The organism is Herbaspirillum sp. ST 5-3, from assembly GCF_004804275.1.
GTDB lineage: Bacteria > Pseudomonadota > Gammaproteobacteria > Burkholderiales > Burkholderiaceae_D > Noviherbaspirillum.
The window spans coordinates 57672-103357 of the sequence record NZ_STGI01000019.1; the positions used below are offsets into that span (position 1 = coordinate 57672).

Below are 45686 nucleotides of genomic sequence, written 5' to 3' on the forward strand. Positions count from 1 at the left end.
GATCAAGGTGCAAGCCGAAGTCGCACTGGCCGCCGGGGACGAAGATCAACGGCGGCACGCGATCCAGCAAGTCATCGCGGGTGTCCACCGCACCACGTATCTCGCGCAACAGTTGCTGCTGCTGGCGCGGCTTGACCATGTCGACGCGGCGCAACTGCAAGCGGTCGATCTCGGCCGGCTCGCGGCGGACAGCGCTGCGCGTTATGCGGATGCGGCCGAAGGCAAGGGCATCGAACTGGAGGTTGACGCGCAGGATGCCTGCAGCATGCGGGGCGATCCGGTTGCGCTGTCGGTGCTGGTCGATAACCTGCTCGACAACGCGATCAAGTATGGTCGCGACGGCGGACATGCGGTCCTGAAGGTCTGGCGCGAAGCGGGTCTGTTGATGTTGCGCGTGCAGGATGACGGACCGGGTGTGGCAGAGTCAGAGCGTGCGCGTCTGACCGACCGCTTTTTCCGGGTGGCGGGCAGCGGTGTGACCGGCAGCGGACTGGGTCTGTCGATCGTTGACAGGATTGCCAGAAGACACAGCGGACGGGTCAGCATCGGCGACGGTCTCGATGGAAAAGGCTTGGGCGTGACGGTGTGTTTTCCTGTTTGAAATGTCAATGTCATAGTGGAAATTCGACGAAAAAAACATGGCGCGACGCGACGTGATTTGGGGATGCTTTGTCGGCACGAATCGTTTACAGTGTGCTGAATTCGCGTCCGGCAGAAGCATGCGGCAGCGTCGAATATCGTTTTGAAATCAGCAGCATCGTTTTGTTTTATCGCTTCCTTATTTGCTCATGAAACCCGTTGCACCCGGCACTGTCATCTTCCATCGCTTTCGCGGCTATGGCGTCATCACCTCGGTCAATCTGCTGACCGGCTGGGTGTCTGCGCGCTTCGGCGATGAAGTGCGCAGCCTCGATCTGAATTTGTCGCATGACGATCTGCAGCATGCGGACGGCGAACCGATCCACTTCCGGCGCGACCCGCCCGACCGCATGCCGCATGCGCGCCTGATGGCGATGGTGCGCGAACTGCATCGCGCCGGCTATCAGCGCTTGTACCTCTACAGCTGGCCGAAGCCTTCGGGCTTGCACTGGCGCTGGCATCTGTTCACCGGCCGGCGCAACTGGATGGATCGCCCCTGGCGTGAAGGCTGGTATGGCTCCGGCGCGGATTACAACTTCAACCCTATCCTCGGCTGGGGCGATCAGCCCGGCGCCACGGCGAAGGAACTGGTGCGTTCGCTCGCGCAGTTCGATCCGCAGGGATTGGCGCAGGCCCTGAGCCGCGATGAAGACCACACGAAGTGGTTCGATGAGATTTGCGAGGCCTTGCTGCCGAACTATGCCTACACGCTGGGCTGGGATGTGCGCGACGGCCCGGTGCCGGATCATCTGCCGGTCATTCCGGTACGGCGCGGCGTACCCGCCTATGCCGGACCGTCGCTGCCCTGGCCTCCGGGCTGGACGCGCATGTGGACCGGCGGCAGCGCGCTGGTGAGCATGCGCTTTAAAACAGATCCCGCTGACGCCCCGTCCGGCGTCGCTCGTTGATCCGCGCGATCGAGGTCTCGCGCGGGCCGGCGATCAGCGTCACCGCATCGCCGGCCTGCAATTCGCCGGGTTCGATCACGCGCAAGTAAAAGCCGGTAATCCCGGCTTGCACCATCATCTTCGCCGCGTGCGAAAAACCCATCCGTGCATTGAACTTGTAGCAGGGCTGGCGCGGTTCGGTTACCGCCAGCAGCGCCGTGCCGATGCTCAGTTGATCGCCTATCCATACCTCCGATTCCAGCAATCCCTGCAGCGTCAGGTTCTCGCCCATGGAGCCTGGCGGCAGCGGCTCTTCGCGCTTCAATGCGGCAAGGCGTTGCGCTTTCCAGAATGCATAATGTTCCGATGGATAGGCATACACCGCCTTGTTCAATCCGCCGTGCACGCTGAGGTCGGCCTGCTCGTCGCCGACAAATCCGAGTTTCCTCAGCTGCTGCGGTCCTTGCACCGCTTTTTTGTGGATGCCGCTGACGATGCGGCGCGCGCGATCCGACTGCGCAACGAACAGTTCGCCTATCGTCCCGAGGTTGACGCTCAACACTTGCATGCGACTTCCGCGAGATGCTTCCGTTTCGAGAGATTGGCCGCGAACAGCGAAACCGCAATGCCTGCCGCCATCGGCAGCGCGCCGAAGAAGGACAGGTTGGCCGTCCCCTGGGTCGATACGATCAGGCCGCCGATGAAAGCGCCGGTCGCCTGCCCCAGGTAGATCGCGGACGAATTCATCGATACCGATGCCGATGCAAGCTGCGGCGCCATCGATACCAGCCGCGCCTGCTGCGCGCCGTTGACGGCAAAACAGCCCAGGCCCCAAATCAAAATGACCACCACGGTGATCGGCAGTGAACCGCGCGTGAGCGGCCACAGGACGATGGCGGTGAGCATGCAGCCCATCGCGGCGACGCCGACGCGCACCGGCCCCACACGGTCCATGACGCGTGCGCCGATCACATTGCCGGTCACGCCGGTGATACCGAAACAGAGAAACAGCAAACTGATGACGGTGGGCGTGGCGCCGATGAAATCCTTCAGCAGCAGGGCCATGTAGGAAAACACGGTGAACATGCCGAGCGCCTGGATGGCCGTGACGGAAATCGCCAGCAGCAGAGGCGTATTCGCGAACAGCGCTTTCCATGCCGCGCGATCCATCGGCGCGATGAACAGTCCGGACGGGATCTGCTTCCAGACGCCTGCTGCGAACAGTGCGGCGAGCAGTCCGACCAGTGCCATGGTCGGACGCCAGCCGATATGTGCGCCAAGGTAGGCGCCCATCGGCGTGCCGACGACGGCGGCAATCGACCAGCCGAGGAACACCAGCCCGATCGCCTTGCCGCGCGTCTCCGGCGGCACCATCAGTCCGGCGGTCGCGGCCGCCTGCGCGGTGAAAATCGCGGCGCCGATGGCGGTGACCATGCGCGCGACGAGCAGCGTGCCGTATCCCGGCGCGAAGGCGGCGACCAGGTGCATCACCGCATACAGCAACAGCGAGGCGACCAGCAGCTTGCGGCGGTCGATCGCGCTGGTCCAGCTCGCGAGAAACGGTCCGGTGATGCAGATCGTCATGGCGAACGCGGAAATCAGCATGCCGACCCGGGCCGGCGCGATGGCAAGGTCCGCGCTCAATTCATTGAGCATGCCCGGCACGATCATTACGCCGGTGCCGATGGCGAAGTTGCCGAGAGTAAGTGACCACAATCTGGGTTGCATGGAGGCTCCGAAATAGAACCATCCAGTGTAGCGAAAGACGAACGACCGTGCTGAAGCCGGCTTCCGGCTTCGACGGGAATCAGCGCGGCGCCCGCGGGTTGAGCACGTTCTTCGGCGTGCCGTTGGCGAAGTCGACCACGTTCTGGAACGCCGCGCGGAAGTACAACTCGTAACTGTCCTTCTCCACGTAGCCCAGGTGCGGGGTCGCCAGCACAGTGGGAATGCGCAGCAGCGGCGCATCGGCGGGCAGGGGTTCGCTTTCGAACACGTCGAGCGCGGCAAAGCCGGGTCGGCCGCGCTGCAGTGCCGCCTCCAGCGCGCCTGCCGCCACCAGTTCGGCGCGGCTGGTATTGACGAACAGGGCATCCGGCTTCATGCGCGCCAGGTCCGCCTCGGTGACGAGGTTGCGGGTGGCGTCGGAGAGGCGCAGATGCAGGGTCAGGACATCGGCTTCCTCGAAAAAGCGTTCGCGGCTCGGCGCGGCCGCATGACCGTGACTGCTTGCCGCTGTCCGGCTGGCTTCGCTCCCCCAGACCATCACCTGCATGCCGAATGCCCTGGCGTAGCCGGCCACCAGCCGGCCGATGCGGCCGTAGCCCCAGATGCCAAGGGTGCGGCCGTTGAGCACGCGCCCCAGCGTATTCAGCTCGGGATTAATCGACGCGGTCTGCCACAGGCCGTCGCGCAGATTGGCGGCGTACTGCGGAATCTTGCGCGAGGCCGCCATGATCAGCGCCCAGGTGAGTTCGGCCGGCGCGGTCGGATCGCCCACGCCTTCCACGATGGTGATGCCGCGCTCGGTGGCCGCCCGCACATCGACATGACCGCTGACCTTGCCGGTCTGGGAAATCAGTTTCAACTTCGGCAGCTTGTTGAGCAGGGCCGCCGACAGGCGGGTGCGCTCGCGGATCAGGACCAGCACATCGAACTCCGCCAGCCGAACCGCGAGTTGCCCGATGCCACGGGCACTATTAGTGAAAACCCGGACTTCATGGCCTGCGAGCAAGGAAAAACAGTCCAGATTCCGTACACAGTCCTGATAGTCGTCAAGAATCGCAACTTTCATACGAATTTTTCAATCAATAGAAGGATTTCGTAAAAAAACGACGTTAACCGGGAGCATCAAAATGGCCTACTACATTAGTCAACAATTATTACTACAATTTCTTGAGAATCATTGAGTTACGTACGCACGCCGTGTACAATCGGCGGCTTATTTTCTGAAAATTTTGGTGAAATTTGCAGGCCTACCGGCCCGGGCATTATTCCATTTTTCGGGTTATGCGGTCACTACCCGACCGCCTTCGACAAGACCGCCGTACCGCTAGCGTGAGACAACTAGCCGAGCCAAAAGCTGACGACGATCCTGCCGTACAAGGACAAGACAGAATTCTTAATTGGCAATGGAGGTAGTTTATGAATCAGCCCGTTATGGGAGGTATCGCAGCTTTGAACGCGCCAACTTACGTCAAACAGCGCAAGCTGATCAGCTGGGTGGCCGAAATTGCCGCCCTGACCAAGCCGGACCGCATTCACTGGTGTGACGGCTCGCAGGAAGAATACGATCGCCTGTGCGCGGAAATGGTCGCCGCCGGCACCATGAAGCGGCTGAACGAGGCCAAGCGCCCGAACAGCTACCTGGCCTGCTCCGATCCGTCGGACGTGGCGCGCGTCGAAGACCGCACCTTTATCTGCTCGGCCAAGCAGGAAGACGCCGGCCCGACCAACAACTGGGTCGCCCCTGCCGAAATGCGCGTCACCCTGAACGCGCTGTTCGACGGCTGCATGCGCGGCCGCACCATGTATGTGGTGCCGTTCTCGATGGGTCCGCTCGGCTCGCCGATCGCGCACATCGGCGTCGAACTGTCCGATTCTCCCTACGTCGCCGCCAACATGCGCATCATGACGCGCATGGGCAAGGCCGTGTTCGACGTGCTGGGCGCCCATGGCGAGTTCGTGCCTTGCGTGCACTCGGTCGGCAAGCCGCTGCAGGCGGGCGAGCAGGATGTCGCCTGGCCGTGCAATCCGACCAAGTACATCGTGCACTATCCGGAAACCCGCGAAATCTGGTCCTTCGGCTCCGGCTACGGCGGCAACGCGCTGCTGGGCAAGAAGTGCTTCGCGCTGCGCATCGCCTCCAACATGGGCCGCGAGCAGGGCTGGCTGGCCGAACACATGCTGATCCTCGGCGTCGAATCGCCCGAGGGCAAGAAGCATTACGTGGCTGCCGCTTTCCCGTCGGCCTGCGGCAAGACCAACTTCTCGATGATGATCCCGCCGGCTGCCTTCAATGGCTGGAAGGTCACCACCATCGGCGACGACATCGCCTGGATCAAGCCGGGCGAGGATGGCCGCCTGTACGCGATCAATCCGGAAGCGGGTTACTTCGGCGTCGCGCCTGGTACCAACACGGCAACCAACTCCAACTGCATGGCCTCGCTGACCGCGAACACCATTTTCACCAATGTCGCACTGACCGATGACGGCGACGTATGGTGGGAAGGCATGACGAAGGAGCCGCCGGCGCACGCGATCGACTGGCAGGGCAAGGACTGGACACCGGAAATCGGCAAGGAAACCGGCCGCAAGGCAGCGCACCCGAACGCGCGCTTCACCGTCGCAGCGACCCAGAACCCGGTGATCGACCCGGCCTGGGACGATCCGGCCGGCGTGCCGATCTCGGCCTTCATCTTCGGCGGTCGCCGCTCGACGACCGTGCCGCTGGTGACCGAAGCCCGCAACTGGGTGGAAGGCGTGTACATGGCCGCGACCATGGGCTCCGAAACCACTGCTGCCGCAGCCGGCCAGATGGGCGTGGTGCGACGCGATCCGTTCGCGATGCTGCCGTTCACCGGCTACAACATGAGCGACTACTTCCAGCACTGGCTCGACATGGGCAAGAAGATCGCCGCATCGCCCGCCGAGCTGCCGAAGATCTACTGCGTGAACTGGTTCCGCACCGATGAAAACGGCAAGTTCGTATGGCCGGGCTTCGGCGACAACATGCGCGTGCTGAAGTGGATGCTGGACCGCCTGGCAGGCACGGCAGGCGGTGTCGAGAACATCTTCGGCATCTCGCCGCGTTACGAAGACCTGAAGTGGGACGGCCTCGCGTTCTCGCAGGAGCAGTTCAACACGATCACTTCGATCGACAAGGCGGCATGGGAAGCGGAACTGAAGCTGCATGCCGAACTGTTCGACAAGCTGAAGTATCACTTGCCGAAGGAATTGGCAGCCGCCAAGGAGCAGCTGGAGAAGCGGCTGGCGGCGTAAGCCAAACAACCATCTTCCGCTGAAGCGGCAAGACAGGAACAGCGCGGCAGGGCGACCTGCACGCGCTGTTTTTTTCCCTTGCGGGCAGGAATCAATTAGAAGCTTTCTTCATCGGCATTTCCAAGCGCCTTGTCCCCCAATAAGATCGATTTCCGCTGTTAATAAAAATGCAATAACGGCACAAGGAAAATCCTATCCACACGGGAGACAACATGAAAACATCCAGATTCCTCGGCTTCGCCTCGCTGCTGTTTGCGTCCGTTCTGGCGCACGCCGAACTGGTCGCGACCAATGTCAGCAATGCCGAAAATACGCTGCAAACCAGCAACCAGCGTCTGTTCGCCTCCTCGCAGGGGGCGTTTTACGAAATCACGCTGGGCAGCAGCGGCTGGAGCAAGACCCCCTTGCCGGTCCGCTTCCGGGACGGATCCGCCCGCTCCTGCTATTTCCTCGGCATTACCGAAAGCGCCGGCATGGTCTATACCGCCTGCACCGAGGACTCGCTGAATCCGCTGGCGAAGAAGCATTTGTTCGGCCTCGACATATTCCAGCCGGCGCCGCAGTTGACGGAAGTCGGCGAACTGCACGGCATGGCGCTGCCGAACGGGCTGGCGGCCGATGCCAGCGGCAATCTCTATGCCGCCGACAGCGGCTGGCCGCTCTTGCCCGGGACGATACAGAAGATCACTCTTGCCAGCGCCTATACGATCGCAAGCCAGACCACCTTTCACCGCTTCATTGCCTGCAAGCCGAACGGGCTGCGCTATGCCGGCGGCAAGCTGTATGTCACGGTCAACCCGTTCAGCTACGTGGGCGTGTCGCAATTGCTGCGCTACGACCTCGGGGCGGGCGGGCTCAGCAATCAGGCCTCGCTGTACAGTTCACTGGCCTTTCTGGACGATTTCGCGCTGGTGAATGGCGGGGCGGTGCTGGCAGAGTTCCTGGGGGGACGCATCGTGCATATCAACGAGCAGGGCAATGAGTTGCACCGCGCCGGCTTTTCCCAGCCCACGTCGGTAAGCTTGTTGACCGCCCCGGCATTCGGTTCGGGCAGCCTGCTGGTGACCGAACGCGGGGCTGGCAATGTGCAGCATTTCGCCAATGACTGGGGACTGCAGCCGCGTCAATGAGCGAATTCTTGCAATTTCGCTATTGACGTAACGATTCATTACAAATTAAATCTTGCCGTACGGCAATATTGTGGGAAAATAAGACGACTGTCCCGCATTATTAGAACTGTTTTTTTCCGGATGGCAGAATTCGAATGACCGTCTGCACAGACCGAAAAAATCCTTCAATATTGCGGTCCGCTCGTTAACCTACATTTAAGCAGCAAGGAAATGGCATCCCCCCCGTCTGAAGACGCCCACGCCAATCCGGTTCCCGCAGAAATGCGCGCCGAGATCCTGCAGGAGCTTGTCGAAATCGCTTCCACTGTCGCCAATGCGCAGATTGAAGGATTTACGGAACGCCTGTCGGATGCCTTGCTGCGTGTATCGCAGGCGTGCGTCGACCGGACCGAGGCCAAGCTGCATCTGGATGCCGCCAACCTGCTGAAGCAGAACCGCTATCCGTTTTTCTTCGTGATGTCCTCGCGCCTGGCGGCGGCACTGCAGCAGGAAGTGCAAGCCTTGGAGAACACGACCGAGGCACACCGTGCACCGGCTGTCGCGCCCAGCACCTTGCCGCCGGACATGGAAATCGACAAGAAGCTGTGCCTGATCAAGGCCGGCCGTTCCATCGAGAGCGAACACAGCGAGCGGCTGGCTGCGTTGAATACCCGGCTGGCACGCCTGCTCGGCCGCGAACAGCTGAACAATGCGCACAATCCGTTCCGACCGCATGTTTTCCTGTCAGTGATCCACGATGCCTGGTGCGAATTCCAGCCCGACCGCAGCGTTCATCACCTGGTCTTCCCGTTGTTGCAGCCCAAGCTGTCCTTCGACATGGCGCCGATCCTGCACGCGATCAACGCGGCCCTGATCAAGCGCGGTATCGTCCCGACCCTGGCGCAATCGTCCCAGCCTGAAGCTGCCGAGCCAATCAAGGCGCCGACGCAGGCAGAGCCGGTCGAAGAAGATGCGCTGACGCAGCAACTGCGCCGCCTGTTCCCGCCCGAAGAACCTGTTGTCAAAAAAAGCAGCAGCCGCCCGCTGGACGACGCCTTTCCGGTGCTGTTCCAGGAAGAGGCAGTGCATGCGGCGGCCGCACGCAATGAATTACTCGATTACCTGAGCAGCCTGCAACAGGCGGAATCAGAAACGCGCTTTCCCGTCGCCGGCGCCGAACCGCCGAATCTCGCGACACTGGATGAAATGAAGCGCCGCATGCCGCATGGCATGCTCAGCCCGACCGATGAACATACCTTCGAGCTGGTCGCCAAGGTGTTCGACGTCCTGTTCGAGAACAAGAATATTCCCGCCGAGATGAAGGAATTGATCGCCATGTTGCAAGTGCCCGCCTTGAAAGCGGCCTTGATCAACAAGGATTTCTTCTTCAAGGAATCGTTCCCGGCGCGGCGCAGCATCGAGCTGCTGGCACGGATCAGTGTCGGCTGGGATGCGACGAAGGGGAGCAGCGATCCGCTCTACCTGCTTGTCCAGCGCAGTGTGCAGCGCATCCTGCAGGAAGCCGACCATCGGATTTCCGTTTTCGCCGATGTGGCCGGCAGCCTCGAGGCCTTCATCAATCGCGAAGAAACCGCCACCGCGCAAACGCTGTCAAACAAGATTTCCCATGCCTTGCAGCAGGAAAAACTGCAGCAGGCCGCCAAGGCCGCCAGGCATGAAGTGGCGCTGCGCATCGGTACAGGCGAAGTCGTCGCCTTCGTGGAAACCTTCCTGGAAGACAAGTGGGTGCCGGTGCTGACGCTGGCCTACACGGTGAAGGAAGAAAAGCCGGAGGCCGTCGACAGCGCGATCAAGACCATGGACGACCTGTGCTGGAGCGTCAAGCCCAAGATCACCATGGCCGAGCGCAAGGAATTGCTGGCCAAGCTGCCGCCGATGCTGGCGATGCTGAACAAATGGCTGGACCTGATCAAGTGGGATGAGGCCGAGCGCACGCGTTTCTTCGCGGAACTCGCACGCTGCCATGCGTCCATCGTGCGCGCGCCGCTCGAACTGTCGCCGGAGCGGCAGATGCAGATCGCGCTGCAAGTCGCCAAGCGCGCAGCGGAACGCCGTCTCATGCGCCAGGCGCGGCAGAAGCCGGAACCGCAGCCCGACGAATTCGACGAACAGGTCGCAGCACTGCAGCGCGGCACCTGGGTTGAATTCAGGCGGCTGAACAATGTGGCGATGAAAGTCAAGCTGGCGTGGGTCAGTCCCATGCGCAGCCTCTACCTGTTTTCCACCCGCGACCGCCAGGAAGCCTTGTCGATGTCGGCCGAAGAGCTCGCGCAAAGCCTGCGCACCCAGCGCGCGCGCATCCTGTCGGTTGCCGGCCTGATCAATGGCGCGCTGACGGCAGCGCTCGGCATCGATGCCGCCGGCAATGACGACGCGCAATCGGCGGCATAAGACCGCTTAGACTTGCCTAGTCTCGCTTAAGGCCGCACAAGGCCTGTTCCCATCCGATTCACCGAGTCCGCTTTCGCCTGAACGCGCGCGTGATGCCTTGCCGCATTTCGCTCCGCGTCATCCATTCCCGCAACCGCACAAAAAACCGGGCACAAATCGGCTGGAACGTTGTCAGATTTATCTGACGTCCTGTTTCACATCCCTTCAACTACCTGGACTCCTTGCACGGAGTTCGACTGGCGCATGAAGATAGCCCAAGTATCCCCAATCTTTGAGAGTGTGCCGCCGAAAGCCTATGGCGGCACGGAACGCGTCATTTCCTACCTCACGGAGGAGCTGGTCAAGCAAGGACATGAAGTCACCTTGTTTGCGTCCGGCGATTCCGTGACCGCGGCGCGCCTCGTTTCTCCCATTGCAGAAAGCCTGCGTCCCGATGTGTTGCGCCCGACCTGGCTGGCCTACCATATCATCCAGATGGATCTGGTTTCCGAGCTGGCCGACAGTTTCGACGTGATTCACTTTCACACCGACTACCTGCATTTTCCACTGGCCAAGAGCCTGGGCAGGCCGTATGTCACGACCTTGCACGGAAGACAGGATCTGCCGGAACTGCAGCCGCTGTACCGGCACTTCCATGATGTGCCGCTGGTGTCCATTTCGAATCACCAGCGCACGCCCTTGCCCGAGGCCAACTGGTACGAAACCGTGTATCACGGCTTGCCCTCGGACCTGCATTCATTCCAGGAAAGCCCGGGCGACTACTTCGTCTTCATCGGCCGCATTTCCCAGGAAAAACGGGTCGATCGCGCCATCGACATCGCCAAGCAATGCGGTGTGCCGTTATACATCGGCGCCAAGATCGACAAGGCCGACGAGGCCTACTTCAACGAGTGCATCAAACCGCTGATGCGAGATCCGCTGGTGCAATTCGTCGGTGAGGTCAATCAGCGCGAAAAGCGCGAGTTGCTGGAGCATGCGCGCGCGCTGCTGTTTCCGATCGACTGGCCCGAACCATTCGGTCTGGTCATGATCGAAGCCTTTTCCTGTGGCACACCAGTGATCGCTTATCGCAATGGTTCGGTGCCCGAGATCATGGAAGACGGCGTCACCGGCTTCGTCGTGACGAACCAGGACGAGGCAGTGCGCGCGGCGAAAAACATTGATGCGATCGACAGGAAAGGCTGCCGCGAAGCCTTCGACCGGCGCTTTACCGCCACGCACATGGCGGAGAATTATCTGCGCGTCTACCGGCGGATGCTGGGCTAGCGGAACAAGACCAACGAAACACGCAAGCGAACGGGAAACGTAATGGTTGAAAAGATTCAACTCGGCGAGCAATGGTATATCCTCGCCACCTCTTCGCCGGCCGATGAACGCCGGCGCGTCCTCAAGCACAACGACACCTTCGCCATGTTCGACCGCTTCGGCGATGTGCAGCCGATGGGCCTGGGCGAAGAAGGCATCTACGACGGCGACACCTGCTTTCTCTCGCAGCAGGAGTTGCTGATCGAAGGCGTGCGGCCGATGCATCTGAACTCGACGGTGCGCGACGACAACGGCCTGTTCATCGTCGAGCTGATGAACCCCGACCTTTATCCCGCCGGGAAGAAACATATTCCGAAAGGCGAGCTGCATATCTTTCGTGGCAAGCTGCTGCTCGACGGCACCTGCTACGAGCATATCCGCATCGTCAACTTCGGCCTCACGCCGATCGAAGCGACGGTGACCATGGAGTTCGGCGCCGACTACAAGGACATCTTCGAGGTGCGCGGCTTCAAGCGCGAAAAGCGCGGCGAATACCTGCCGCCGCAAACCACCGACCGCGAACTGCTGCTCGGCTATCGCGGCCTCGACAAGCAAGTACGCAGGACGCGCATCCACTGCGACCCGACGCCGAAAAAGCTGAACGCCAGACAGGCCGATTTTGACATCGCGCTGGAACCCAAGGCCGAGGTGCATCTGTATGTCACCATCACCTGCGAGCACAATGATCAGAAGCGCCCGCCGCCGACCGATTACTTCACCGCGTTCACCCAGGTCAACCACACGGTCAGCTGCTCGCTGCAGAGCCGCTGCAAGATCGTCACCTCCGATCCGCTGTTCAACAACTGGCTCGATCGTTCGACCGCCGATCTGGTGATGCTGACCACGAGCCGCAAGGAAGGCAATTACCCCTATGCCGGCCTGCCCTGGTATTCCACCACCTTCGGCCGCGACGGCATTCTCACCGCGCGCGAATACCTGTGGATCGATCCCTGCCTGGCGAAAGGTGTGCTGACCTTTCTCGCGGCCACGCAGGCGACCGAACTCGATCACGAACGCGACGCCGAACCCGGCAAGATCCTGCACGAAGCGCGCAACGGCGAACTGGCCGCTCTGAACGAAATCCCGTTCGGGCGCTACTACGGCACGGTCGATGCGACGCCGCTGTTCGTCGGACTCGCCGGCGCGTACTACGAACGCACCGGCGACCTCGACTTCATCCGCACCATCTGGGACAACATCCTGCGCGCGCTGCACTGGATCGACCATTACGGCGACCGCGACGGCGACGGCTTCGTCGAGTACGCGCGCTACAGCGAAACCGGACTCGCGCAACAGGGCTGGAAGGATTCGCAGGACTCGGTATTCCATGCCGACGGCCGCCTGGCCGATGCACCGATCGCCTTGTGCGAAGTGCAGGGCTATGTCTATGAAGCGAAGCTGCGCGCGGCCGAGCTGGCGAACCTGCTCGGCGATCAGGCGCTGGCGAAGAAACTGCACGATGCCGCCATGCTGCTGAAGAAGAATTTCAATGAGGCCTTCTGGTGCGAACGCATCGGCACCTACGCGCTTGCGCTCGACGGCGAGAAGCGGCAATGCGAAGTGGCCTCCTCCAACGCCGGCCACACCTTGTGGAGCGGCATCGCCACGCCGGAATATGCGGCGCGCATCGCGGATCAGTTGCTGAGCGAGGAATTCTTCTGCGGCTGGGGCATCCGCACGATTCCGACAAAGGAAGTGCGCTACAACCCGATGGCCTATCACAACGGCTCGGTCTGGCCGCATGACAACGCGCTCATCGCCGAAGGCATGGCGCGCTACGGCTTCACCGCGAAGGCGATGGCAGTCTTCACCGGCCTGCGCTCGGCAAGCTTGTACATGGACCAGAACCGCATGCCGGAACTGTTCTGCGGTTTTGAAAAGCGTCCGGACGAAGGGCCAACCCTCTATCCGGTGGCCTGCTCGCCGCAAGCCTGGGCGGCGGCCAGCGTGTTCTCGCTGCTGCAAGCCTGCCTCGGACTGTCCTTCGACCCGCACAAGCCGGAAATCCGTTTCCGCCACCCGCAACTGCCGCCCTTCCTGGAGACAGTCGAAATCCACGACCTGTCGATCAACGGCGCAACGGTCGATCTGCTGCTGCAGCGCTATCCGAACAATGTGGGCGTGAATGTCATACGCAAGGATGGCAATGTGGAGGTGGTGGCGGTGGCGTAAGTGCGTTCGGGGCCAAGGCCCACGCTCTGCTTGTGCCATGGGAAGCACTGGAAGACGCGATACATCGCGAGTCCCAGCGAAATCAGCCGCCCACGTGATCCGTGATATGCCGCGGTAACAGGAAGCCGAGGGCGAAGCACATAGGCTGCCATCATGTCCGCTATCCGATTTCCACGAAGCCGGGCTGAGCACGCACGCGCTTGATCCACTCCACAATGGCCGGGAATTCGGATAGCACGAAATCTCCTTCGTGCGCCACATGCGTGTAAGCGAACAATCCGATGTCAGCAATCGAATACCGACCGCCGACAAAATACGGATGGTCACGCAAATGCGACTCCATCACGCGAAGCGCCTTGTACCCCGGGGCCATTTTCGATTGAAGCACCGGCTCCATTTCAGCCGGCCTTCCCAGGTAGCGGATGATGTAACGTGCCGTGGCAATGTACGGCTCGTGGCTGTATTGTTCGAAGAACAGCCACTGCAGTACCTGAGCGTGTTCAAACCGGTCTGTCGGCAAAAAGGCCGAACCTTCTGCCAGGAAGTGAAGAATGGCGTTTGATTCCGGCAAGAACCGGCCGTCCTCTGTCTCCAGCAAGGGAATCTTCCCGTTGGGATTCTTCTCCAGATAGGCGGAAGACTGCGTTTCCTTCTTAAGGGTGTCTACGTCTATCCATTCATAAGGAAGCGATAATTGCTCGGCCAGTAATTTGACCTTGTAACAGTTCCCCGAGTTGACGTCTCCATAGATCTTGTACATGGGCTCGAAATGCTCCTGTCTCTGAAATTAAGCTTGCAGAGCGCAATTTACATCATCTTCGAGCGCAACTTGATGGTTTCCCCCGCAACCATGAAACTGCCGTAGCCCCGGTGGTGCAGGGTGCGCGGGTCCTTCAATGTGCGATCCACCCACGCCTTCATGACTTCAAGAACGAAGAAGCCGTATTTCGGCACCATGCTTTTGTCGGCAAGGCGACACTCCAGGCTCGCGAAGCACTCGTCGATCAGGGGTGCGTTCACGCATTCGGCGGGGCTGGGCGTGAGGCCGAATTTCCTGAACTTGTCGATCTTCGCACCGCTCGTGTTGCCGATGCCGACGACCTGCTTTGCGATGTCGACGGTCGGGACGTTGATGACGCATTGGCGCGAGGACATCAGCATGTCGTAGGAGGTGTTGCGATTGCTGATGACGCAGCCGATCAGGGGCGGCTCGAACTCGAGCATGGTTTTCCAGGACAAGGTCATCACGTTCATCTGTTCGGCATTCGCGGTCGTCAGCAGGACGACCGGACCGGGTTCGATCAGCGTGTACACCTTCGCGAGCGGGAACGGTTTTTTCGACATGGTAGCGCTGCCTTTTTTTGTTCTGCATGCACGCCAATGACATCAACGCGGGGACAGGATTCAGTGCGCAATCCTGAAAACCATTATAGGAAGCGTTTCGTGCATGCAAGGGCACGCCCGCGCAGAACGTGCGCCACATCAAATCTCCCCGCTCACTCCAGCTTGCTGTCCTCCTGTTTTGCCTGCCGCATCGCTTCCGGCTCCAGCTCTTCCGCGTAACGGTTGAAGCGGATGAACAGGCCCCAGCCGGCCAGCAAGACACCGACCGCCATCAGTATCGCGGCGGCGTTCGGCAGCAATGCGAGGTCTTCGCGTATCGCCTTGAAAGTGGCCACCAGGCCCTCGATGGCGACAGCGACGACGATCACGACCATGAAGCGCGACAGGAAGCGGCGCGCGCGGGTAGGGCCGCTGATGTGCACTTCGCGGATCACTTCTTCTTCGCCGATGGTCTGCGCAATCTGCAGCGCCACGACCGCGACCGTGGTGAGGCCGATGGCTTCGATCACGCCCTGCGCGCCGGTGCTGTTCAGACCGTCGGTCAGCGCCGCGTTGAACCCGGTGTTGACGGCCATGGCGAGGAGCGTCAGCGCTGCGAGAACGAAGAGCGCGGTGATCAGGAAGTGAATGAGGGCCGACAGGCGCAGCAGCGTTTTCATCGGCGCGCCGCCGTCACGCGCCACACGACATTGCCCACGTCGTCCGCGACCAGCAGCGCGCCCTTGCGGTCGACCGCCACGCCGACCGGCCGCCCGAGCGCATCGCCCTGCGCATCGACAAAACCGGTGAGGATCTCTTCCGGCATGCCGGCCGGCTTGCCGTCGGCGAAGGGCACGAAGATCACTTTGTAGCCGCTGCGCGGTTTGCGATTCCAGGAGCCGTGCTGGCCGATGAAGGCGCCGCCGGCATAGTGTTTCGGCAGTGCGCTGCCTTCATAGAAGGTCAAGCCCAGCGAGGCGGTGTGCGCGCCGAGGGCGTAATCGGGGACGATCGCCTTGGCGACCAGGTCGGGGCGGGGCGGCTTCACCCGTGCATCGACGTGCTGGCCGTAATAGCTGTACGGCCAGCCGTAGAAAGCGCCCTCCTTGACCGAGGTCATGTAATCGGGCACGAGGTCGCTGCCGAGCTCGTCGCGTTCGTTGACGGCGGCCCACAATGCGCCGCTTTGCGGTTGCCAGGCGAGGCCGACCGGATTGCGCAGGCCGGTGGCGAACAGGCGCGAGCGGCCGGTCGCAGGATCGATCTCGTGGATGGCCGCGCGCCCTTCTTCCTTGTCGATGCCGTTCTCGCCCGCATTGCTGTTGGAGCCGACGGTCACATACAGCCGCTTGCCGTCGCGGCTGGCGATGACGTTCTTGGTCCAGTGATGGTTGATTTCGCCGGCGGGCAGGTCGGCGACCTTCACGCCGGGCGCGGTGATCTGCGTCTGCCCGCTGCGGTAAGGGAAGCGCATCAGCGCATCGGTATTGGCAACGTACAGGCTGTCGCCGATGAGCGTCATGCCGAAGGGCGAATGCAGTCCGGCGAGAAAAGTGCTGCGCGTCTCGGCAACGCCGTCGCCATCGGCATCGCGCAGCAGTGTGATGCGGTCGGCACTCTGCACGCCGGCGCCGGCGCGCTTCATCACCATGCCCATGACCCAGCCGCGAATGCCGCCATCGCCTTTTTTCGCCGGCTTGTTGGTTTCCGCCACCAGGACGTCGCCGTTGGGCAGGACGGTCAGCCAGCGCGGATGATCGAGCCCGGTCGCGAACGCACTCACCGCGAAGCCGGGTGCGGCGGTCGGCTTCTCGCCATTGCTCCAGCCTTTGACGGGGGCGATATGCACGGTGGGCAGCGCCGATGTGACCGGCGGCGGCAGGGTCGGCGCGGGGCCGAAACCGGCGGATTCCGGCAGCTTCGCGGTATCCGCGCAGGCCGTGAGGATGAGCAGCGTGGCGATGAGCGCCGGCAAGCCGATGTGCCTGTGCATGAATGGCTCCGTTTCCGAACGTGGGCGGGAATGTCCCTGTTCGACTTGCGCCGAATCCGCAGGTTCGGAAGGCTCGTCGGCGCTGCCGGATGGAAATTTCTTGATCTGGGAGAAGTGACCGCGCCAAAAGGATTTCACTTGGCCGCGCGTCCGGATAACATCATTCTTGACGACATCCCAGGAGGCGTCCATGAACATTATGGTCAAACCTCGTCCCGAGGTTCTTGCTGATTTCAACGTGTTTTGCACGATGCTGACGGAGAAGACCCCATCGCATCCATACGACATCGACAACCTGGTCTCCGCCGGCCTGGTGGAGCCGGTGCCCGGCAGATCCTTCTACCGGCTCACCGCAACGGGTGAAGCGCTGCGAGCCGCACGCGAGGAGTGAGCGGCGCTTGATGGTGTGGGGTGGGGCGGCACGGCCGGCGCGAGCGGCCGCGGTGCGGTTTTGCCGCAAATGGCAGGAAAGCCACGTCACCGCGTTGAAGATCGCGCAGGTCCATGCGCGACAGTCCTACTTTGCGCTCTTCACCGCGTCGCTTTGGCGCTTGTAGTCCTCATATGAGCCGCTGGTGCTTGCCATGCAGCGGCTTCGCTCCGCTGCGTCGTTGATCTTGTTGCACTCGAGTCGCTGCCAACCCTGGCCTGCGCCGTAGAGTTGCTGCGACGAGCAGGCCGACAGCGAGACTGTCGCGAGTACTGCCGTTGCCGAAATCAGAAGGCGCATCTGCAATTCCTCCGGTGTTGTGGCAGGGGGAAGACGAGGTGGCGCCAAGCTTATCAGGGATCGATCACCTCTGCGCAGGCATCGGTGGGCAGGGCGGCGGCGTGGCCGACGACCGGAACAATCTTGATGACTGCACTGGTGACGCGGCAGGGGGCTGCCAGCACCCCGCAGCCGGAAAGAGTTGCCGCCGTAAGCAGTGCAAGCAGCGCGGCGAGTGCGGATTTGGTCATGATGCGGAGGAGAGCAAAAGCCACGATGTTACTTGGCGGAACGCACGCTGCGGGCAAATCGGATCTTTGCTTACAAATATGTCTGCCGCGTGTCGCTACGCCGAGACAGTGTCAACGCAAAACGCTACGCTCAACTCACAAGTCAACAATCAGCGCAATTCAAGGATGCAATAACGGAACTGTTTGCAACTTTTCGCACCTAATGATTCCCCCAGGAATCGTTGAAGAAAAGGAACACATGGAACAGTCCGCCGAAGGCAAGGACATCACGCCGGATGACCTGCTTGCACTTGTCGACAAGGCAACACGCGCGATCGAGCATCTGCAAAACGAAAACACGCGACTGCTGCGGCAGGTGAGCGAGTACAAGTTGGCAAGCGATGTGGCGGCCTTTGAACTGGCCGAAAAACGCAAGCGCATCGAAGCGCTGGAGCAGGCGGAAACCGTGATGCAGAAGGATGCGCGATGGTATCGGTGGTTTCGCGCCAAATACAGTGATTCGACCTTCTTCTCCTTCATCGAGAGAGAATTCCTGCAATCGCTGCATGCGGACGGCGAAAAGGAAACGGCTAGCCAGGCCGATTCCTTAGCTCAGAACAGCGACGGGCAGCAGCGACAACACGCCGCTTAGCAACACACGGCCCGCGTCGATTGCCAAGCGCCTGCCGGTAAACAGATCGGTTCGCGCTGTGCTCGCCGCATCGGGAAGCAGCACTGCCGTGTCCTCCCATCCCGAAGGAAGAAGTGCGGGCGTGTATTCATCGGCACGAAGTGCGCAGGGAAGATGCGCGGCAATCACGATCACCGAATGCTCTTCGTGACGGCGCAGGAATGCGATCGCGTGCGGCGCCAGCGGCCCGCTGATATCGAGGGGCAGATATTCCCCGCGCGAGAACAACTCGGGATGTTGCGCACGCAGCGTCAAACCGTGATGGATGATCTGCTGCTTCAAGCGGCCGCTTTTCCAGCCCTCCAGATCGGTCACGAGAGGCGGCGGCGTCTGCAAGGCTTGCATTCTCAGCGCGTAATCGACCGGACTGCGGTTGTCGGGATCGACCAGGCTGAAATCCCACAGGTCCGCGCCCTGGTACAGATCCGGCACGCCGGGTGAGGTCATGCGCAACACACACTGCACGAGACTCTTGAGCACACCGGCGGGAACGAGCCTGTCCACCCACGCCAGGAACGCCGGCAGGAATCCGTTTTGCGGTCCGGGGGTCAGGATCGCGTACAGGAATGCTCTGCAGGCGGCTTCGTATTCTTCATTCGGCAAGACCCAGTCGCTCACCTGTTTCGCTTCACGCAATGCCTTGGTCTGCCAGCGCTCGATGCGATCGGCGAAGCGCCGGATGCCTTCCGTGTCGCCGGCATCGAGTCCGATCGGCCAGGCGCCGGCCAGCATCTGGTAGAGCATCAATTCATCGGCCGGCTGCGGCGCCGCGCCCTCGCCGGTCGAGCGCAGCGGCGCATTCAATTGCATCCATTCGCGCACCGCATCGGTCCACGCCTCGGGCATTTCGCTCAATGCCGCGAGGCGGGCGCGCACATCTTCGCCACGTTTGTGATCGTGGGTCGCGGTGGCGAGCATCGAATGCGGAAAGCACAGCGCGCGCACGCTGTTGGCTTCATGAAATTCCTGCGTCGGAATGGAAAACCGGCCCGGATCGGCGCCTACCTCATTGCGCGAGAGCAGCCTGCCATAGCGGTAGAAGGCAGTGTCCTCGACCGACTTCGCCGCGAGCGGCGGCGTCAGTTGCTGGAAGCGGGTGATGGCGGTCTGATGCAAGCGGCGCACCCTGGTGTTGCCGTAATCGCGCGGCGCGTCGCCGCCCAGCCAGCGGGCAACTGTATCGAGCAAGGGAACTTCGGTGCGTTCCACCGTTTGCCTTGCCTGCTCCAGCGCGCGATCGATGACGCGCTGGTCGAGTTCGTCGCGGCCGTTGGCGTCGGCATAGGTGCGGTACACCGGGAAATGCACCAGCAATTCCGCAAACACGCGCCGGATCGCCGCGAGCGAGAAATCGCGGGTGCGCAGGTCGGTGCGCGCCACCGCATGCAGCGCACGCGCGGCCGACTCGAATTCGCCGGCGAGATTGTTCGCCAGCAGCTGGCGTCGCGCCTGGCGCACTTCGTCCGCGAACACATGTTCCTGTCCGGTCGTCTCGCGCCATAGCGCGGTCAGCGGCGCTTCGCCTGAAGCAGCATGCATCAGCGCGCCGACGCGGTCCATGAAGTCGTAGCCGCTGGTGCCGTCGATGCGCCAGTCGGCGCGCAACTGCTCGTCCGGCGCGAGGATTTTTTCCACGATGAGATAGGCGGGCGCGGGCGGCAGTTCGTGCGGGCGCTGCGCGGTGAGCGCTTCCAGCCGGTGGCGCAGCTTGCGGCAGTAGGCGCCCGGATCGGCCAGGCCGTCCACATGGTCGATGCGCAAGCCGTCGATCATTCCCTCCGTGTAGAGGCGGAAGATGAGCGCGTGCGTGGCCTCGAACACGTCGTCCTGCTCGACCCGCACGCCGGCCAGGTCGGTGACTTCGAAGAAGCGCCGCCAGTTGATGCCGTCGGCCGCGCAGCGCCACCATGCGAGCCGGTAATGCTGACGCTCAAGCAGCCCGTGCAGGGCGTCGAAACCTTGTGGTGTCTCCACCGAAAAGGCGGCGAGCGCCGCATGGATGGCTGTCGCGCCCTCGCTGCTGCGGTATAGCGTGCGCAGCAGGGCGTGGCCGGTGTCGGCATGTTGCTGGGTGATGCCGCCTTGCGCATCCGCGCCTTCTTCAAACGCCTTGATGGCGGCATCGAGCTGCGGCGAGCCGGCGGCGCGCAGCACCTGCGCATAATCGGCCGGCGCAAGCGGAAAACGGTGGTCGAAATAGCTGACGAAGAACTTGCCGCGCGTCTCGTCGAACCGCAGCCGGATGTCGCCGGAGGCGAGCACATCGCCATAGGGCTGGCCGAGGAAGGGCGCGAGAAGCTTGCCCTGCAGGGTTTCATCCGCAGGGTGCCAGTCGATGTCGAACCAGTGCGCGTAGGGGCTTGCCTCGCCCCATTCCAGCACATGCTGCCACCACGGGTTCTCCGGGCCGACGCCCATGTGGTTGGGCACGATGTCGAGGATCAGTCCCATGCCGGCCGCACGCAGGCGCCCGACGAAGCGGCGCAGGCCTTCTTCGCCGCCGAGTTCGGGATTGATGTGCGTGGGGTCGACAATGTCATAGCCGTGCGTCGAGCCGCTGCGCGCGGTCAGGATCGGCGAGGCGTACACATGGCTGATGCCGAGCGCCTGGTAGTACGGCACGGTGCCGGCCGCATCGCCGAAGCTGAAGTCCTTGTGCAATTGCAGGCGGACGGTGGCGCGTGGGATGGACATCAGGATTTATTCCCGCGAGAGCGGCCGCGATTCATGATGGCGAGGCGATGGGCGACCGATGGCGCATCGAGCAGCGATGCCGCCGGACCCGGCAGGCGACGGCGCCAGTTCGGATGGGTATCGATGGTGCCGGGGATGTTCGGCTGTTCATGCAGCCCGAGCGCATCCTCGATAGGCAGCATGGCAAGCGGCGCGACGGTAGCGGAAAGAAAGCCGACCACCGCATCGAGCGGCGCGGCATCGGCATGGCTTTCCGGCGCGTTGCCGTTGGCGCATCCCGCATCCTTCATCGACTGCCACAGCGCAACGCGCTCGTGGTCGCGATGCCGCCGCGCGTCCGCTTCCGACTTGCCCGGCTCAAGCAGATCGAGCTGGCCGGCCCAGTCGATATCGCGCCCCTGCCACCATCCGGCCACCGTCGGCAGGTCGTGCGTGGTGGTGGTGGCGATCGCCTCGCTGGACCATTCGCCGGGACCGAGGAAACGGCCGTCGTGTTGCTGGAACAGCAGCACGCGGATGCCGAGCAGGCCGTGCTGCGCCAGGATTTTTTGAAAGCCCGGCGGGATCGTGCCGAGATCCTCGCCGATGACGATGGCGCGGTGCCGCCATGACTCCAGCGCGACCAAATGCAGCAGGTCGTACATCGGGTATTTCAGATACGCGCCCTGCGTCGGCGAAGCGCCCTGCGGCACCAGCCACAGGCGGCTCAGGCCGAGCACATGGTCGATGCGCACGCCGCCCGCATAGGCGAAGGCCGCGCGCAGCATCTCGATGTAGGCGCCAAATCCTCTTGCCTTCATCGCCTGCGGCGAGAACGCGCCGAGGCCCCAGCTCTGCCCGCGCGTGTTGAGCACATCCGGCGGCGCGCCCACCGACAGGCCGTTGATGATTTCCGCCTGCCGGCTCCATGCCTGGCTGCCGCCATTGTCGGCGCCGACCGCAAGGTCGGTGATCAGGCCGATCGGCATGCCGGCCTCGCGCGCGCTGCTCTGTGCGCCGGCGAGGCCGCGCGCGGCCTGCCATTGCAGGAATTCATGGAAGGCGACTTCCTGCGCATGCTCGTGCGCGAATGTCTCCACCTCCGTGCCGCGCGGATTGCGCAAGCCGTTCGCCCAGCCGCGCCAGTCGCCGCTCTCGCCTTTCGCCAGATGCCATGCATGCAAGGCTTCGAAGCGCGCATGGTCCTGCAAGGCGGTTCCGCTGCGCGCGCGGAAGGCGGCGAATTCGCTCTGGTCGCCGGCCGCGCTGAACTGTTCGTACAGGCGGCGCAAGACCAGCAGGCGCAGCAGGGCCGACGCCGGCCAGTTGATCAGCGGCTCATGCTCCAGGCGCGTCATGTTACTGGCGGCGGCCTCGCCGAGTGTCGTCAATGCCGTCGCCAGCGCATCGGGCCCGAGCACGTTGGCGGGGTCGATATGCAGCACGTTGAGCAGCAGGCGGCTGGAGGGGCTGTACGGGCTGAAGCGGGTCACGTCCGCGCTGAACATGGCGTGCACCGGACTGATCGCCAGTGCGGCCGCGCCGTGACTTGCGGCAGAACGCGCCAGTTGCGACAAGCCGGTGAAATCGCCGATGCCGCCGTCGCCGCGCCGTCGCAAGGAATACAACTGCACACCGAGTCCCCACACGCGCGGGTCGGCCTGCCGGCCCTGCAAGGCGTCGGCCACGCCGAAGCAGCGCGGCGGCGCAACCGCCAGCGTCGTTTCGCGCTCGCCCACCAGCAGGCGGTGATAGCCGTAACGGTCGATGGGCGGCAATTCCGCCTGCGCACCCGTCTCGTCGGGAAAGCGGCCGTCGATGTGTTCGCCGCTCTCCAGTTCGATGCGGTAGCTCTTTCCGGTGAGCTGCTGCGCGCCGGGCAGGTGCAAGGCGCTTCCGGCCACGCCGGTGACCAGCGGCGGCAACACATCCTCGCCCTGAATCGACGCCAGCCGCTGGTGGCTGTCGCGGCATTGCTCCGGTGTGGCGCAAGGCAGGTCGAGCGCGTCGAGGATCGCGCGCAAGGACTCCGGCGCGACCTGCATCGGCTCGCCCTTGGCGCTGGTCCATTCGCGGGCCAGTCCTGCCGCCCTTGCGAGGTTGAAAACATCCATGTCGCTTATGTTGTTCATGTCGCAGGCTCCAGCACGGTGATGAAGGCATGACCCGGCAGTTCGCCGCGCAGCAGCGCATCCGGCACGCCTTCGGTTTCAAACAGAATCCGGCCGCCCCGGCCATCGGCCAGGGAGTCGAGCGCGACCGGAACCGGCGCCTCGTGAAGATTGAAGGCAATCATCAGCACCGTTCCATCCCCCATGCGCCAGCGCGCCTTGATGGCGGCCTTGCCAAGGAGGTCGGCGCCAAGCGCGCGAGCATCCTGCAGGCGCGGCACGATGTGTTCGCTGCGAATGGCCAGCAGTGCCTTGACCCATGCGCGCCAGGCTTGCGCCGTGGCGCCCTCGGTGCGCGGAATGGAATCGAGAAAAGTCTGCTCGGCGTTCGGATCGGGAATGCGCTCGCGCGTCGCGGCGTCGGAGAAATGCGCAAAGCGCGCGAACTCCTGCCGGCGTCCCTTGCGCACGGCATCGGCCAGTTGCGGCGTCAGGTGGCTGGTGAAATACAGGAAGGGCTGGCTTGCGCCGATTTCCTCACCCATGAACAGCAGGGGAATCTGCGGCGACAGCAGCAGCAGGGCGCTCGCCGCGCGCAAGGCGTCGGGATCGGCCAGCATGTTCAGCCGCTCGCCGAACGCGCGGTTGCCGACCTGGTCGTGATTCTGCAGGAAGGCCACGAAGGCGGTCGGCGGCAGATGTGCACTCGGCTCGCCGCGCGCTGCGCCGCCGCGGAAGGGCGAGGGCTCGCCCTGAAAGATGAAACCTTCCACCAGGCCGCGCGCCAGTTTCTCATCCGCCTGCGTGACGTAGTCCGCGTAATAGCCTTCGCGCTCGCCGGTCAACAGCACATGCAGCGCGTGATGCAGGTCGTCGTTCCATTGCGCGTCGAACAGGCGCTGCGGCGTTTGCGACAGCGTTTGCGACAGCAGTCGCGCGCAGTTGTCGTCGTTTTCCAGAACGAGATGCACATGGCGCGGCGGCGCGATGCCCTCGCGCACGCGTTGCGCCATTTCCGCCAGCCAGTCCTGTTCGCTGATCGCATGCACCGCGTCGAAGCGCAATCCGTCAAAGTGGAATTCGGTCAGCCAGTACAGTGCGTTCTCGGTGAAGAAGTCGCGCACCTGCGGCCGGCGGAAATCGATCGCCTGTCCCCACGGCGTGTGGATATCATCGCGGAAGAAGGCGCTGGCATAGCTGCCGAGGTAATTGCCGTCGGGGCCGAAGTGGTTGTACACCACATCGAGGAACACGCTCATGTTCAAGCCGTGCGCGTCGTCGATGAGGGCCTTGAGTTCCTCGGGCGTGCCGTAGGCTGCGTCGGGCGCATAGGGCAGCACGCCGTCGTAGCCCCAGTTGCGCGGGCCGGGAAAATCCGCCACCGGCATCAGTTCGATGGCGGTGATGCCCAGTTCGGCCAGAGCCGGCAACCGCCGCGCGACGGCGGAAAATCCGCCCAGCGCGCCGACATGCAGTTCATACAGCACGGTCTCGTGCCAAGGCCTCCCGGACCAGTCCGGGTGCTGCCACTGGTAGGCATCCGGATCGCAGACGATGCTGGCTTCGTGCACGTCCCCGGCCTGCGCGCGCGAGGCGGGATCGGGTACGGCAAGATCGTCGCTCACGCGAAAACGGTAGCGCGCGCCGGCGCCGCAATCGGCTTCGCATGCGAACCAGCCGCCTTCGAGCGGCGTCATCGCCAGCGGCGGCCAGCCATCGATCTCGATCGCTACCTGCTGCCTGTCCGGCGCCCACAAGCGGAAGCGCGTGCGCTGCGGCGCGATCAGGCGTGCGCCGAATGCATAGTCAAAGCGAGACATGATCGGCCACCAGTAGCACCGCGCTGTGCGCGGCGACGACAATCCTGTTCTGCGCCGGCTGCCGATGCGGAAACGCGCCGGCCCGGCCGCTCTCCGTCTCGGCGGCATCGATCACCGTGTGCCAGTGCATTACCGGCTGCGGCAGCACGAATTCGCGGTCTTCGGAATAGGCATTCAGCAGCAGCAGCGACGCGGCGACGGTTCCCGATTTGCCCTCATGGCGCTCGCCCACGATGCGGCGCAGCGCGAGCAGCCGGCCTTCCGGAAAATTCCAGCGATCCGGCGTCATTTCACTCCCCGTCTCGTCAAACCAGCCGGTATCGGGCACGCCTTGCAGGGTGCGCGAACTGGCGGTGAGAAAGCGCGTGCTGCGCAAGCTCGGCCGTGCATGCCGGACCGAGATGCAGTGCCGCACGAATTCGATGAGGGCCTTGCCGGCATCGGTCTTGGCCAGTTCCCAGTCGAACCAGGAGATCTCGTTGTCCTGGCAGTAGGGATTGTTGTTGCCGTTCTGGGTGCGGCCGAATTCGTCGCCACCGAGAACCATGGGTGTGCCATTGGAAAACATCAGGGTCATCAGCATCGCGCGCTTGATGCGTTCGCGCGTGTCGCGGATGCCGGGATCATCGGTCGGTCCCTCGACGCCCCAGTTGCTGCTGCGGTTCTCATTGCTGCCGTCGCGGTTGTCCTCGCCGTTGGCGTCGTTGCGCTTGTGGCTGTAGCTCACCAAATCCTGCAAGGTAAAGCCGTCGTGCGCGGTGACGAAGTTGACCGACGACCAGGCACGACGGCGATGATGATTGAACAGATCTGCCGAGCCCAGCAAACGCGCCGCGATCGCGCCGCGCATGCCGGGGTCGCCGCGCCAGAAGCTGCGCACGTCGTCGCGGAAGCGGTCGTTCCATTCCGCAATGCCGGCCGGATGATTGCCGACCTGATAGCCGCCCGGGCCGATGTCCCACGGCTCGGAAATCAGCTTGAGCTGCGACAGCACCGGATCTTGCAGCAGCGCATCGAAGAAGCCGGAACCGGGGTCGAAGCCGTAGTGCTCGCGGCCCAGCGTGGCGCCGAGGTCGAAGCGGAAACCGTCGACATGGAATTCCTGCGCCCAGTAACGCAGGGAATCCATCACGAGCTGGATCACGCGCGGATGCGACAGGTTCAGGGTGTTGCCGCAGCCGGTGTCGTTGACGAGGTGGCGATGGTTGCCGGCCTGCAGGCGGTAATAGCTGGCATTGTCGAGTCCGCGGAAGGACATGGTGGGTCCCAGCTCGCTTTCTTCGCAGGTATGGTTGTAGACCACATCGAGGATCACCTCGATGCCCGCCGCATGCAATTGCCGCACCGCATGCCGAATTTCATCCGGCGAACCATCGGCAAGATAACGCGGTTCGGGCGCGAAGTAGGCCATCGTGTTGTATCCCCAATAATTGCTGAGGCCGTTCATGACAAGCCGGCGATCCTGCAGGTAGGCGAAGACGGGCAGCAATTCCAGCGTGGTAATGCCGAGCTTGGTCAGATAGTCGATCACAAACGGATTGGCGAGCGCAGCAAAGGTTCCGCGTTCGCGCGGCGGGATGCGCTCGGCAAGCATGGTCAGGCCGCGCACATGGGTTTCGTAGATGACGGTTTTTTCCCATGGCACACGCGGCGGGCGGTCGCCGTGCCAGTTGTAGGCGGAGTCGACCACCACCGATTTCGGCATGGCCCAGGCGCTGTCGCGGCGGTCGAAGGACAGGTCGGCTTTGGGCGAATGCAGCCGGTAGCCGAACAGCGCGTCGGTCCAGCGCACATGGCCCTGCAACAGCCGGGCATAAGGGTCGAGCAGCAGCTTGTTGGGATTGAAGCGGTGGCCGTGCTCGGGCCGGTAGGGTCCATAGGCGCGGAAGCCGTACAGCGCGCCGGCATGCACGCCGGGCAGATAGCCATGCCACACTTCGTTGCTGCATTCCGGCAGCGGAATGCGCGCCATCTCGTGACGGCCTTCCGCATCGAACAGGCACAGCTCCACCTTGACCGCATGCGCGGAAAAAACAGCAAAATTGGTCCCGAATCCGTCGTAGGTGGCGCCCAGTGGGGTCGGCGATCCGGGCCGGATGGATGGCAAGGGAAGCTGTACGCTCGCCATGCTCATCGCTTGAGGACGAGCGCGGACAGCGGCGGCAGCGTGAGCACGAGCGATTGCGCCATGCCGTGACTGGCCTGCAGTTCGCTGTGGACCGCGCCGGCATTGGCGCGCCCGCTCCCGCCGTAGGCGGCGGCATCGGTATTGAGGACTTCCCGCCACATCACGGGTGAATGCGGATCGTCCGCCGGCACGCCGATGCGGTAGCCTTCGCGCGGCACCGGCGTCATGTTCAGGACTACCAGCAACGGCGGGTCTTCCACGTCGCCCTTGCGCAGCCAGGCGAACACGCTGTTGGCGCTGTCATCGCCGATGATCCAGGAAAAACCTTCGGGCGAACAATCCTTGCGATGCAGAGCCGGCTCACCGCAATAGAGACGGTTGAGGTCGCGCACCAGGCGCTGCACGCCGCGATGCGCCGGGCTGTCGAGCAGGTTCCAGCTCGGCGAGCTGTCATGGTTCCATTCCGATTCCTGTCCGAATTCGCAGCCCATGAACAGCAGCTTCTTGCCCGGATGGGTCCACATCATGCCGAGATACGCACGCAGGTTGGCCAGGCGCTGGGCGGCATCGCCGGGCATCCTGCCGAGCAGCGAGCCCTTGCCGTGCACCACTTCGTCATGCGAAATCGGCAGCACGAATCTTTCCGAATACGCATACACCATGCCGAAGGTCAGGTCATTGTGGTGATGCTGGCGGAACAGCGGATCGGTGCCGATGTAGCGCAGCGTGTCGTGCATCCAGCCCATGTTCCACTTGTAGTGGAAGCCCAGGCCGCCTTCCGACACCGGCGCGGACACGCCCGGCCAGGCGGTCGATTCCTCGGCCAGCGTCATCGCGCCGGGGCAGCGTTCCGCCACCACCTCGTTGAGATGACGCAGGAAGGCGATTGCTTCCAGGTTTTCGCGGCCGCCGTACATGTTGGGAATCCACTCGCCTTCCTTGCGGCTGTAATCGCGATACAGCATCGAAGCCACCGCATCGACGCGCAAGCCGTCGACATGGAAATGCTCAAGCCATTCCAGCGCGCTGGCGATCAGGAAGCCGGACACCTCATTGCGTCCGAGGTTGTAGATCAGCGTATTCCAGTCCTGGTGATATCCCTCGCGCGGGTCCTGGTGCTCGTACAGCGCGGTACCGTCGAAGCGCGCCAGGCCGTGCGGGTCGGATGGGAAATGCGCCGGCACCCAGTCGAGGATCACGCCCAGCCCGGCGGCGTGGCAGCGATCGACGAAGGATGCAAATGCAGCCGGCGTGCCGAAGCGCGCGCTCGGTGCGAACATGCCGAGCGGCTGATAGCCCCAGGAGCCGCCGAAGGGATGCTCCATGATGGGCAGGAATTCGATGTGCGTGAAGCCCATGCCCTGCGCATACGGAATGAGGCGGTCGCCCAGTTCATGCCAGTTGAGGCTGCGCCCGCCTTCTTCCATGATGCGCAGCCAGGAGCCGGCATGCACTTCATAGATCGCCAGCGGCGCATCCGGCCGCTGCCGCTTCGCGCGGCTTGCCATCCATGCTTCGTCGCTCCAGTGGAAGGGCGTATCGGACGCCACCACCGACACGGTCGAGGGCGGCGTCTCGGTGGCGCGCGCCACCGGGTCCGCCTTGAGCGGCAGCAGATTGCCGTCGGGGCCGAGGATCTCGTACTGGTAGCGCTCCCCGGCGCCGACGCGCGGAATGAACAGCTCCCACACACCGGCCTCGTGCCGCAGGCGCATCGGGTGCCTGCGCCCGTCCCACAGATTAAAGTCGCCGACCACGGAGACGCGCTGCGCGCTCGGCGCCCAGACCGCGAAGCGGGTGCCGGCAATGCCGCTGATGGTCATCGGATTGGCGCCGAGGCAGCGCCCCAGCTCGCGATGTTTTCCCTCGGCCAGCAGATGCAGGTCGAGATCGCCGAGCAGGAGGCCGAAGGCGTACGGGTCTTCGGTGTACTGCACAAGCTCGCCGCCTTCGCCTTCCGGCCAGGTGATGCGCAGCAGGTAGGGCATGCCGTGCGGCAGCAGCGGCGCGGTGCTGGCAAAGAAGCCGCTGTTGTGCAGGTTGTAGAGGGAGTCGATCACCTCGCCGGCGCCGTCGCCCCGTTTGTCGCGGGTCATCACGTCCACCGCCCATGCGCCCGGCTGGAAGGTGCGCACCACCGCCATGTCACCCACGCGATGCGGGCCGAGCAGCCCGAAAGGATCGGTCAGCCGGCCGTGCAGCAGGGCATCAACCGTCGCCGCCTCGATGCCGGGAAGTTCTTCAGTCCGCTCAGTCATTCGGTAATTCTCCTTGCGTCGCGCCCAGCAACTGTTCGGCAACCTTGGCCATGCCATTGACCGGAACCGAAATCCAGTCGGGCCGGTTGGCTGCCTCATAGCAGACTTCGTACGCGGCCTTCTCCAGCATGAACAGCTGCAGCAAGGCGCGCTCGGCCTCTTCGGCGGAGCGCGGCGTGCCGCCATAGGCGGCCTCCTGATACGCCTCCAGGAAGGCCAGTTGCGATTTGGGCACGAAGTCCTTGATGATCTGTTGCTTGCGCAGCTCGGCCTCCTCGCTCAGGTCGGCCGGCCCGGCCTTGCTGGCGAAGGCCGCCGCGTAATCGAAGGAGCGCAGCAGGCCGGCGACATCGCGCATCGGACTGCTCTTGGCGCGCCGCTGTTCGAGCGGCTTGGCCGGCTCGCCTTCGAAGTCGACGATGTAGACATCGCCGTGCGCCACCAGCACCTGGCCGAGATGGAAGTCGCCGTGGATGCGCATGCGTTGCGCGCCGAGGCCGGCCGCTGCGAGCGCGTCCGCCTTCTCCATCAGTTGATCGCGCTGGCCGAGCAGGCGTGCCACCCGGCGCTCCTCGTCGGCATTGCTCCAGCCCGCCTTCGCGCGCAAGACCTCGCAGGCCGCCTCGATCTGCTGCCGCGCGCAGGACGCCCAGCGTCGGGTGTCCTCTTCGGTGGCGGCCTCGGGCGCGAAGTCCGGATTGTCGGTCGGCCTGGCGAGGGCGGCGTGCATCTCGCCGAGGCGGCGGCCGAGCATGGTCGCCAGGCCGCTGAGTTCGGTCTGCGGGTCGGAAATTTCGCTGGTCAGTTCCGGCGTACCGGGCGCTTCAGGGGCGGTCGATTGCTGCACGGCGCGGGTGAGCGTATCGAGCGTCCATTGCCACGCATCGTCCTGGTTGTGAATGTACTCCTGCATGATCGCCAGCGTGACCTGCGTGCCGTCCTGCGCGAAGCGCGTCACCTCGCCCAGCATGAGCGGCGTGTTGGCAAAGCCGAGCGCGGTCAGGTGGCGGCCCATTTCCGCTTCCGGATGCACGCCGGACGACAGGCGGCGAATCAGCTTGAGCACCATCTTGTCTTCGATCACCAGCGAGCTGTTCGACTGTTCGGTCGCCATGCGGCGGATCGCGGGTTCCCTCGGAAGTTCGATCTTGTCCAGCGCCTCGGTCGGAATGAAGCGGACCTCGCCGTCGTCCGAGGGCAGCGAGGTGCGCGCACGCAGCAGATCCACGATGACATAGGAGAAGGAATCCAGCGCGAAGGCATCGGTCAGGTAGCCGACGTAGCGCCCGCGCCGCACGCGGGCGAGCGCGAGCTGTTGCGGCAGCGCGGTGACGATGTCCTCTTCGCGGATGAAACCCAAGGGCAGCAAGTATCGTTCGCTGCCGCTGGCGGTCGTGGTTTCGATTTCCGCCAGCATGGTCGGCATCACATGCGGCCGCGCCTGCGACGCGGGCAGCGCCGTCGCATGGGCGATGCGCACCGCAGTGAGCTTCTCCTGCTTGGCGGCATACCAGCGCCGCTTGGGCAGGTAGGCCGGCAAGGCGTCTTTCTCGATCAGGCCGCGCCGCGCGGGCTCGAGGATTTCCGGCAGGCCTTGCCGCAGCACCACGGTCGACAGCTCGGGCAATGGCTCCGGCGCCGGCGTATGCCAGCCCGGCATGCGCGATTTGGAGGCGAGCAGGAACCAGTAGAAACCGTAAGGCGGCAGCGTCAGCAGATAGGGCAGCTGGCCGATGGGCGGAAAGGCCGAGCCGCCGATCATCTCGACCGGGACCTGTTCCGCGTAGGAGGACAGGTCGAGCTCGACTGCCTGCGCGGAGCGCGACACATTGGCGACGCACAGGATGGTCTCGGCGCCGTCCTCGCCTTCGGCGTAGCGGTATTCGCGCAGATAGGCGAGGATGCGGCGGTTGGTCGGATACAGCAGGGACAGGCTGCCGCGGCCGAAGGCGCAATGCTGCTTGCGCACCACCAGCATGCGCCGCATCCAGTTCAGCAGCGAATACGGATCGGCACTCTGCGCTTCCACGTTGACCGCCTCATAACCGTACAGCGGGTCCATGATGGGCGGCAGCACCAGCTTGGCCGGATCGGCGCGCGAAAAACCGCCGTTGCGATCCGGCGTCCATTGCATCGGCGTGCGCACGCCGTCGCGGTCGCCGAGGTGAATGTTGTCGCCCATGCCGATCTCGTCGCCGTAGTAGATGACGGGCGTGCCCGGCATCGACAGCAGCAGGCTGTTCAGCAGCTCGACACGGCGACGGTCGCGTTCCAGCAGCGGCAGCAGGCGGCGACGGATGCCGAGGTTGATGCGCGCGCGCTTTTCCGATGCGTAGTAGTTCCAGAGATAGTCGCGTTCCTTGTCGGTCACCATTTCCAGCGTCAGCTCGTCGTGGTTGCGCAGGAAGATCGCCCATTGGCAGGCGGCGGGAATCTCCGGCGTCTGGCGCAGTATGTCGGTGATCGGAAAACGGTCTTCCTGCGCCAGCGCCATGTACATGCGCGGCATCAGCGGGAAGTGGAAGGCCATGTGGCATTCGTCGTTGTCGCCGAAGTAGGGCTGCACGTCCTCCGGCCACATGTTGGCCTCGGCCAGCAGCATGCGCCCCGGGAAACCGCGGTCGAGTTCGGCCCGGATTTCCTTCAGAATGGCATGCGTCTCGGGCAGGTTCTCGTTGGTCGTCCCCTCGCGCTCGATCAGATAGGGCACCGCGTCCAACCTGAGCCCGTCCACGCCGATGTTGAGCCAGAAGGACATGATGGAAAGCACCGAGCGCCGCACTTGCGGGTTGTCGAAGTTCAGGTCCGGCTGGTGCGAATAGAAGCGATGCCAGTAGAAGGCATTGGCCACCGGATCCCAGGTCCAGTTCGATTTCTCGGTATCGCAAAAGATGATGCGCGTGCCGGCGTAGGCTTCTTCATTGTTCGACCAGACGTAGAAATCGCGCGCGGCAGAGCCCGGCTTGGCGGCGCGTGCCCGCTGGAACCACGGATGCTGATCGGAGGTGTGGTTGACGACCAGTTCGGTGATGACGCGCAAGCCGCGCCGGTGCGCTTCCGCGATGAAGCGCTTGGCATCGGCCATGGTGCCGTAGTCGGGATGCACGCCGCGATAGTCGGCGATGTCGTAGCCGTCATCGCGCCGCGGCGAGGGATAGAAAGGCAGCAGCCAGATGGTGTTCACGCCGAGGCTGGCGATGTAATCCAGCTTCTCGATCAGGCCGGCGAAGTCGCCGATGCCGTCGTTGTTCGCGTCGTAGAAGGACTTGACGTGCACCTGATAGATCACGGCATCCTTGTACCACAGCGGATCCTCGTTGAAGAGCATGCGCCGCCGGGCGGCCGGGCCGCTCCTGACCGACTTGCGCCGTTCGATGTTGATATTGCCGATGTCCATGCTTACATCCCCTTATGCCGCACGCGCCAGATCGCGTACGGACAGACAAATGGGTCCAGCCTGAGTTGCTGGAACTTTCCCTGCCAGGTCATGCGGCGGCCATTGACCAGGTCCTCGAGTTCGAGCGCGCCGTCGTCCGGCAGGTCGAGCTCCCAGAGCGGCAGTTCGATGGTGGCTTCATGCGGCGCGAACGGATCGAGATTGATCGCCACCAGCACGATGTTGTCGCCGAAGTGGTGGCGGCCGCTGCCGACCGGCTCGGTCGACTTGACGAAATACAGGATGTGGTCATCGGATGCGTTCAGGAAGCGGATGCCGAGATGCGACTGCAGCGCCGGGTTCTCGCTGCGGATGCGGTTGAGCACGGAGATCTCGCTGACGATATTGCCCGGACGATGCCAGTCCCAGGCACGGATTTCGTATTTCTCGGAGTCGAGGTACTCTTCCTTGCCCGGCACCGGCGCGGCTTCGCACAGCTCGAAGCCGCTGTACATGCCCCACAGCCCCGACAGCATGGTCGCCAGCGCGGCGCGGATCAGGAAACCCGGCCGGCCGGAGCGCTGCAGGAAATAGGGATTGATGTCCGGCGTGTTGACGAAGAAATGCGGGCGGAAGAATTCTCGCGCCTTGGTGGTCGTCAGCTCGGTCAGGTAGGCCGTGAATTCTTCCTTGCTATGACGCCAGGTGAAGTAGGTATAGGACTGCGCATAGCCGACCTTGGCAAGGCGATACATCATCTTCGGCCGCGTGAATGCCTCGGACAGGAAAATCGTGTCGGGATAGCGGCCGCGAATGTCGGCGATCAGCCACTCCCAGAACGGCAGCGGTTTGGTGTGCGGATTGTCGACGCGGAACACGCGCACGCCTTCGTTGACCCAGAACAGCACCACGTCGCGCAAGGCCGACCACAAGCCGGGGAGGGCGCCCTTCGCATAGAAATCGACATTGACGATGTCCTGGTATTTCTTCGGCGGATTTTCCGCATAGCGTATCGTGCCGTCCGGCCGCCACGCGAACCATTCCGGATGTTCCTTCAGCCAGGGATGGTCGGGCGAACACTGGATCGCGAAATCCAGCGCCAGCTCCAGCCCGTGTTTCGCCGCTTCGTCGCGCAGGCGCCGGAAATCCTCCAGCGCGCCGAGCTGCGGATGGATCGCGTCATGCCCGCCTTCCTCCGCGCCGATCGCATACGGGCTGCCGGGATCGTCCGGCCCCGGCGTCAGGCTGTTGTTGCGGCCCTTGCGATGCTTCCTGCCGATGGGATGAATCGGCGTGAAATACAGCGTGTCGAAACCCATGGCCTGGATGGCCGGCAGGCGCCGGATCACATCGTCGAAGTTGCCATGCCGTGCCGCATCGCCGCTTTGCGAGCGCGGAAACAATTCATACCAGCTGGAGAAGCGCGCCGCGCTGCGATCGACATCGATGCGCAAGGGCGGCTCCCTGCGCACCGCGAAAGGCCGCGCATCCGCAAGGCGCATCGCTTCGGCGGTCGGCTCCGACAGCAGCGCGGCGATGCGCTCGCTGTCGTGCGCATTGCCGTGCTCGCCGACCTTGTCGCTGGCCTTGTCGGCGGGCGCGCGTTCCTTCAGCATCTTCGCCAGTGCCTTCAAGGGCGCAGCGGCGCGCGCGATGCGCTTGCGGTCGGCATAGCGCGCGGCCGCCTCCACCAGCAGCCGCCCCTCTTCCAGTTCCAGTGCGACATTCAATCCGGCCGTGCTCTTCTTTTCCAGTTCGTCGCGATAGGTGGCGAAGGCATCGCGCCACGCCTCGACGGTGAACAGATAGCGGCCGATGCGTGTCATCGGCAGCGTCGCGCACCAGCGGTCGTTGCCGAGCGGATGCATGCGCATCTCGTGCCAGTCGGCCTCGTCGGCCGCGCGCCACAAGAGACTGACTGCGATCTTTTCATGGCCGTCGACGAAGACATCGGCTTCGATATGCACCACGTCGCCGAGCGTGCGCTTGACCGGAAAGCGGCCCTCGTCGACCGAGGGCGTGATCGCTTCGATCGCGATGCGCGGCGCACGCACTGCAGCAGTGACCGGCTGATCGCCTTCCGGCAGCGGCATCAGGATCGGCGGCAGACGCCGCGTGCTGAAGAACTGCAAGCCGGCGGGCGCGAGTTCGATCGTGTGCATGGGCGCGTCGGTCGCGGGCCAGATGCGCTCATGCGGAACAAAGCCGTCGGCGCGTTCCATCAACTGGTTTTCGCTCACGGTACACGCGTGCGACACATCGGCATTGGCGAGGATCAGCAGCGCCTTGCCGCCGGTGTCGCGCCGAGACGTCACGCTGCGCATGAGCACCGCAATGCCGGAGCCTTCGCCGCTCAGCATGCGCAGCGATGCCGCGTAAAAGCTGCCGATGCCTGCGGCGATGAATTCGTTCAGGCGCGCGACCTCGTCGGTGAGATCGAATGCGGCGTCGCGGTCCGGCGTTTCCGTCGCTGGCAGATCATCGCCCGGCACGCCGGCCGGCGACGTCATGCCGTACTCGAATCCCATCGGCATCAGCATGCCGTTGCCGATGGCTGCGGCAAGCCCGAGCGCACGCAGATGCATGCCGCGCCGCAAGGCCATCTCGTCGTATCCCGGAATGCGCGCAATCACCGGCTCGTCCGGGCTGTCCGGAAACGCGATCGGCGGCGCGACGAGATTGAGGCGCGCATATTCTTCTGTCATCCAGTGCGAGCGGTAGTCCCACCATGCCGAGGAGGAAAAGGTGGCATCGAAGCCGCAGCCCGCCAATGCCTGCAGTTGCGGCGGCGTGCAGCCGGGCGTCCATGCGAGAAAGCGCGCCGCCGCTTGCGAAGTCTTCACGCTGCCGATGAACTGTTGCCAGAAGGATGGCGGCACGGCGGCGACATTCATGCAGCGAAATCCGGTCACGCCCGCATGCAGCCACGGCCGCATGCGCTGCTGCCAATAGGCGGAGACGGCTTCGGCAATGTCCGCCTGTGCGAGGCGCAGCACCCTGCTGCGTGGTGGCGGTCCGGCCCGGCGCGGATCGGGCAGGTCGTCGAACTCGCCACTGGAAAACCAGTCGGGATGGCTTTCCAGAATGGAATCGTCCGCGCTGATGGCCGCGATATCGAGGTCGAGCAAGAGACGCAACTTTTTCTTCACGCACAGCCTGGCCAGCGCAGCAATCGCTTCATCGGACAGATAAACACTATCGTCACCGGGGCGACGATGCGTGGAATGCATGGGGACAAGCAGATGGTCGAATCCCATCTTCATGCATCGGTCCAGATGCTTTTCCAGTCCGGAAGCCGAACCGGCGAGCTGCGAGGGAAGGCAATAGATTCTGGGCAGGAAAAGCGTCGATGGAACAATCGTCATGAGCTGGATCGCTGAATTGAAAAGAGGCTGCACGTCATCGTTATAGGCGAGCGCCCACGTCTTTCCAAATAGAGCATCCAAACCGGCAATTTGTTCTCAGGACGATATGCAGAAATCGCAAGATTTCCGTCGCGAGCGCGCATGCCGCGCTGTCGTTCTCGCAAGTGCGTTGCTAGCGAGGAACAAAAGATCCCTGATCCAGTCTACCTTGCTTCACAATTCCTTCGGGCAACAGCAATACTGTCGTTGTGTCGGTGAGCCGTGCATGCGCGTGAAATGCGGCGCGGCCTGTCGAAATGATTTCGTTTTGTGAGACAGTCAATGATCATTTATCAGGTTTACCCACGCAGCTTCTTTGATGCGAACAATGACGGAATCGGCGATCTCGTGGGCATCGAGAAAAAGCTTTCCTACATCAAGAGCCTCGGCGTCGACGCCATCTGGATCAGCCCCTTCTTCAAATCACCGATGAAGGACTTCGGCTACGATGTTGCCGACTACCGCGAAGTCGATCCGATCTTCGGCAGCATGGACGATTTCAAGAGCCTGCTGCAAAGCGCGAAGTCGCTCGGCCTTGGCGTGATCGTCGACATGGTGATCTCGCACACCTCGGAAGAACATCCGTGGTTCGTGCAAAGCCGCGTGAAGGAAAACAACAGGTCAGACTGGTATTTGTGGGCCGATCCGAATCCGGATGGCACGCCGCCCAACAACTGGGTATCGGTGTTCGGCGGGCCCGCATGGCAATGGGATGCCGGTCGGCGTCAGTATTACTTTCACTCCTTCCTGCCGAGCCAGCCCGACCTGAACATGCACCATCCCGATGTACAGAAACAGGTGCTGGCCGACATGCGTTTCTGGCTGGAGATGGGCGTGTCGGGTTTTCGATTCGATGCCTGCAATCACATCTTTCAAGACCTGCAATTACGCAGCAATCCGCCGCGTGAAGACAACAGCGGTGCGCTGCATCCCTATGGTTACCAGGTGCATGTGTACGACCAGGCGCAACCGGAGATGCTGCCCTTCCTCGAAAAGGTGCGCGGCCTGCTCGATGAATACGGCGCATTCAGCCTGGCGGAGGTGGGCGGGCATGACGCGCTCAAGCTGATGGGCGAATACACCGGCGCGACGCGCCTGCATTCGGCCTACAGCTTTGCCATGATGCGCCCGGAAAGCAGCGCCGCGTATGTGCGCAATGTGATCGCCACGCTGGAGGATTCGATCAAGGTGCCGGCCTCGCCCTGCTATGCGCTGAGCAATCATGACAAGCCGCGCGTCGCGACACGCTGGCTCAACGGCCGCGATCGCGTGCTGACCGCCAAGCAACTGCTCGCGATGCTGTTCGCGATGCGCGGCGACATCTGCCTCTATCAGGGCGAGGAACTGGGATTGCCCGAAGCGAACGTACCCTACGAGCGCCTGCAGGATCCCTTCGGCAAGAACTTCTGGCCCAAGTTCAAGGGCCGCGACGGCTGCCGCACGCCGATGCCGTGGACCAACCATGTGCACGGCGGCTTCAGCCAGGTCGAACCGTGGTTGCCTTTGGACGAGGTGCATCGCGAATTGAATGTGGAAAGCCAGGAAGCGCGGCCGGGTTCGGTGCTGCACTTCGCGCGCCAGATGATCGCGCTGCGCAAGGCACGCCCGGAATTGAGCCAGGGAACGATACGCCTGATCGATGCACCGGAAGGCGTGCTCGCCTTTTCACGGCAGCATGAAGGACGCGAACTGGTGTGCCTGTTCAACATGGACGTCACGCCGAAGCAGATGCCGGCGCCCGACTTCAAGGACATGCTGTCGGGGCAAAGCGTGACTACCCACAAGCGGCAGGTCACGCTGGGCGTGTGCGGATTCTGTTTCCTGGAAGCGGTCTGAGCAGGTCGTTGATCGTCTGAAATAGCCATCCGGGACATCGCACACGACGCATGTCCCCTTTATGGGAACCGACATTTCCATTCGGACACTCACTGTTATCCGGTGCCACACCGGATCAACTGAAGGGGGGTTGTATGGGACTCGTAAATAGCATTCTGAAACAATCCACAGCAGCGCTTTCCAGATACGCCGGCGCGAATGGAGGTGGCTTGGGAAGCGCGGCTGCATCGCCTGCACAGCAGGCCCCGCTGGAGGAACTGCCGAGCGAGTTGCAGAGAAAAATTGCGGAACATTTGCCGCCTGCCGCAGCCGCGAATCTGAGCGCGGCGAACAAGTCGATGCATGGCACGATCTCCTCTCATCTCAAGAAGGAACGGGCGCTGTATCAGGAGAAGGAAAGGCAGTTGCATCAGGAGATCGACGCCTTTTCTGGCGTTGAGCATGGAATGCCCCGCTTGCAGGAACTGCTTGGCAAGCTCGACGAAATGCCGGGCAAGTCTCAATCCAAGGCCTTGGTGGCGCTGATGCAGAAGGTCGATCAATTTCCGCGGGGTGATCGTTTGGCAGCTTTTCGCGCGATAGCGATCGCGGGATCGCATCTGCAATCACAGAACAGGAATGCAGTGCAGCAAGCAATGGAGAGGCAGTCAGAAGGGATGCCGCCGCTTGAGCTCGTGTCGGCTCATACAATTTTTTCGATGTACTGCTCGGGACAAATACCGCAGCAGGCGGATTGGCGGGAGCCGGCGTTGGCGCGAAATCTGGATGAATTGCCTCCCAGCCAGCAATTGCCCGCCGTTCATGCCGCCCTGCACACCATTTCGCAATGGAAGCCCGAACATCGCGAGCCGGTGATCGGAACGCTTGCCGCGACGTTGCCGCACCTGCGCGGCAACGAGGTAGAAGCCCTGCGCGTTGTGCTGGATTCTGCCGAACAATTGCCGAAAAGAAGCTACGAGGGTTTGTTGTACCTGATGGAAGATCGGCAGGACGCTTTCCCCGATGCGGTCCGGCCGGCAGTGTCTGCCGAACTCATTGATCGATTCGCGCGCCTGCCCCGGTAGTCGCCCCCCTAGCCTCTGCCCCGCGACCCGGCGGCGGCACGGCCCCGCGACGATACACGCCGCATGACGAAATGCCGGGCTTGAAGGAACCGGCTTGTCTGCACTTCCCACACAGCTTCCATTCACCGGCTATCTCGCCGTATTGACGCCATTCATCCGTGTGCATGCTCCTTGGTGCATGCAGAAGGCGTGATGCAGGCAATTGCCGTCACTTCAACCGATGAAAGGACTGTATGAAAAGGACGAGCTTGCCTTTACTGGTGCCCTCGCCGGCGCCATCGCCCTCTGGCAGCGAGCGCAGTAGCAGATCGGCAGGCGCCACATCCTCGGCCGGATCCGGGTCACTGTCGTCCTCTGGGTCAATAGCGTCCGCGAGTTCACCCGATGAATCGCGTGGCGCAGCTGCCCCCCCGTTGCCGCTGCATCCTGATTCGATTCGTGCAGCGAGGCGCATGCCCGCCCGCGGCACACCCTTGTTTTATCTCGCCAAGGAACGGGAGCTGCATCAGGGGATCGAGGCTTTTTCAGGCGCGGAGCATGGGACATCACGCTTCCAGGAACTGCGCGCAAAACTCGACGGCATTCCGGAGAGATATCAAGCGAGGGTGCTGGTAGCACTCACCAACAAAATCGGCGAGCTCCCGCCGGACGACCGCCTGCCAAACTTTCGCGCCATGGCGATACGCGCTACCGGCTTGCATCCCGAGAACAGGGATCCGATGAAGCAGGCGATGGTGGTGCAGGTCGGGCTGATGCCACCGCTCGAATCGTTCGCCGCTTTCAAGATCAAGGCGATGTATTGCGCCGATCAGATTCCAAAACAGGCGGACTGGCAGGAACCGGCGTTCACCACACATGTGGACGAGCTGTCGGCGGAGCAGCAAATGCCTGCCGTGCATGCCGCGCTGGACATCACCTCACAATGGCAGCCTGAACATCGCAAGGTGATCGTGGGGATGCTTGCCGGAAGCGTACCGGCCATGCTGGACAATCATATGGAAGCCTTGCGTACCATTCTCGATTCCGCCCAGACCTTGCCACAAAGAGACTATGGCAAGGTGTTGAGTTCGGTGGTGAACCGGCTGGATCTCTTTCCCGAGCCTGTACGTGGGGAGGCGTCCGTCGAACTCAGGGAGCGCGTTGCGCGCCTGCGGCAGGAACAGCCGCAGTAGCCAAGGGCTGTGATGCTCACCGTACCTCGCGTACGGTGTAGCAGAGACCGCGGGCGGCATGCATCCTCTCATATAGTTGCCATTTAGATAATTATTGTGTTTTAATCAACGCCTCTGAATCTTGCCCTCCGAGGTGTTCCATGTCCGCCCTGTCGCACGGCGCCAGCCTGTTCTACGCGCCTCTGGCCGCCTTCACTTCCGACACCCGTCTATATGACATCGACACGCCGCTGGGCAAGGACACGCTGCTGGTGGAACGCTTCACCGGCAAGGAAGAACTCTCCGCATTGTACGAATTCCAGGTCGACTGCCTGGCCACCGACACGCACCTCGAACTCAAGTCCCTGCTCGGCAAACAGGCCGTGCTGCACACCCGACTGGCCGATGGCAGTCAATGCGCGCGCTCCGGCTATGTATCGGCCGTCGCCCAGCTCGGCGCCGACGGCGGGCTGGCGCGCTACCGCCTGACGCTGGTCCCGTGGCTGGCGCTGGCACAGCATCAACGCCGCTCGCGCGTGTTCCAGGACATCGCGGTGCGCGACCTGATCGACGACGTGCTGGCCGCCTACCGTCCCCGCAGCAATTGGCGCATCACGCCCGATGCCGACGCCCTGCTCGCCGGCCTGCGCCCGCGCAGCTACTGCTGCCAGTATCGCGAAACCGACTACGCCTTCCTGTCGCGCATCCTCGCCGAGGAAGGCATCGGCTTCTATTTCGAGCAAACCGGCGACGACAGCGCCATGTCGCATCATCGCCTCGTCCTGTTCGCCGATTCCACCGCCTTCGAGGAAGACCCGGCCACGCAGGGCGGCATCCGCTTTCACCGCAATGCCGCCGTCGAGCAGGCCGACAGCATCCAGGCATTCGGCGCGCAACGCCGGCTGCAGGCGGCCACCACCACCATTGCCAGCTGGGATTACAAGGCAAAGCGCGTGACCGCAACCGCGCTGCCCACCGCGCACCAGTTCGCCGACGAGCAGGTCGCGCGCATCGAAAGCTACGACTGGTCCGGCACCTATGCATTCGCCGACCACGACGAAGCCGAGCATTACGCCGGCCTCCTGCGCGAAGCCGCCGACGCGCGCTTCAAGACCTGGTTCGGCCACGGCGCGGTGCGCGCCTTCCGCACCGGCACCGCCTTCAGCCTGACCGGCTCGCCGCTGGACCAGCTGGACAGCACTGCTCCGCGCCGCTTCACCCTGCTCGAGATTCGGCATGCCGGCATCAACAATCTCCCGGCCGAAATGAAACGCCCGCTCGACGCGCAGCCGGGCGACGATCCCGACGGCTGGGACAGCTTGCTGCGCAGCGCCGCCGCTACCGGCTATGCCAACCGCTTCAGCGCGATTCGCGCCGACATCCCCTGGCGCCCCGCGCTCGCCGACGACACCGGACTGCGCCTCAACCCCAGGCCCACTGCACTGGGCAGCCAGAGCGCCATCGTGGTCGGGCCGGATGGCTCCTGCGCGAACGCCGGCACGGTTCACACCGACCATCTCGGCCGCATTCGCATCCGCTTCCACTGGCAACAGGAAGAAAGCAACACCTGCTGGGTGCGCGTCCTGCAGATGGCCACCGGACCCGGCTACGGCGCCCAGTTCATCCCGCGCATCGGCCAAGAAGTGCTCGTCAAGTTCCTCGACAACGACATCGACCGACCCATCGTCGCCGGCGTGCTCTACAACGGCCAGGGGCAGGACGACGCCGGCGCCTTCGCGCAGGCGGGTGACCACTCGCCTGCCGCGCAAGACAACAAGATCGGCAACGGCGCCTCGCCCGCCTGGCATGGCGCCGCCGCCGACCACCGGCATGACGCCTTCCTGTCCGGCTTCAAATCGGTCGCCCTCGGCGCCGACGGTTATGGCCGACAATCCAACCAGCTCGTCTTCGATGACAGCAGCGGCCGATTGAGAACGAAACTCGCCACCGACACCGCCGCCACACAACTGAATCTCGGCCACCTGATCCATCAAGCCGACAACTACCGCGGCAGCTTCCGGGGAACGGGCTGGGAACTGCGCACCGACGCCTACGGCGCCATTCGCGCAGGCAAGGGCATCCTGATCAGCACCTATGTCGGCAGCACGCCCGACGGCCAGCCGGAACCTGCCGGTGACAACGCGCCCGGCATCGCCCTGCTCAAGCAGGCCCAGGGATTTGCCCAAACATTCAATCAGGCGGCGGCCACGCACCAAACCGTGCAGTTCATCCTCGTCAAAGGCGGCGCGCTCAACGGCGCAACGTCGCAAAGCCAACTGGACGACAAGCAGGCGCCGATCGACGCGATGCTCAGCAAGATCTCCGGCATGGTCGACGCGCGCGACGGCAGCATCGATGGACACGGCGAAAAAGTACCGCACATGCGCGCGCCGCTGGTGGTCGTCACCGCGCAGGCGGGCATCGGTGTGGCGGCGTCCGACGGCATGCATGTTGCAGCGGGCGAAGTCACTCACCTCGCAAGCGGGCGCGACATGCAGTTGGCCGTGGGCGACACCCTGACACTGCACAGCGGCCAGGCAATCGGCCTGCTGGCCGGCGCGGTGAGCGCCGGCGAAGACAACACCGGCATCAAGCTGTATGCGGGTCAGGGCGATGTGGAATTGCAGGCGCAGAGCGGCGAGATAAGGCTGGCGGCGAAGGAACTGGTGAAGCTGGCGAGCGTGAACAGCCATGTGGATTTTGCGGCGGCCAAGAGCATCACGCTGTGCACGGAGGGCGGCGCGAGCGTCACGATCGAGGGCGGAAATATCACGTTTGCCTGTCCGGGAACGATTTCGATCAAGGGGGCGAGCAAGAGTTTTGCGGGGCCGACGAGAATGAATCCTCAGCTTCCTGAGTTGCCGGCCAGCGATTTACCTCATACGAGGAAATTCGTGCTGCAGGGATTGGACGGCGTACCAATTGAAGGTGCGAATGTCGTGGTCTTCGATGCTTCGGAAAAAACCAAAAAGTGGTCAAGCGTAATCGCATCAAACGGCCATTCATCCCCCATGCCAGTGCAAAACGTATCAGATCAATACATCGCTGTGATGGGACTCGAGAACAGCATCTTTCACTTCTACGAAACGCATGACGATATTGCCGAAGACGATGACGACGAGGTGTTCGAAGACGAACACCATGATCGGCACGGCGAATAATCAGGAGAATCAGACATGGAAGGCCGCTACTATACTGTCAAGCATCGCGATTCGCTATGGGGGATCGCCAAACATTTCGGCTACAGCGTCGAGCAGTTGGCTGCACACAATGGTTTGACGGGAAAACGGAAAAATTTTATCAGCATCGGTCAGAGAATCTATCTGCCAGATGGAAAACCCGCCCCGGACTTGCGGCTTGACATAAAGATTATCGGCTTGAGCAGCAAGCCCATAAGGCACACGAAAATCCGACTGACGCACGACGGGAAAACGTCTGAAACGAAAACAGATGAACAAGGCTGGATACACGGACTCTCCATTCAGGATCACACCAAGGGCCTGAAGATTGAATTTGAAAACATCGAAGGGAAATGGCAATCGATCTTCGACAAACAAATTCTTCCCCTCGGAGAAAAACTCCTGCAGATCAATATCGGCACCGATTTGCTGAAAGGTCGAACCGTACGCAAAACCGGCCCGACGACTATTCCGGATCAGCGCATCGGTGCAGATATCAAGAGACAAACTCCCCAGCCAGCCGCCCCAACAAGGCCATCCAAGCCTTTGCCTGACGTGCCGGCGACATCAATCCAAATGGATGCACGGACCAGTGACGGCCACCCGACGACCATCACCGCGCCGCTGTTCGCGAGCGAGAACCTCTACCTAAAAAAGGGAAACGAGAAATTTCGGCAGGCGATCATCGATGCGGCAAAACGGTACCATTTCACGCCGCATGCGCTCGCCGCCATTATTCATGCTGAAGCGGCGAAGGCGAAAGATGGCCGTTGGATAGAAACATCCGCCTCGGATGGCTCATCGGCACGAGGGCTGGGGCAGTTTCTTCCTTCGGCGTGGTTTCAATATGTCGCAAAGACCGGCACATTAGGCAATGCCGAAGCATTGAAAATTACCGGGGCGAACAAGTTGGAGGCCGCACAAGGGAAGCTGTACGAGATCAATGGCAAGAAGAAAACTGAAGTCAGTAATGCCATGCTGGAGACTATTTTGCGCTGGCGTGACAACGGAGGTTATTCGGTTGATGCAATCGGTGCGTATGCAGAAGACAATCTTGACTATCTCAAAAGGAACAACATTGACGTTACAGGATTTCCTCCAGATGAGAAGGTCAAGATTGCTTACGTCATGCATCACGAGGGACCAAGCGACGGGCTATTGTATTTGACCGGCATGTTGGGAAAGACAGCGAAACCGACACGCACAGACGTTAAAAACAAATTGGCAAAACAGTTCAAAAGCAAAACAGATACAGGCACTGACAAGGCCAAAGCCCTTGCCGATCGCTTTGACGGCGACTATGTAAAGGCGTATTACTATTTTCTTGCCAATCATACAGACCTAGCCGTACGAGTCGAAAATTTCATGCTGAAACGTGACGGATATAGCGAGCGTTCCGCATATGACGTAATTCATACGGTCGCTAGAATCGATATCGAGAAACCCAAAGACAGGCACGTCCTTCAGGAAGAACCGTTAAGCAAACCTTCGAACGTCAAACCAGCCACCACAAGTCACGAAGTTGGCCCTCCGGAAGGCGTGGGAGGAGTACCAAGCTGGAGCGATCCACTAGAACGATGCTCCATACGTGTCGGAGGATACGCTGACAGTATCGATAACCCTACGAATGCGCGAAGAAAGTCTTTATTTCGCGGACGCGGCGGGAGGCATACCGGTATTGATCTCGACGCCGTTCTGGGCACTCCCGTCAAGGCAGTAGCAAATGGTGAGATAGCCTACGCAGGCCGTGGAAGCAATTATGGAAATGTGATTTTACTGAAGGTGAACATCAATGACTTACCCGAACCACAAAAGCGCCATGCACGCTCCATTGATGACGTCAAACATGACACTGTTTACTTCATGTATGCACATCTAAGCGAAATTGGCGTATCGCGAGTTGGAAAGCGTTTCCTACCAGTTATTGCGGGTCAAATAATAGGTAAGAGTGGTGACACCGGTAATGCCAAGGGTATGACTCAGGTCGGCTTACGAAAAGGCCCGCCCTTTGGTGCGCACTTACACTTTGAAGCCAGGTGTAGTCAAAGCCTAGGTAAAGGTGAGGGAAAATGGTTCGATCCTTTGCCGTTTTTGATTAAGTGCGACTGAAGAAATGATCCGCACATGATGGTGATAATTTAGAACCTATCCGTAAATTATGTTGACCTTCATCGGCACCTTACGAAACACGATGATGGCTGCAGCCAAATGGTTT

Annotated in this window: 30 protein-coding genes (1 of these 30 only partly in view); 14 read left to right on the forward strand and 16 right to left on the reverse strand. The window is 62.5% G+C overall.

The window, feature by feature from the left end; genetic code table 11:
• Together E6W33_RS25090 and E6W33_RS25095 are read left to right on the forward strand one after the other, a co-directional pair.
• Positions 1-601, forward strand: partial view of an ATP-binding protein gene (locus E6W33_RS25090; RefSeq protein ID WP_136420115.1) — the 3' end only. 767 nt of this gene lie to the left of the window's left edge; only the last 601 of its 1368 coding nucleotides appear in the window; its start codon lies beyond the left edge, outside the window; its stop codon occupies positions 599-601.
• Between the two features lie 187 nt (positions 602-788).
• Positions 789-1547, forward strand: coding sequence for an L-asparaginase (locus E6W33_RS25095; RefSeq protein ID WP_136420116.1), 759 nt, complete (start codon positions 789-791; stop codon positions 1545-1547).
• Here E6W33_RS25095 and E6W33_RS25100 read toward each other — a convergent pair.
• The 3 genes from E6W33_RS25100 to E6W33_RS25110 form a co-directional block, all read right to left on the reverse strand.
• Positions 1504-2094 (reverse strand): MOSC domain-containing protein, encoded by a 591-nt coding sequence (locus E6W33_RS25100; RefSeq protein WP_136420117.1) that lies wholly within the window; start codon positions 2092-2094, stop codon positions 1504-1506. The genes E6W33_RS25095 and E6W33_RS25100 overlap by 44 nt on opposite strands.
• Positions 2082-3254, reverse strand: a complete 1173-nt coding sequence (locus E6W33_RS25105; RefSeq protein WP_136420118.1) for an MFS transporter — start codon at positions 3252-3254, stop codon at positions 2082-2084. Before E6W33_RS25105 ends, E6W33_RS25100 begins: the two co-directional genes overlap by 13 nt.
• A 79-nt stretch (positions 3255-3333) precedes the next feature.
• The gene (locus tag E6W33_RS25110; RefSeq protein WP_136420119.1) at positions 3334-4320 is read right to left on the reverse strand and encodes a D-2-hydroxyacid dehydrogenase family protein; all 987 of its coding nucleotides are present in this window, start codon (positions 4318-4320) and stop codon (positions 3334-3336) included.
• A gap of 350 nt (positions 4321-4670) precedes the next feature.
• Between E6W33_RS25110 and E6W33_RS25115 the strand changes: the two genes are divergently transcribed.
• The 5 genes from E6W33_RS25115 (at position 4671) to E6W33_RS25135 (ending at position 13525) form a co-directional block, all read left to right on the forward strand.
• On the forward strand, positions 4671-6527 hold the full coding sequence (locus E6W33_RS25115) for a phosphoenolpyruvate carboxykinase (GTP) (RefSeq protein ID WP_136420120.1): 1857 nt from the start codon (positions 4671-4673) through the stop codon (positions 6525-6527).
• Positions 6528-6739: 212 nt separating this feature from the next.
• Positions 6740-7657, forward strand: a complete 918-nt coding sequence (locus E6W33_RS25120) for a hypothetical protein (RefSeq protein ID WP_136420121.1) — start codon at positions 6740-6742, stop codon at positions 7655-7657.
• Positions 7658-7867: 210 nt separating this feature from the next.
• Positions 7868-10048 carry a DUF1631 family protein gene (locus E6W33_RS25125; RefSeq protein ID WP_136420122.1) on the forward strand — a complete coding sequence of 727 codons (2181 nt, stop codon included), beginning with the start codon at positions 7868-7870 and terminating at the stop codon, positions 10046-10048.
• Between the two features lie 243 nt (positions 10049-10291).
• Positions 10292-11314 (forward strand): glycosyltransferase family 4 protein, encoded by a 1023-nt coding sequence (locus E6W33_RS25130; protein ID WP_136420123.1) that lies wholly within the window; start codon positions 10292-10294, stop codon positions 11312-11314.
• A gap of 42 nt (positions 11315-11356) precedes the next feature.
• Positions 11357-13525 (forward strand): amylo-alpha-1,6-glucosidase, encoded by a 2169-nt coding sequence (locus E6W33_RS25135; RefSeq protein WP_136420124.1) that lies wholly within the window; start codon positions 11357-11359, stop codon positions 13523-13525.
• A 160-nt stretch (positions 13526-13685) separates the two neighbouring features.
• Here E6W33_RS25135 and E6W33_RS25140 read toward each other — a convergent pair whose 3' ends face one another.
• From E6W33_RS25140 to E6W33_RS25155, 4 genes are all read right to left on the reverse strand, one after another.
• Complete coding sequence (locus E6W33_RS25140; protein ID WP_136420125.1) at positions 13686-14285, reverse strand: glutathione S-transferase family protein; 600 nt, start codon at positions 14283-14285, stop codon at positions 13686-13688.
• Positions 14286-14332: 47 nt separating this feature from the next.
• Positions 14333-14869 carry a flavin reductase family protein gene (locus tag E6W33_RS25145; RefSeq protein ID WP_136420126.1) on the reverse strand — a complete coding sequence of 179 codons (537 nt, stop codon included), beginning with the start codon at positions 14867-14869 and terminating at the stop codon, positions 14333-14335.
• 152 nt (positions 14870-15021) lie between these two features.
• The gene (locus tag E6W33_RS25150) at positions 15022-15528 is read right to left on the reverse strand and encodes a hypothetical protein (protein WP_136420127.1); all 507 of its coding nucleotides are present in this window, start codon (positions 15526-15528) and stop codon (positions 15022-15024) included.
• Positions 15525-16841, reverse strand: a complete 1317-nt coding sequence (locus E6W33_RS25155; RefSeq protein WP_136420128.1) for a sorbosone dehydrogenase family protein — start codon at positions 16839-16841, stop codon at positions 15525-15527. Before E6W33_RS25155 ends, E6W33_RS25150 begins: the two co-directional genes overlap by 4 nt.
• Before the next feature lie 190 nt (positions 16842-17031).
• Between E6W33_RS25155 and E6W33_RS25160 the strand changes: the two genes are divergently transcribed.
• Positions 17032-17232, forward strand: a complete 201-nt coding sequence (locus tag E6W33_RS25160) for a hypothetical protein (RefSeq protein ID WP_136420129.1) — start codon at positions 17032-17034, stop codon at positions 17230-17232.
• Positions 17233-17358: 126 nt separating this feature from the next.
• Here the strand turns inward: E6W33_RS25160 and E6W33_RS25165 are convergent, their stop codons facing one another.
• Complete coding sequence (locus E6W33_RS25165) at positions 17359-17571, reverse strand: hypothetical protein (RefSeq protein ID WP_136420130.1); 213 nt, start codon at positions 17569-17571, stop codon at positions 17359-17361.
• 53 nt (positions 17572-17624) lie between these two features.
• Entirely contained in the window at positions 17625-17801 is a 177-nt protein-coding gene (locus E6W33_RS27165) for a DUF6726 family protein (protein ID WP_168798760.1), read from the reverse strand.
• 238 nt (positions 17802-18039) lie between these two features.
• On the opposite strand from E6W33_RS27165, the gene E6W33_RS25170 reads away from it, so the two are divergent.
• A complete protein-coding gene (locus E6W33_RS25170) occupies positions 18040-18432 on the forward strand; it encodes a hypothetical protein (RefSeq protein WP_136420131.1) in 393 nt (130 codons plus the stop codon).
• Here the strand turns inward: E6W33_RS25170 and treY are convergent.
• The 7 genes from treY to E6W33_RS25205 form a co-directional block, all read right to left on the reverse strand.
• A complete protein-coding gene (gene treY, locus E6W33_RS25175; protein ID WP_136420132.1) occupies positions 18388-21165 on the reverse strand; it encodes a malto-oligosyltrehalose synthase in 2778 nt (925 codons plus the stop codon). The genes E6W33_RS25170 and treY overlap by 45 nt on opposite strands.
• On the reverse strand, positions 21165-23276 hold the full coding sequence (malQ, locus tag E6W33_RS25180; RefSeq protein ID WP_136420133.1) for a 4-alpha-glucanotransferase: 2112 nt from the start codon (positions 23274-23276) through the stop codon (positions 21165-21167). Before malQ ends, treY begins: the two co-directional genes overlap by 1 nt.
• Positions 23273-25075, reverse strand: a complete 1803-nt coding sequence (gene treZ / locus E6W33_RS25185) for a malto-oligosyltrehalose trehalohydrolase (RefSeq protein WP_136420134.1) — start codon at positions 25073-25075, stop codon at positions 23273-23275. The genes malQ and treZ overlap by 4 nt, the downstream gene beginning before the upstream one ends.
• Complete coding sequence (gene glgX / locus E6W33_RS25190) at positions 25062-27203, reverse strand: glycogen debranching protein GlgX (RefSeq protein ID WP_136420135.1); 2142 nt, start codon at positions 27201-27203, stop codon at positions 25062-25064. The genes treZ and glgX overlap by 14 nt, the downstream gene beginning before the upstream one ends.
• 2 nt (positions 27204-27205) lie before the next feature.
• Entirely contained in the window at positions 27206-29461 is a 2256-nt protein-coding gene (glgB, locus tag E6W33_RS25195; protein WP_136420136.1) for a 1,4-alpha-glucan branching protein GlgB, read from the reverse strand.
• Positions 29454-32789 (reverse strand): maltose alpha-D-glucosyltransferase, encoded by a 3336-nt coding sequence (gene treS / locus E6W33_RS25200; RefSeq protein ID WP_136420149.1) that lies wholly within the window; start codon positions 32787-32789, stop codon positions 29454-29456. The genes glgB and treS overlap by 8 nt, the downstream gene beginning before the upstream one ends.
• 71 nt (positions 32790-32860) lie before the next feature.
• On the reverse strand, positions 32861-36202 hold the full coding sequence (locus tag E6W33_RS25205; RefSeq protein WP_136420137.1) for a maltotransferase domain-containing protein: 3342 nt from the start codon (positions 36200-36202) through the stop codon (positions 32861-32863).
• 321 nt (positions 36203-36523) lie between these two features.
• Between E6W33_RS25205 and E6W33_RS25210 the strand changes: the two genes are divergently transcribed.
• The 5 genes from E6W33_RS25210 to E6W33_RS25230 all read left to right on the forward strand — a co-directional run bounded on the left by E6W33_RS25210 (position 36524) and on the right by E6W33_RS25230 (position 45580).
• On the forward strand, positions 36524-38077 hold the full coding sequence (locus tag E6W33_RS25210) for an alpha-glucosidase (protein ID WP_136420138.1): 1554 nt from the start codon (positions 36524-36526) through the stop codon (positions 38075-38077).
• A gap of 209 nt (positions 38078-38286) precedes the next feature.
• Positions 38287-39141, forward strand: a complete 855-nt coding sequence (locus tag E6W33_RS25215) for a hypothetical protein (protein ID WP_168798761.1) — start codon at positions 38287-38289, stop codon at positions 39139-39141.
• A 452-nt stretch (positions 39142-39593) separates the two neighbouring features.
• Complete coding sequence (locus tag E6W33_RS25220) at positions 39594-40313, forward strand: hypothetical protein (RefSeq protein WP_136420140.1); 720 nt, start codon at positions 39594-39596, stop codon at positions 40311-40313.
• Positions 40314-40453: 140 nt separating this feature from the next.
• Complete coding sequence (locus tag E6W33_RS25225; protein ID WP_211097425.1) at positions 40454-43453, forward strand: type VI secretion system Vgr family protein; 3000 nt, start codon at positions 40454-40456, stop codon at positions 43451-43453.
• A 15-nt stretch (positions 43454-43468) separates the two neighbouring features.
• Positions 43469-45580: a peptidoglycan DD-metalloendopeptidase family protein gene (locus tag E6W33_RS25230; protein ID WP_136420141.1), complete on the forward strand. Its 2112-nt coding sequence runs from the start codon at positions 43469-43471 to the stop codon at positions 45578-45580.
• Positions 45581-45686 lie beyond the last annotated feature (106 nt).

Excerpts from the sequence above, each read along its gene's own strand:
- E6W33_RS25095 (WP_136420116.1), top strand. The coding sequence starts at position 789 with ATGAAACCCGTTGCACCCGGCACTGTCATCTTCCATCGCTTTCGCGGC.
- E6W33_RS25100 (WP_136420117.1), bottom strand. The coding sequence starts at position 2,094 with ATGCAAGTGTTGAGCGTCAACCTCGGGACGATAGGCGAACTGTTCGTT.
- E6W33_RS25105 (WP_136420118.1), bottom strand. The coding sequence starts at position 3,254 with ATGCAACCCAGATTGTGGTCACTTACTCTCGGCAACTTCGCCATCGGC.
- E6W33_RS25110 (WP_136420119.1), bottom strand. The coding sequence starts at position 4,320 with ATGAAAGTTGCGATTCTTGACGACTATCAGGACTGTGTACGGAATCTG.
- E6W33_RS25115 (WP_136420120.1), top strand. The coding sequence starts at position 4,671 with ATGAATCAGCCCGTTATGGGAGGTATCGCAGCTTTGAACGCGCCAACT.
- E6W33_RS25120 (WP_136420121.1), top strand. The coding sequence starts at position 6,740 with ATGAAAACATCCAGATTCCTCGGCTTCGCCTCGCTGCTGTTTGCGTCC.
- E6W33_RS25125 (WP_136420122.1), top strand. The coding sequence starts at position 7,868 with ATGGCATCCCCCCCGTCTGAAGACGCCCACGCCAATCCGGTTCCCGCA.
- E6W33_RS25130 (WP_136420123.1), top strand. The coding sequence starts at position 10,292 with ATGAAGATAGCCCAAGTATCCCCAATCTTTGAGAGTGTGCCGCCGAAA.
- E6W33_RS25135 (WP_136420124.1), top strand. The coding sequence starts at position 11,357 with ATGGTTGAAAAGATTCAACTCGGCGAGCAATGGTATATCCTCGCCACC.
- E6W33_RS25140 (WP_136420125.1), bottom strand. The coding sequence starts at position 14,285 with ATGTACAAGATCTATGGAGACGTCAACTCGGGGAACTGTTACAAGGTC.
- E6W33_RS25145 (WP_136420126.1), bottom strand. The coding sequence starts at position 14,869 with ATGTCGAAAAAACCGTTCCCGCTCGCGAAGGTGTACACGCTGATCGAA.
- E6W33_RS25150 (WP_136420127.1), bottom strand. The coding sequence starts at position 15,528 with ATGAAAACGCTGCTGCGCCTGTCGGCCCTCATTCACTTCCTGATCACC.
- E6W33_RS25155 (WP_136420128.1), bottom strand. The coding sequence starts at position 16,841 with ATGCACAGGCACATCGGCTTGCCGGCGCTCATCGCCACGCTGCTCATC.
- E6W33_RS25160 (WP_136420129.1), top strand. The coding sequence starts at position 17,032 with ATGAACATTATGGTCAAACCTCGTCCCGAGGTTCTTGCTGATTTCAAC.
- E6W33_RS25165 (WP_136420130.1), bottom strand. The coding sequence starts at position 17,571 with ATGCGCCTTCTGATTTCGGCAACGGCAGTACTCGCGACAGTCTCGCTG.
- E6W33_RS27165 (WP_168798760.1), bottom strand. The coding sequence starts at position 17,801 with ATGACCAAATCCGCACTCGCCGCGCTGCTTGCACTGCTTACGGCGGCA.
- E6W33_RS25170 (WP_136420131.1), top strand. The coding sequence starts at position 18,040 with ATGGAACAGTCCGCCGAAGGCAAGGACATCACGCCGGATGACCTGCTT.
- treY (WP_136420132.1), bottom strand. The coding sequence starts at position 21,165 with ATGTCCATCCCACGCGCCACCGTCCGCCTGCAATTGCACAAGGACTTC.
- malQ (WP_136420133.1), bottom strand. The coding sequence starts at position 23,276 with ATGAACAACATAAGCGACATGGATGTTTTCAACCTCGCAAGGGCGGCA.
- treZ (WP_136420134.1), bottom strand. The coding sequence starts at position 25,075 with ATGTCTCGCTTTGACTATGCATTCGGCGCACGCCTGATCGCGCCGCAG.
- glgX (WP_136420135.1), bottom strand. The coding sequence starts at position 27,203 with ATGGCGAGCGTACAGCTTCCCTTGCCATCCATCCGGCCCGGATCGCCG.
- glgB (WP_136420136.1), bottom strand. The coding sequence starts at position 29,461 with ATGACTGAGCGGACTGAAGAACTTCCCGGCATCGAGGCGGCGACGGTT.
- treS (WP_136420149.1), bottom strand. The coding sequence starts at position 32,789 with ATGCTCTTCAACGAGGATCCGCTGTGGTACAAGGATGCCGTGATCTAT.
- E6W33_RS25205 (WP_136420137.1), bottom strand. The coding sequence starts at position 36,202 with ATGACGATTGTTCCATCGACGCTTTTCCTGCCCAGAATCTATTGCCTT.
- E6W33_RS25210 (WP_136420138.1), top strand. The coding sequence starts at position 36,524 with ATGATCATTTATCAGGTTTACCCACGCAGCTTCTTTGATGCGAACAAT.
- E6W33_RS25220 (WP_136420140.1), top strand. The coding sequence starts at position 39,594 with ATGCCCGCCCGCGGCACACCCTTGTTTTATCTCGCCAAGGAACGGGAG.
- E6W33_RS25225 (WP_211097425.1), top strand. The coding sequence starts at position 40,454 with ATGTCCGCCCTGTCGCACGGCGCCAGCCTGTTCTACGCGCCTCTGGCC.
- E6W33_RS25230 (WP_136420141.1), top strand. The coding sequence starts at position 43,469 with ATGGAAGGCCGCTACTATACTGTCAAGCATCGCGATTCGCTATGGGGG.